The following is a 46,465-nucleotide window of genomic DNA, read 5'->3' as shown; positions in this document are numbered from 1 at the left end:
GCTGACTGGCAGACCATTGCCACAGCAACAGTACAGGGGTGAGTGAGAAAGGGCTGCCAGCAAGACATGCTGGTCAAGCTTCCTTGCTCTCACGCTCGTTCCGCCAATGAGATGAAAAGGCGAAGCTGCTGATTTTGCTAAATTGACAAATTCATCCCTGGCACGCTAATGGTAGGTATGAATTTCGGCAGGTGGAATTATGCTGCCAGCATTGCGGCCAGGGTGGGGATGGAGAGATCTGGGAACAGTATCACCGCCACGAAAATGAATGTTCGAGCAAACCTCGGGGGGGCAGCTTGAATTGACGAGAGACCTTGCCGGCTCTATCCAGTGCCCCGGTCTCAGCATCAGGGCGGCCGACCTTCAAGAGTCAGCGGCCGAGCTCAGCGAAAGATTGAGAGTTTACTATTACAAACAGTCCAATCCTCTCCTGTGGTCTGTGTTCCTCGGGGGCACCGGTACAGGAAAATCTACTTTGTTCAACGCCCTGCTGGGCGAATTGCTGAGCGATACGGGAGTTGAGCGGCCAAAGACCAAAGGACCGGTGGTATGGGCCCCCCGGGGAGCTCGAATTGACAGAGATTTTCCATTTCCTGCTGTGCAGATAGACAGGGAACCCTATGAAAGTATAAAGCAAAGGCCTGTGTCAGGACGCCCAGGCCAGCTTGTTGTTGTGGAATACGAACAACAACCCCACTTACCCTTTCTCGTGGTGGACACTCCTGATCTGGACAGTGTGGAGGTGGAGAACCGCGCCTTTGCCAGCCAGCTTTATCTGTTGGCTGATGTAGTGCTCTTTGTGAGCAGTCAGGAAAAATATGCGGACGAAATACCCTATAAGTCGCTGTTGAAGACCATAGCCGACAACAAGCCCTGCTACGTGCTCGTCAATAAAGCAGATGGCCGGCTCGGCAGGAAAGAAGTACTGCAATTGCTGGCACGAAGCGGCGTGTCAATAGCCGGAGAAAGACTGTGGCTCATTCCCTATGTTCCCTCCCAGCCCTGGCAGAGTATCGCGGCCGAACCCGAGTTCCGGGCTTTTCGGCAGAGCCTGCTGGCTGATTTCAGCGGGGAGCGGTTAGCTGATTTCACCAGGAAGCAGAGCGCAGAGAGGCTGCAGGATCTGGTGAACCGTATACGAGCCTTGCTAGCACTCTTGGCGCAGGAAAACGACGCCTGCCAGAAATGGCTCAGCCGTCTGGACGCCTTGTATGAGCAGATTGCCCGCGATCTAGTTGCCAGGCAGAAAGAACACTTTAGCTCTATCAGTCGGGAATATCTGCAGAGAGAAATACGGCAGCTCTACACCAGGTATGATGTGCTCGCCAAGCCGCGCCGCTTCATCAGGGAACTATTGCTGACACCGTTGAGGCTGTTGGGATTTCGCCGGGAGAACGAGGCAAAAGTACATGACGAAGCTCTGCTCAGAATCAGGCGTAAACTGGACCAGGCAGTAGTGCACAGTGCAGTGGAGCAATTCAATCGTGCTGTACTCGAACAGCTGTCTCCCGGTGAAGCTACAGCACCGCTTTTCAGGGCACTGCGGGATCCTGCGGTGTTGCTCACGGACGAGGAAATCAAACAGCGTCTCACAGAGCAGCAAGATCAACTCATTCAGTGGCTCGAGGATCACTTCAAGAAGATTTCCCGGGGGATCTCGAAAGAAAAGGAGCTGGGTATCTATTCCACTTCTGTGCTCTGGGGGCTGCTGCTGCTCTCTTTCGAGGCGGCTGTTGGTGGCGGTCTTACCCTTGTGGATGCAGCCGTCGATACTGCAGTGGCTCCTTTCTTGACGAAAGGTGCAGTGGAGCTCTTTGCCTATCATGAGATCCAGCGAGTTGGCCGCAAACTGGCGAAACGGTACGAGCAGGGACTGTTGTCTGTACTGCAGCACCAGCGCGATCTTTACCGGCAGAGCTTGCAAAGACTGATGACTGCAAATGAGCTGACCTATAAACTAGAGGAGCTATGCCAGCAGTTCGAGGATTCCATAACTTGACGGTGCTGAGAAGCTCCGTAAAAAGAGAAAAACAGTGCTATGAAGCGAACGCTACCATTGCTGCGTGGTGAAATAGACAGGATCCGCTCCCTTCTGGAGCAGGATCTGTTGTTTTCTTTCTCTGCCACCGAACTGGAGCAGATCAGCGCCGCACTGGAAAAATGTGCCGGCAAACTGGATTCCATCGAGACAAGCTTTCTGATGATAGGTCTTCTCGGTGGTACGGGGGTGGGCAAATCCACACTGATGAACGCACTTGCCGGTGAGCAAATTGCCTCCACCAGCCATCGCCGCCCCCATACGGACAAAGTACTCCTTTATCGACACCGGAATGTTCAAGTTCCCACTGCCCTGCAACAGGCAAGTATTCCATGGCTGGAGATCAGTCATGATGCAGATGTCATCCAGCACGTTCTTCTCTGTGACCTTCCTGACTTTGACAGCCTTCTCGGGGAACATCGTGAACGGGTAGCTGGTTTTCTCGAGTACCTGGATGTGCTGGTCTGGGTGACCTCACCCGAAAAGTATGCCGACGGCAGGTTCTATGAGTTCTTGCAGACAGTTGCCAAAGCAGAGCAGAATTTTGTCTTTGTCCTGAACAAGATTGACATGCTGTTCGATGGTAAGAGCGAGCAGGAGGCTTATCAACAGCTGGATCTCGTAGGGCGAACCTTCCAGAGACACATACACGACCATGGCATTGGTGATCCTCTTCTCTACCTTGTTTCAGCTCTGCAAGCGTTTACCTCGGCTGAAGTGGCATCCTGGAATCAATTTCCGTCCTTCAGGAGGTATCTCTTCCAACAACGAGATTTCAAGCAGGTTTCCGCGATCAAAACGGCAAATCTAGATGTGGAAATTGACCACTTCCGCACAATACTCGAAAAAGAAATAAAGCAGCTGACACGGTTCTCCCAAATAGTGGCCGCAGCTTCGACCGATGTCGAAGAACAACGAGCGCAATGGATGCAGGCGGGAGCGCAAGCAATCGATCACTGGCTGAGCACGGGTAACAGCCCGAATGTTTTTATGCTCGCTGGCGAGCCCTCTGTGCTGGTGGGACCGGGATATGCCCTTGGCGTACTCCTCGAGAGCTGGCATAGAAGGTTTGCCGACAAGAGGGCTGCTGCCCCGGCTACCTTGCAGTTTAGACCTCCTGAGGAGGTCAGCACTGTCTTTAGAGACAGGCTGGTGTGGCTGGCGGCACGGATGGACCATAGCCTGTTGCGGCACAGTATGCCCGAATCCCTGCGCCACAGAGTACAGCAGATTCTGGAGCCAGACAGGGTGGCCAGGAATCTGGAAAATCGTTTTGCCAGGGCCGCGGCAGCAGCGGCAACCGAGGCTTGGCAGCCGACCTACAGAGGTTTCAAGGCGATACAGTTTATAGGCTATGGTTTTCTTTTGGCGGCATTTCTTTTTGCCATTGGTCCTGAAGCTTCCTGGCAGCAGGTGCTGGAGGCACCCGGGCTCAAAAGTTTTATGCAGCTGGTGCTGTCTACGGTTCACGTTCTTTTCAGCAGCAAGGGTCTGGCAGCTCTAGGAAGTTACCTGCTGCTCAATCTTATTGTTGCTTATCGCTTCTACAGGCGATACAGGAATCTGCTGCATAAGCAGGCTCAGAAGAGGATGGCTGCCCTGAGAGAAGTACTGCTGCAAATATGGCAAGAGCAAGTGAATGACCTGGCAGAAGAGCTGGCCAGGCTCAATTCAGAGGTAGAGGCAGAGATTGCCCTTATTGCTGGCGCGGAAAGCAGCCAGCAAGGGGCTTCTAGACCTGCTTGAAGCTGGCTCGATGGTGGCACTATATATTTTGACAAGAGTATGAGCAGCGAGTAGGATTCATTCGTGGAGTTGGCCTGGCCGCAGGATTGATCTGAGCCACTCTGTTCTATTCGAGAGCAGCTGAGGACTTCTCCTGGGTGCACTCTGATGCAGGTTCGGCAGAAGGAGCATTTGCCCCGATGATCACTGATCTTATTTTTCATTTTCGCTGGCAGGATGTGATTGATATCCTGGTGATCAGCTTTATCATACAACGGCTCTTCTTGCTGCTCAAAGGGACCACCGCCCTGCAAATCACGCTGGGACTGGTGTCTCTGTGGATTTTTCACGCCATTGCCCAGGCCATAGGTCTGGTGCTTACCAGCTGGTTTTTCCAGGGCCTCGGCACAGTTGCCGTTCTGGTGATAGTGGTTGTCTTTCGAAACGAAATCAGAGACATTTTGATCCAGACGAGTCCGGTTCGGTTTTTCCTCGGGCGGCCTCAAGAAACCAGAAGCATCGACGTGGCAAGCATCGCCGAGACTGCTTTTCGCCTGGCCGGCAGCAGAACAGGGGCGCTCATAGTTATTCAGAACAGAGACAGACTGGCAAGCCATTTGCGCGAGGGCATACATTTAGACGGCCGATACGATCCCCAGATTATCGAGTCCATTTTCAACAAGCACAGTCCTGTTCATGATGGCGCCATCGTTGTTCGGGGCAACAGGATTGTAAGAGTAGCTACTTATCTGCCTCTAACCCAGAGAGAGGGGTTACCCTCGCGCTTCGGCACCAGACACAGAGCTGCCATTGGCCTGAGTGAGCTTACCGACGCTGTGGTGCTGGTGGTGTCTGAAGAACGCGGCCAGGTCTCAGTGGTGCACCGGGGGAAGGTGGAGTTGACGAGAGACCCCCTGCAGTTAAAAGAGGAGCTCGATCAATTACTGCTCGGCATTATCAAGGAGGTGGTGCCCAGGAGCAGGACCAAAATATGGCTCACTCAGACTGCGGGTTTTGTCTTGACCTTTTTTCTGGTGTCAACCGTGTGGGGAATTTATTCTGGCAAGCAACTTTCTTCTCTTATTACTGTGACAACGCCGATAGATTTTCGCAATCTTCCTGAAAATTTAGAACTGAAAAAAGCTTCAACCGATAAAGTTGAAGTGCAGATCACTGGCAGGCGCCGATTGGTCAGCGCTCTGAAACCGAATCAGGTCAGTGCTTTTGTTGATCTCAGGAATATCAGCAATGGTGTTCACACGGTGGTGCTGGATTCAGACAACATTGAACTCCCTCTGGGGTTGAGGGTCGTCAGGGTCACACCATCTCGAGTCAAGTTAGAGTTGGAACGGCGCATTATCAAAGAGCTGGTTGTGGAGCCGCATCTGGTGGGCAAGGCGCCGCCAGGCTTCAAAATAGTCGAAATACGGCCAGAGCCAGACGTCGTCAAGCTGAGTGGGGGTGAGTCTGTGTTGCGTTATGCCAAGAGGGTCAGAACGGCGCCAGTAGATCTCGATGCCCTGGCTCCAGAGGCTGGCGAGAAAACATTCAAAGCTCCTCTGGTACTGACCCCGTCCTCACTGCATCTTGTTGAAGGCCAGCCCAAAGAAATTCAAGTGACTATCAAGTTGGCTGCCAAGGAACCTCCTGCTTCAGCAGCCGTTGCTCGCTCTGAGGCAAAAAGAACTAGATACTACCAGGTTCGCACGGGCGACACCCTTTGGGCCATAGGCCGCCGGTTTGGCCTCACTGTTGAACAGCTGCAAAAGCTCAACAAACTTGGCGCGGCTGCTGTCATCCATCCAGGTCAAAGGCTTATCATAGGCGGCGAGCCAGCTGCCGACTGAGGCACGCTGATTTCACTCCTGCCTGCCAGAGACAGCGCTTCACGATGCGCCAGCCCAAAAGATTTCTTCTGCTTGCCGTTCGCCTGACCATCCATCTCCTGGTAAGTCGGCAAAGGCCTCAACCTCTTACATCCTCGAGGCGGGTTGCGAAGCGAAGGGCAAGGCCATCTGGACCCGCAATGATAAAATCCCGCAAACCGTAAGCCCGGTCGCCAATGGGCCGCAGTATAGTGGCTCTTTTTTCCCTGGCGCGTCTCCAGTATTCATCAACGTCTGGCACCATTATCCGCATGTTGCCAATTGGCTGGGGAGGCGGAGGTGGAGCATCAGGGAGCTCCACCAGGAAAAGCCTGGACTCCTCCCACTTCAATTCCATGAAGGATCCCTCGTCCCGAACTGTCTCGAATCCATATCCCAGGTAGAATTCGCTTGATTCCCTGATGTCGACTACATAGAATACCACCACCAGTTGTTCACCCGGGTGAATGTAGCTCTCCATGATACTGACCTCCACATTTATGGGATTGCCAGGATGCTTTCAGAGGATATCGACTCTATGAAACTGCAGCTGCAGCGAGCAAGCCGCAGAAAATATCTGATGCTGACGATAACGTTGCTGTTTCTCGTTGTCTGCCATCCTATTCTAACATCTGCAGCCGCAGCTGAGGAGCCTTTGCAAGCGGTAAAAAGAGGCATCGAAGAAGGCATCCGAATTCTGCAAGATCCTCTCTATAAAAGTGGGCATCTCAGTGACGTACAACGCCAGAAGTTGTGGCATATTCTGCAGGACCATTTCGATTTTGGGGCATTTTCACGCCTGGTTCTTGCTGCTAACTGGAAGCAATTCAGTCTGCAGGAGCGGCAAGAATTCACTACGGTATTTGCCAAATTTATCGGTGACTTCTATCTGAGCAAGCTGCAGCAGAAGTATAGAGGCGAGCAAGTACGTTATCTTGGTGAAGAGCTCATTTCCAAAAAGACGGCAGTGGTACGTCTCACTGTCCTGTGGAAAGGAGTAAATGTTCCCATAGAGGTTCGCATGCTCAAGAAAGGCCACGCCTGGAAGGCATACGATGCCACTGCCCTGGGAGTAAGCGGGGCGCTCCTCTACCGGATGCAGTTCAAATACTACCTTCTTTCCCACACACCGGCCCAGGCTATAGCACTGCTCAAGAAAAAGAAGGAGACCCTGGAAAAGAAACTGTCGCAGGCGCCAGGGAGCCGGGCTGCCCGTCTGTCAGTAAAAAGTGGCTGGTAGAAGCGATTCAGCAGGAGCTGTGGGGCACGGCCAGGAGCAGTTCGGTGCCAGCCTCTGGTCTTGCCCTGATTTCCAGCCTGCCGTTTATTGCGCGGGCGCGTTCGCGCATAATGAAGAGGCCCAGCCCATGGCCATCCTGTGCTTCAGGGGAGACACCCTCGAGATCGAAACCTCTGCCGTCGTCTCTAATGCGAATCTTGATATGGTCCTCTTGCAGTTCCATCTGAAAGTGCACGCTGTGACAGTGGGCGTGTTTGAGGATGTTGGTAAACGCCTCCTGAATGATGCGGTAAATGTTGATGGCCACATTCTCTTCCAGGACAAGCTCCTCGACCTCGATCATTTCTACTATCTGCAGACGCGTTTGCTGGCGGAACCGGTCGAGGAAGCCTCGAACTGCTGTAACCAGACCCAGCTCCTGCACCTCTCGGGGAATCAAACCTGTAGCGATATTCCGGAGCATGTCTCCGGTTTCACTGATGATCCTTCTCATATAGTTGATTAGGCCTTGAAACCGTTCGCGGTCGTATTCCGTGATCAGTTCCTCCAGAGCCGTTAAATTGAAGTCCAGAACTGAAATGTTTTGGCCAACTGAATCGTGCAGCGTTTTGGCAATGTTGCTGCGCTCCTTTTCCTGAAGGTTGAGCAACCTGGCGCGCAGATTCTCGAGGAGCGCTGTAGTGCGGCGGCGTTCGCTCACATCTCTCAGTATGGCCACGGTGAGTGCTGTGCCCGAAGGCAGCTGGATAAGAGTGGGCACATTTTCCACCGTACGGATCTCACCATCGGGACGGATAAGCTCGAATTCATACCGCCGGGGAGCTGGTTTGCCCTGCTTTCTCTGCAGCCAGTAACTTCGCATCTGCTGATAAGTGTTCTCGTCGAGAAAGACAGAATAATGGGTGCCGACAAGGTCCTTGCGGTGCATTCCAGTAAGGCGGCACATAGCGTCGTTGACCATTACACAATATCCTTCATTGTCAATGAGGCAGATGGCATCTTCAGACTTTTCGAAGATGGAACGGAAACGTTCTTCGCTTAATCTGAGGGCTTCCTCTGCCTCTTTGCGCTCAGTAATGTCTCTGAAGATGCCTTCGATTGCCACAGGCTCACGCTTTTCATTGAGTACCAGCAGAGAATTTGTTTCCCCAATCAGTGGAGTGCCGTCCTTTTTTTTGAGTGTCACTTCATAGTTTTGCAAGCTGCCCTGCTTTAGTAGAGATACGATGAACTTTCTTCTGTCTTCTGGATTGTAATATAAATGGTCGACAACATTCTTGCCGATTACCTCCTCCACCGTATCGTATCCCAGCATTCTTACCCCCGAGGGACTTACCATAAGGAGGTTGCCGGCCATGTCGGTCCGGTAGTAGGCATCAGAGATGATTTCGAAAATCCCCCTGAATTTCCGTTCACTTTGTCGCAGGGCCTGGTCGGCTTTCTTCTGTTTTTCTATTTGCCGCAGAAGTTGTCTATTGAGCCTCTGTAATTCATGGGTTCGCTGCTCTACCTCTGCCTCCAACTGTTCGTGCTCCTTTTCCAGAGCCTGTTCAGCATTCTTACGCTCAGTGATGTCGCGCATGATTGCCATGGCGGCTGGCCTGCCGTGATATTCTATCAGACAGGATTTGACTTCCATGGTAATCCGCCGGCCGCTGCGGGTTACTATGGTTGCTTCATACTGCTCAGGTACAGCTTCTCCTTTCAGCCTTCGCGAGTAGTATTGCCGTATGCGCTCCCTGTCCTCAGGGGCAACAACCTCCAGAAAGCTCCTGCCAGAGGTTTCAGCCACGCTGTAGCCCAGGAGTTGTTCGTAGGTTGTATTCCGGTAGACTGTCTCACCTCCCTGAACCACCACGATGGCATCACTGGCGAATTCAGCTAGAGTGCGGTAGTTTTTTTCGGCTGCCCGCAACTCTTTCTCTCTTTGCTTGAGTTCAGTGATGTCTATATTGATGCCGACAATCCCGCGGATGCGATTGTCCAGACGGACAGGTGAAATGATGTTGTAGAAGTGCATTTCTTGTCCTGCCACCTCGTAGGAGACTTCACCCATTACCGTCTCTCCTGCAAAAGCCCTGCGGTTGTTGTCCTCCCACAGCGCTATGTAGCGGCGATCGAAGTCCAGCTCCGCTGGAGTCTTGCCGATTACATCTCCCCAGTGCTCGGCGCAGGCGGAGTTCTGCATGACGTAGCGTCCATTATCGTCGATCATGAAAAAATCAAAAGGCAGAGTCTCGACTAGCGTACGCAATCTGGCCTCGGTCAAGCGCTGAGCCTCATCTTTTTCCTTTGGCTTCCCTGCTGCCTCCTGCAGTTCTGCAATGGTGCGCTGCATTGATTCGAGCTTTTCAACAAGTTGCTCTCGTGAATAGTTTTCCCAGTTCATGTGTTCCTCGTATGGTTGAAAAGCAAAACAGTTGTAGCTGCCATATCTTCGCCAGTTACAATGCTACCCCAATCAGCCGTAAGATGGCAATGCAGTTCGTCGGCAATATATTGATCACTGTTCAGCTTCTGGGCCAGGGATTGCTGCTGGGGCTCGATGGTGGAGGATTGAAACCGGACCGCGGCCATGACGGCCCAGGCAGATGCGAGGGAAATCCGCGCTGCTCACAGAGTCGACTTGGTCGAAGACTGAATTGCTGAAGTGTCCCAAAACAGAAACAGTGCAGAGGCCAGACAGCTGCAGGTTGTAATCTTGGCCGTTATTGCTATAATCGATGCCACTTGTTGGTTTACAGTGTTTTCCCCCGGTTTCTGCTTGCTGGTGGTCCCTGTCAGGGGTGAGTTTGAGGCAAATCATTTCGGCTCCTCCTGCTCCAGGGGCAGATGGCTATCTAAATCACCAGGCTTGGGATGTTGCTTACTGCCGTTGTCTGGGCAAATTAGGCATACAGGGTAAAGGAGATCTGAAGTGAAGCGAAGTTGTCTTTTGTTGATTCTTGTGTGGACGCTTACAGGGAGCAGTTTGTATGCGAAATCAGAAGAAGTAATTGCTACTAATAATGAATATGGTGGCATAACAAAAAGGATTGAATTTTCTTCTGAAGACCAGGAATACAAGAAAGGTATACAAGAAATAATATACTCCTATAATAACAAGGGAGTAAAAGTGAAAACTGAAGTAGTAGCCAGACCAGAACAGGCTAATAAGGAAGGCTGGCAAAGAACTGTCTCCTATTCCTGGGGAAAAGAAAAAATTGGAGAAATCTACTCAACTGATACTCACTCTAGAGTCTATGGATTTTACAGAATGGTAAACTTCTATCACAAGGATAACCAGTTATACAAGAGAGAATACTATATAAACAAGAACAGTCTCATTGGTCGCCTTGGTGTTTATAAAAGAGTTGTTTACTATGACAAAAATGGCAACAAGATCAAACAGGAGGATCTTGACAATGCAGGCAACAGAGTCACTATTGACCTTGAAAGATACCGGGCCTTGAAAAAGAAGATGGCCGAAGATGCTGGCAATTGACACAAGGCGTTTTGCGGCTGGACGTGCTCGAGCTGGCAAGATAATTGTCCTCCAGGCAACCCCAGGGACTCATCAGATGGCAGCCGGGCGAGGTTGGCTGGTTCTCTTGGTCTGCTTCCAGACAGCACTGCTTTTGGACTCAGAGCCAGGGTCTGCGGCCTGGAGAGAAAGACTGACGTGGGTGTGAACGCTACTGGCCTTTCATGAAATATGCTGATTACGAACGAGGGGTGCAATGGATACCAGGCAGGCAGCCTTGCAAGCAAAAGGGGCGGCAATTCAGTTGGCGGCAGTTGGTGGCGAGTTAAAAAAGCGGGCTCTTGCTGCGATTGCCACAACACTTGAAAAGAGAACAAATGACATTGTCTCTGCAAATCGCCAGGACTTGGAGAGATCCAGAAAAGAGAATCTTGCCGCACCTCTATTGAAGCGACTGAAATTTGACGAGGCGAAGATCAAGGAGGCTTGCCAGGGGCTGCAAAGTTTGCAGGCACTGGCGAATCCTGTGGGTGTGACTTTGAGTGCCATGGAGCTGGATGAGGGCCTGGAACTCTATAAAGTGAGCTGTCCTATCGGTGTGATCGGGGTAATCTTTGAATCGAGGCCTGATGCTTTGGTGCAAATATCTTCACTGTGCCTCATGAGCGGCAATGCTGTGCTTTTGAAGGGTGGCAGTGAGGCTGCAGAGACGAACCGCATACTGGCTGAGATTATTTACCAGACGAGTGTCAAGGCAGGGATCCCCGCAGGTTGGCTGGCTCTGCTCGAAACGCGGGCAGATGTGGCGGAAATGCTGCGACTCGACGAGTACATTGATCTGATTGTCCCCCGGGGAAGCAATGCCTTTGTGCAACACATAATGGCCAATACCAATATTCCAGTCCTGGGACATGCTGAGGGCATCTGTCACGTGTATGTGGACAGGACAGCCGATCTGCAAATGGCCGAGAGAATCGTGCTGGACAGCAAGTGCCAGTATGTGGCTGTGTGCAATGCAGCTGAGACACTGCTGGTACACCGGGATGCAGCAAAGGCGCTGCTGCCGCAGCTGCAAAAGAGTCTGGAGCAAAAAGGGGTAGAAATCCGGGGCTGCGAGGAGACAGGTAAGATTATCGAGGTGGTCCGGGCGACAGAGGAAGATTGGCGAACAGAGTACCTGGACCTGATCCTGGCAGTCAAAATAGTAGACAGTTTGCAGGAGGCAATCGAACACATCAACAAGTATGGCTCAGGACATACAGATGTGATTGTAACTGGGGACAGAAGCAGAGGCCTCGAGTTTATGAACCTGGTAGATTCTGCTGATGTTTTTCTGAACTGCAGCAGCAGATTCAGCGACGGTTATCGCTACGGCCTGGGCGCAGAGGTGGGCATCAGTACCAACAAGATACACGCCAGGGGTCCTGTGGGCATGGAGGGGTTGTTGATCTACAAGTGGCTGCTTTTTGGCAATGGCCATATAGTTGCTGACTACACCGGGGAAAAAGCAAAATCATTCATTCATAGAAAACTTCAAAAAAAGTTCAACCAGGTAGTGTAGCTTGATTTTGCTGAAAGTGGATTTTGGCGCTTGCCCTGGGTGACGGAGATGCGCAGAGCCAACAATATTGCTGACAAACAAATTGTGACGCCTCTATACTACGACTACTATGAATCGCCCATCGGTCTCCTCGAGGTGGGCGGCACTGCTGAGGCCATAACCTCCCTGAGCTTTGTCCAGAGTCCGCGGCCAGCATATGACTCTCATCCAGCCGTACGCGAGGCTGTCCGCCAGCTGGACGAGTATTTCTACCATCGACGCCAGGATTTCCACCTGAAGATCCACATGGACGGAACCGGGTTTCAGAAAAAGGTCTGGCGGCAATTGCTCGAGGTTCCTTATGGACGGCTGGCCTCCTACCGCGATATTGCCGTGGCCATAGGCAGACCCCGGGCCGTGAGGGCCGTGGGTGCAGCCAATGGCAAGAACCCGATTGCTCTGGTGGTGCCCTGTCATCGTATCATCGGCAGCAACGGCAAATTGATTGGCTATGGCAGCGGCTTGTGGAGGAAAGAGTGGCTGCTCAGGCATGAAGGATCTATTTGAATGATCAACAGCAAATTGGGCTATTGTCAGTGCGGCTACGAGGTGTGGATCGAGTATCTGTGGACCGGCAAGGAGTGGATGCAGCGCTTCTTTGATCTGAATCTCCAGGAGATCAGCCTGTGTCCTGATTGCGGCAGAGAAATAAAGGAAGAAGATTTACAAGCCTAAAAAAAATCAAACCTCCCCTTTATGGAAAGGGGAGGTTTGCCAGGCTGGATATTGAAGGACCCGCTTCCAACTCTTTTCGCCAGATGCGGCGTCCTTCTCTTGTTTCGGCTAACTTACTGACCGGTTCTTTCCAACACCCTGATTTCTACCCTGCGATTGGCTGCTCTGCCTTCGCGGGTCAGATTGCTGATTCTTGGCCTGCTCTCACCCCAGCCTATGACTGTCATCCGGTCTGCAGGCACACCTTTCTTGAGCAGATAGGCCTGGACAGCCTGGGCCCGGCGCTCAGAAAGCTTCTGGTTGTACTCTGCTGGGCCAGTAGAATCCGTGTGGCCTTCTATAACGATGCTGAGATTCGGATTGCTGGCCAGCTTGTCAACCACCAGATCCAAAGCAGGTATGTAGTCTGCGTTGATTTCGGCGCTGTCAAAGTCAAAGTAAGGTGCATGAATAGTGATGATCTCCAGAGTTCCCGGGGGCTTCGCCGGCGGCGGCAGTATAGCCACTAGGGCTTCATCCGGAATCTCCTCATAAAATGTCTGACTGAGAAAGTTCTGCAGCGCCGTGGGGTCTGACAGCAGATCAGATCCCTCAGCGTAGACGCAGTTGCCCATGCCGCTTATGGTTTTCAAAACCTCTCTGCCTTTGTCCTCATCAGCGAGTGAGACCACGTGTATACAGAGGTTGGGGTATTTGGCGTACAGGGCTTTTGCTGCCTCCACAGGGTCGCCGCCCTCCGTGGCCCGGCCGTCTGAGACCAGAACTACCATCCTGCTCCCTGTAAAGAGTTGCAGCACATTGTCGGTGTCAGAGATGGCGGGGCCAAGGGCGGTAAGATTCCGATAAACCTTTCCTTCCGTAGGCAAGGCCTGAAAGTGCGGTCTGAAAAAGGCCCGACTGTACGTTTCAGGACCGATCAATCTTCTTGTCGGGGTTTCCTTGGCAAGCGCGGCCTTTGTCCTGTTGCCCTTGTCATAGTTCATGAACATGGAGCCGGATTGATCTACCAGAATAACGAAGTTGGTTACCCTCGGGATGATCTTGGCGCTCGCTGGAATGGTCAAACACAACGATAATCCCATGACCAGACCTAGCAGCATCAGTGTTCTCATGATACTCTTCATTTGCTTACTCCTTTTCGTTTCAGTTGTTGATGTATCAGCTATAAAGAATCGCCCTCTTTATTTTCAAATTAGAGCGACAGTACCCTCGCAGCAGTTGAGTATAGAAGCAACTGTTATTTATTTCTTCCGGATTGAAATGCCTTAAGGTTCCGTTCCTGAGAGTGTGGATTGTAGGCTTATAGAGATAGAACTGATATAACTCCATTACACCTTGTTATCAACCTGGTGCACAAAGTTAAGTTGCGTAAAGAGACTTGTCAAGGGCAGGTGCTTATTTCTGGGTTTCCAGAGCAACCTCCAGGGCCTCGGGCATAGCCCGGACAAAATGGAAGCGTATACTGTGGCGGATTTCTTCAGGGACATCAACGAGATCAGCGCGGCTTGCTGCCAGCACCTTTTCTTTGATGCCGCCTACCGGCAGAACATCGCCTCGCAGGGTAATCTCTCCAGTCATGGCGACCTCTCTGCGGCTCTGCCGGCCGGTCATGAGCGAGGTCAATGCTACCAGCATGGCAATGCCGGCAGATGGGCCATCTTTAGGGATGGCACCAGCTGGCACGTGCACATGGATATCTGTTTTGTCGAAGGAGTTGTCGCCAAGCCCTAGTTCGGTTGCGTGAGCACGAACGTAGGTCAGGGCTGCAGTAGCGGACTCTTTCATCACATCTCCCAACTGGCCGGTGAGGGTAAGGTTGCCTTTCCCTGGCATCCGAGCAGCTTCAATGAAGATGATCTCACCGCCTGTGGGCGTCCAGGCCAGACCCGTGGCAAGGCCGGGGCCCCAGGTCCTGGCAGTAAGTTCCGGGATATACTTGGCAGGACCCAGATAGTCGGCCAGATTGTCACTGGTAATGGTAGTGGCTTCCTCTCTGCCTGAGGCCACTGCTGAGGCCACACTGCGACACAGCGCTGCCAATTGTCTTTCCAGATTGCGCACTCCGGCCTCCCGAGTGTAGGAGCGGATGATGGTGACAATGGCCTCATCCTCCACTGTGAGGAGATCCGCGCTGAGGCCGTGCTCCTGGAGCTGAGTGGGCAACAGGTGTCTCTTGGCAATGAGCAGTTTTTCCTGGTCTGTGTAGCCGGGCAGCTCCATTACTTCCATGCGGTCCCGCAGCGCCGCTGGAATTGTTTCCAGGATGTTTGCCGTGGTAATAAACATGACCCTGGAAAGGTCAAAGGGAACTTCCAGGTAGTGGTCCGAAAATGTCGAGTTTTGCTCTGGGTCCAGCACCTCGAGCAGGGCAGAAGAAGGGTCGCCGCGAAAATCGGTGCCAACCTTGTCTATTTCATCGAGCATGAACACAGGATTGTTGGTGCCAGCTTTGCGAAGCCCCTGAATGATGCGCCCCGGGAGGGCGCCAACATAAGTGCGGCGATGGCCTCTAATTTCAGCCTCGTCGCGGACGCCTCCCAGGGAGATGCGCACGAATTTTCTTCCGAGTGTTCTGGCAATTGACTGGCCCAGGGAGGTTTTGCCCACTCCGGGAGGGCCCACAAAGCAAATGATAGGGCCCTTGAGATCTTTCTTCAGCTTGCGTACAGCCAGATATTCCAGTATGCGTTTCTTCACCTTTTCCAGGTCGTAATGATCCTGGTCTAATGTCTGGCGAGCAGCGGCCATATCGAGGTTGTCTTCGGTGGCTGTTTCCCAGGGAAGGTCGAGCAGCCAGTCCAGATAGGTGCGTGACACCGTGTATTCAGCGGCGGCAGGAGGCATGCGACTCAGACGGTCGAGTTCTTTTTCTGCAGCTTTGCGCGCCTCTGCCGGCATAGGAGTATCTGCCAGACGTTTCCTGAGTTCCTCCACCTCCATGGTCCGTTCATCACTCTCTCCCAGTTCCTTCTGAATGGCCTTGAGTTGTTCCCGCAGCAGGAAGTCTCTCTGGCTCTTGTCCATGCCTTCTTTGACCTTTTTCTGAATTTCCTGGCTGAGCTCGAGGGTTTCCAGCTTTTTGTTGAGGGAGACGGTCAACTGTTCGAGAACACTGTTGAGATCTTCACTTTCGAGAACTTCCTGGGCCTGCGCCGGGGGCAGGTCCAGGTTGGAGGCCACCAGATAGATCAGAGGGTAGGGTCCGGGCACATTCATAGCCAGCACACCCAGTTCGTCAGGCAGACTGCTCAGCGCTACCATCTTTTGAAAGAGGTTGCGGATGTTTACCACCATGGCCTCTATCTGTTGGTCAACCTCGATATGTTCGTCAATAACCTGTATGCGGCTCACCAGATATGGCTCTTCTTGAACTGCCTCCAGCAAGCGGATTTTCTTGAAGCTTCTCACCAGCAGGTGGTAAGCGCCGTCAGGTGTTCTCATCATTTTCAGGATAAAAACAGCCACCCCAACCTGATAGAGGTCAGCCATCCTGGGATGGCTGACCTTGTCATTTTTTTGTGCTACAGCCGCCAGCATCTGGTCCTTTACCAGGGCGTCGTCTACCAGCTTCTTGTGCTCGGGGGTTGTCACCATCAGAGGTACGGTGAGCTCCGGGTAGAGCACACCTTGCCGCAGAGGCAGCACTGGCAACTGCTCGGGCACCTGCTGACTTTGTTGGACAGTGGTTACTGGTGCTGCGTCATCAGCCATCAGAGACTCCTTGAAAAGTATTCTGGCTCGAACTGAAGATTACTCCTCCACAGTGACGCTAATGGTGGCGGTGACCTTGCTCTGTTTGGGCAGACGCACCGTCAGAAAGCCGTCGCGATAAGTGGAGCTTGCCCGGTTCGAGTCGACCGCCTCCGGCAGACGGATAGTTTGACTAAAGGGACCGAAGTCTATTTCCATCTGGTGAACCTTAATAATCCCTTGGCTCAAGGGTCGACATCTGTTGCCTGAGATTCGCAGGGTATCCCGATCAACAACTACTTCCAGCTCCTCTGGCTTCATGCCAGCCAGGGCAACGAGGACAACGTAATCACCATCGGTCTCGTACAGATCCATCTGAGGGCGCCAGCCGCTGTCACTGAGAAGCGTTGCCGCAGTCTGCCGTCTCAGAGCACCAAAGGTCTGCTCCATGCGTCGGCGCATGCGCTCAAATTCCTTGTCGATTTCATCGTCGAACCACTTCATGGATTCCTCCGGGAGTTAGAGAGGCTATTATGCCTAATAAATTAGTAACGCTTCGCCATTTTTGCAAGGGAGTGGGGGTTGTCAGTTATTGGTTGTCAGTTGTCGGTTATCGGGAAATATCGTGGCATTATGGCGGTAGCCGCAGGCTTCAGACTGCGCTGTCCTTGGCTTCGCCTTTGGCTACGCCCTGACAAGTCCGGCTTCGCCAGTGGCTTGCGTCTTCGTCAGGACTCCCGGCTTCGTCAAGACTTTGCCGAGAGCAGTCGCTGGCACAAGCCGGCGGGCAAGCGGCAGCTGGGAGTATTTCTTGGACATTATAAATCAAGAAAACAACAGTTTGCCTATCCTGGATTCCAGTCGGCGGAGAAGTCGTTCATAAGCAGCTTCCATTATGGTCTGCAGGTTCAGTACATCCGCCCGGTTGTAAAGGAGCAAGCGTTCCAGGGCTTCTGAACTGCCTCGCAGGTACTCCTGCCAGAGCAGAACCGCCTCATAGCCTCCCATTTGCCTGATGTCAGCGTGGCGGTGGATGCCGAAAAGAGGCTCTATTTTTTTGAGGCCTCCCTGGATGCCCAGATGATGCAGCACAAAGCGGAGATCAATATGGGCATGCTGGAAGCGGAAGTTGGGAAATGAAGCAGTGATAAAGGGAAGGTCGAAGCGGCTGCCGTTGAAGGTGACCAGCAGATCGTAATGATAGATGACCTCCTCGAATTCCTCCAGGTTGCGGCCGTTGACAAACTGGTACAGGTGCAGCCCGTCAAAGATGCCAATCACGCTTATTTCATAAGCAAAGCTGCTGAGGCCCGTAGTCTCGATGTCAAGGAAAGCACAGCTGTGCCGAAACGAACCATACAGCCGCCATCTTTCACTGCTGGGCAGGTGACTGTGGAAATAGGTGGGTTGCTGCCGATGGCGCCAGGATTCTTCGAGTGCTCGCTGCATGGCTTCTCTTCTTTTGACGCATTTGGGCCAATGGCCAAGGTGGTGGTTGAGATCTTCCCAGGTGAGTATGCCCTGACGCCAGAGCTGCACCTCTGTGCGCGGGCCAATGAAGGGCAGATGGATAAAGGTGTGCTCGAGCATGACAGTTGTGACATTCAGGAGGGCGTGGAGCCAGCAGGACACACACCGCAGGCCGTGCAGCTTTCGGGAACGCAGGCTGGCGTAGTTTTTTCGGCCAGGGCCCTCTGATACTCCCGCCAAAGGAATCCTTTGTCTATGGAATGATCCATGAAATCCCAGGGCAAGAGTTCATCCCTTTGCCGTTGACGGTAGACATAGAATTCCGGGTTGACATTGACGCTCTTGACCGCCTGAGGCCAGTTGCCCTGATTTTTTACCAGTTGTTCCAATAATGAGGCCAGTCGCCTGTCGCCACGGGAGAGCAGGGCCTGGTTGTAAGCCCATCTTGGTACGTCGGCATGGACACGGACGTTGGCCACCGGCGCCAGTTCGCGCTTTATCTTGCGGATTCGCTTTTTCAGTACTGCGAGGTCGCAGAAGCCTGTCCATTGAAAAGGAGTAAACGGCTTTGGCACGAATGAGTTGAGACTGACAGTGATAGTGCCAAGGCGGCCTCGACCACGGCCCACAACGAGCAGAGTGTGCTTCAACCGCTTGACCAGCTGGACCATTGCTTTGACGTCCTCTTCTGTTTCGGTGGGCAGTCCCACCATAAAATAAAGGCGAAGATGGACGAAGCCACTTTCGAATATAGCGGCAGCAGCATCCAGAATTTGTGCCTCGGAGAGCTTCTTGTTGATCACCCGCCGCAGCCGTTCGCTTCCAGCTTCAGGTGCGATGGCCAGGGAGCGCAGGCCGCTGGCAGCCAGGGTCTCGAGCAGCTGCGGCGTCAGAGAGTCGGCTCGGAGGGAAGAAATGGTCAGGTTACAGCCCTGGTTTCGCAGCTCGAGGCAAAGGGAGTCTATCTCAGGGTGGTCAGAAACTGCGGCGCTTACCAGACCCACTTTGTCTACCGGCAGCCCTGCTTCTGCCACTGTACGAAGCACCAGGTGGCTGCTGTGAAAGTGAACTGGTCTGTAAACGAAGCCGGCTGCACAGAAGCGGCAGCCGCGGCCGCATCCTCGACCAAGCTCCACCAGGGTGGCTGAAGCAAATTCAGTGTCCGGTGTGACAATAGTGGTCACTGCCGGCTGTTGGCGGGAAGTCTTGCTCCTGGCGATCTTGATTCTGGCGGGTGCTGGAGGCAGTGGCTCCCACGCTGCCAGGCGCCCGTCCGCATAATGTTGTGTCCGGTAGAGAGATGGTACGTATGCCCCGGGCACTGTGCAGGCCAACTGCTCCAGCAGAGTGGATTTCGACATTTTTTGCTGTTGCCCCTGCTGCCATGAGTGGATAAAGCGGCTCAGCAGGTCCTCAGCCTCGCCGAGCAGGAAGAGATCAACGAACGGTGCTATGGGTTCTGGATTGATAAAGGTGGCGACGCCACCCGCCACCACCAGGGGCTCGTGCTGGTGGCGGCGGGAGCTGTAGAGGGTTAGACAACCAAGTCTCAGGAGGTGAACAAGGTTGGGATAATCATTTTCAAAAGATACAGAGAAGGCTGCAATGGCAAAATCCTTCAGGGGCCTCTGGCTTTCCAGAGAAAGCAATGGCTGTTTCGAGCTAAATGCAGCAATATCTTCGCGCTCTGGCAGAAAGAAGCGTTCACAAACCACCTCTTCCAGCTTGTTGAACTCTTTGTACACGGTCTGGAAGCCGAGGTTGGACATGCCCAGGTAATATCGGTTGGGATATAGCAGTGCCACTGTCACCCTTCCTTGCCAGTCTTTTCTGACCGTGCCCAGCTCTCGGGCAAGCTGTTGCTGCAGCCGTTGACGATACTTCCTAGACATTGAACACCCCGGTGTCTTGCTGCGACACCATCAAAAGAGATGGTGCGCTGCAGCCTAACGCCCGCCTGGGGAACATGACTTTGTGGAGAGCACAAAGAAAACACTTTTGCCTCATTATGCCATAGATAGCCGTCTATGTCTGCCGCCTGCATATGCCTGTCCCTTAAGTCGGCTGAAGCAGAAGCTCCGCCGTTGCAGGCCGGGCATTGCAGATTATCAGTCGGCCTGGCGTCTGAGAAATGTGGGAATATCCAACTCGTCCTCGTCAAAGGCCAGATCCCTGATGCTGCAGGTTGCACCTTCACTGCTCGACTCAGCAAGTTTCTTACTCTGACGAAGGAAAGTGGGAATCTCCAGGTCGTCCGCCTGGCGGCTGCCTTGAATAACTCCCAGATCTGGTTTCGGTCTGGCATCCACTTCGCCGATGCCCGTGGCAATTACCGTGACGCGCAGCTCGTCACCCACGTTCGAATCCAGCACGGTTCCCCAGATGATGTTGGCGTCCTCGTGGGCTTGCTGTTGAATGAGAGAGGAGGCTTCTTGGACCTCCTCGATGGTGAGATCAGGTCCACTGGTGATGTTCATGAGCAGGCCCCGGGCGCCGCTGATAGAGATATCTTCCAGAAGCGGACTGGAGATGGCCTGTTCGGCAGCCTCTGTGGCGCGGTTGTCACCGCTGGCTATGCCGGTTCCCATCAAGGCCATGCCCATCTCGCTCATAATGGTCTTCACATCCGCGAAATCGAGATTAACCAGACCAGGGATCATGATGAGGTCGGAGATGCCCTTGACGGCGTAGAGCAACACTTCGTCTGCTCTCTTCAACATTTCCAGAAAGGTCGCCCTTTTGGGTGCCAGACTGATAAGGCGGTCGTTGGGGATGGTGATGATGGTGTCCACCGCCTTCTTGAGTTCCTGGATGCCGCGTTCCGCCTGCTTCATTCTTTGACGGCCTTCGAAGTTGAAAGGCTTGGTCACGACAGCCACAGTGAGGGCGCCCAGTTCTTTGGCAATTTCTGCCACCACGGGGCTGGCGCCAGTGCCCGTGCCACCGCCAAAGCCGGCGGTGATGAACACCATGTCACTGCCCTCGAGGACCTCTTTAATTTTTTCCGAATCCTCCAGAGCGGCGTTGCGGCCCACTTCCGGATTGGCGCCCGCCCCCAGTCCCTTGGTGATGGTGGCTCCTATCTGGATCTTTACTGGAGCTAGAGAGGTCTCCAGGGACTGGGAGTCAGTGTTGACGACAATAAAGTCCACGCCAACAAGATTGGCTTCGATCATGTTGTTGATGGCATTGCCCCCGCCGCCTCCAATGCCGATCACTTTGATCTTTGCTGCGTTTTCGCACTCTGCAAACTCAAAAATCATGATTCACCTCCTGCCTCCCTTTGCGTTCATATTGCCCGTCATTCGTGGCCCGAGCCCGAAGCCACCAAATCGAGGACTCACTATTCACCTGTGCCACATTCATTTGCACTGCTGAGCAATCTTGCGCTAGGTGCCGCCCTCCAGATATTGCAAAATATTTATCGACTGCCTGCCCTCCAGGAGGCCAGATTAGGATGGGAGGCCGGGAATTACCCCCCATCCTCTGGCCTCGCTTCGGGCCGCATGACCGCCTGTGGGTTAAGGGTTAAGATTGGGGTTGCTACACTATGTCGCCAAACCATCGTCGCATCCTGTCTATAAGTCGGTTGAATATGTTGTTTTGCCGGATGCGAAAGAGCTTCTTGGGTTTCCTGTTGAGGGCATAGAGCACGAGACCCACGCCCGTGGCGTACATGGGATTTTTAACCACATCCACCAACCCTCCAATATTGGATGGTATACCGGTACGCACCGGCAGACCGAATACCTGTTCCGCCAGTTCGGCAAGCCCGGGCAGGGAAGCTGAGCCGCCGGTAATTACCAGACCGGAGGCCACCAGATCAGCGTAGCCGGAGCGGATGATCTCGCGATGCAGCAGGGAGCAGATTTCTTCTACCCGAGGTTCGAGAATTTCCCCCAGCAACTGACGGCTGAGTACTCTCGGTTTGCCTCCACCCACGCTGGGCACCTGGATGGTTTCGTCCTTTTGAATCGAGGCAGTCAGAGCGCAGCCATAGCGCTGTTTGATCTTTTCAGCTTCTTCCACCGGAGTCCTCAGACCCACGGCAATGTCGTTGGTAAGATTGTTGCCGCCCAGGGCCAAAACCGAAGTGTGGCGAATGCTCTTTTCAGAAAAGATGGCCAGATCAGAAGTGCCACCGCCAAAGTCTACCAGGGCCACTCCGAGCTCCCTTTCTTCAGGTGACAGGACTGCCTCAGCTGAGGCCAGGGACTCGAGGACGATATCGCAGACATCCAGGCCAGCGCGGTTGCAGCACTTGACAATGTTTTGCGCCGAGGTCACTGCACCGGTGACTATGTGGACCTTGGCCTCCAGACGCACACCAGACATGCCAAGCGGATTATGAATGCCACCCTGATCGTCAATGATATATTCCTGCGGCAGGATGTGAATTACCTCTCTGTCAAAAGGAATGGAAACTGCCTTGGCTGCATCAATCACCCTGTCGATGTCCTGCTGAGTCACTTCACGATTTTTTACAGCTATGACACCGTGGCTGTTGAGACTCTGGATGTGACCCCCAGCAATACCAGCATAGACAGCATTGATCTCGCAACCTGCCATGAGTTCCGCTTCTTCCACTGCACGCTTGATGGAATCAACCGTGCTCTCAATGTCAACCACAACCCCTTTGCGCAGACCTTCGGAAGGATGAGTGCCTATGCCAACAATATCCAATCCCTCCTGGCTTGCTTCCCCCACAACAGCGCAGATCTTGGTGGTACCGATATCGAGCCCCACGAGTAATTCTTCCTTTTTCTTGGCCATGCTCACACACCCTTTCGCTCATGCTGAAGTTTTTGGGCTGAAGAAAAATCGCCCCTGAGAAAAACTCGATCCCGATAGGCAAGATCAATAGCCCGCAGGCGACAGGGAATATGCTGCTCTTCCAGGTACTGCAACACTCTTTGCAGACGAACCATCTTGCGGGCGTAATCGTCCTTGCCCAGGTTTATGGCAATGCCATCCTTTAAGGTGAAGAGCTTGAGCCCACCACTGCTGGTGACCACAATCTCAGAAATCAATCTCCAGGGCAGCCCTGACTGACACTGAGCATGGAGTTCTTTGATCATGGCGAGCACTCGAGGCGGCACCCTACGCCTTCGGGAAATGAGGGCAGTATCAATTCCAGAAATAATGGGCAAGCCAGGGTATTTGGCTACCTCAACCTTGGCAAAACAGTAACCGCTGCTGTCTATGAGATAGAAGTCGCCAGTTCGCACAATGGCGAAAGGCCGGCGCTCAGCAATAACAATGCGAACTCTGTCGGGAATCTCTCGAATTACAGAGACATCCGCCACCCAGGGGTGGGAAGCTACTCGTTGTCGTACATCATCCAGGTCCAATGCTAGAATATTCACCCCTGGGGGAATTTTTGCCTGTTCGATGATGGCCGCCGACTCCACCCGCTGACAACCCTCTACCTGAATCGCGGTTACCCTGAGCCAGGGACAGCGGAGCAGCATATGGTAGCCGGCAACACAAAAAATACTCAGCCCGTAGAGTGACAAACTAATCAAGATGCCATAGAGAAATGGTCTCAGCAGAGATCTCCACCGGGGCTGTCTACCACGGAGTTTCTTTTTTTTGTTCACTGCAGCCATGGGGTCACCCGTTCCAGAATCTACCCATCACTTGCTTACTCTGCGCTGTCTTCTAAAAGTGATTGCCGAGAAGCTCCACCTCTAACTCCAGATGGATGCCGGTTTCCTTTTCTACCTTTTCGCGAGCCAGTCGGATGAGTGCCATAACCTCGCCAGCTGTGGCTCCCCCTCGATTCACTATGAAATTGGCGTGACGAGGTGATATTTGTGCTCCACCCACTGCAACGCCCTTGAGACCAACAGCTTCTATGAGTCTGCCGGCATAATCTCCTGGAGGGTTCTTGAAAATCGACCCGGCAGAGGGAAGCTGCCAGGGCTGGCTAGCCTGGCGTTTTTTGAGAAGCTGCCGGAGCCGGCTGCGGATAGCTTGTCCAGGCAGCCGCACCAGGGAAAACACCCCTTCCAGAATCAGGGCACCCGGAGGCAACTGGAGGTGACGATATGAAAATTGCAACTCGGAGCTTGCCAGTTGAGCCACAGAGCCGTCTTTGCAGAGAATGAGGAGAGAATGGCAGACTTCAGCAAGGCATTGCCCATGGCTGCCCGCATTCATTTTCACTGCCCCACCAACGGTTCCGGGAATACCAACAAGGAATTCCAGGCCTCCCAGCCCGTGCCGCAGACAGCAGCGGAGCAGACGACTCAAACGGACGCCTGCCTGGGCCCGTACAAGACAGGACTCTTCCTGCACGACAACGTTGTGCAGACCAGCCTCCATGAGTATGGCTGCCGCCTGAATGGGCGCCTCGCTGGCCAGGATATTGGAGCCTCTGCCCAGAGCAAAATAGGGGAAATCGTAAGAGTTCAATACAGCGACAGCACGGCGCAAACTGTCGATATCGAAGGGCCGCAGCAGACAGGACACAGGTCCGCCAATCTTGAAAGAGGTGTAGCCAGCCAGAGGCACATCCCAGTCGAGGCGAAGATGCTCGAGGCTCTGAAGTTTTCTTTTGAGGGATGGGTTCATGGGTCCTGCTGCTTTCCTTCTTCAGCAAAGATTCAGGGGGAGCCCCTTTTACCGTTGCGCCCGCTCCTCCAAGCGTCTTGCCAGTTCATCTGCAGTTTGCCAGATATTGCCAGCTCCCAGGGTCAAGACCACATCACCGGCTGCCAATTCGTCCAGCAACAATGGCACGATTTCTTTGATGTCAGGCACAAAGATGGTGTTGCCATGGCCATGCTGCTGAATAGCGGTTGCAAGTTTTGCCGCCTCTACACCCGGAATTGGCTGCTCACTAGCCGGATAGATATCCGTGACCAGCAGGACATCCGATTGATAGAAGGCGGTGGTAAATTCTTGAAAAAGAGCCTGGGTGCGGCTGTACCTGTGTGGCTGAAAGACGGCAATGCGTCTGCGACCAGGATAACACTGTGCCACTGTTTGCAGTACTGCCTGAATCTCAGTGGGATGGTGGCCATAGTCATCGATTATGGTAACGCCGCCCACTTCGGCCTTGATCTGAAAACGGCGCTGCACCCCGGTCATTTCCTGCAGACCTTTACGGACGTCATCGAAGCCTATGCCCAATTCATGCCCCACAGCCACTGCTGCCAGGGAGTTGAGCACATTGTGACGACCAGGGATTGCCAGTTTTACTGTGCCCATCTCCTCGCCATGGAGGAAGGCGCGATAAGAGGTGCTCAGACCTTCGAAAATAACATGCCGCGCCTGAAAGTCTGCCTGAGGTGAGAAGCCATAGGTGATGATCCGTTTCTTGACAAGCGGCAGCAAGCTCTGAATATTGGGATCTTCGAGACAGAGGATGGCCGCGCCATAAAAGGGCACTTTGTTGATAAATTCCAGAAAAGTTTCCCTGATCTGCTGTAGATCTGTAAAAAAGTCCAGATGTTCTCGGTCGATATTGGTCACTACTGATATGGTTGGGGAGTAGAGCAGAAAAGTGCCATCGCTTTCATCTGCTTCGGCTACCACAAAATCTCCCTGTCCCAGTTTGGCATTGGTGCCCCAGGAGTTGAGGCGGCCGCCAATGACCACAGTAGGATCAAGGCCGCCCCGAGCCATTACGGTGCCGATCATGGAAGTGGTAGTGGTCTTGCCATGAGCGCCTGCAATGAGGACGGCGTACTTGAGACGCATGAGTTCGGCCAGCATCTCCGCTCGCTTTATTACTGGCAGATGGTAGTGTTCGCGGGCGGCCACCAGTTCCGGGTTGTCAGGGGCTATGGCAGATGAGACCACCACCACCTCGGCACCGCTAACGTTTTCTGGTTCGTGGCCATAGTAGACTGTGGCACCCAGGGATTGCAGCCGTTGAGTAATGTCGCTTTCCTTCAGATCGGAGCCGGTCACCTTATGGCCGAGATTGAGCAGCAGTTCGGCAATGCCGCTCATGCCGATGCCGCCGATGCCAATGAAGTGGATATGATAGGACTGCCTGTACATGGGTCCCCGCTGGTATTGTTTACAATTCCATACAAAGGAAGCAGTCTAGAATTTGCCGCTATGGCGTCCTCTCATTTGCTGTCCTTCCTTTTTGCTGTTGCTTGCTTGTTGGAGCTGGAGGCAATGTTCAGCAGAATGCCGATGGCAACAAGATTCGTCAGCAAAGAACTGCCTCCATAGCTCATCAGCGGTAAAGGCAGCCCCTTGGTAGGCAAGAGGCCCATGACTACCGCACCATTTATCATTACCTGAACGCCGATGAGCAGAGTCAAACCAAAAGCGAGATAGCTGGCGTAGCGATCCGGCGCCCGCAGTGCTATGTGCACGCCTTTCCATAACAGAAGACCATAGAGGAGAAGTACTCCAGCAATGCCCAGCAAACCCATCTCTTCACCGAGAACAGCGAGAATGAAATCCGTGTGAGGCTCGGGCAGGTAGAACAGCTTCTGCTTTCCTGCCCCGAGGCCCACTCCCAGCAGACCGCCCGAGCCGAGAGCCAACAGCGAGTGTAGTAATTGAAAGCTGGTGTCGCTCGGGTCTCTCCACGGGTCGAGGAAGGCCAGGAGTCTTTCCCAACGATAGCGGCTACCGGATATGGCCAGAAAGAGCATCGGCAGAAGAGCCACAGCCGTCAGGATGAGATAACGGAAGCGGACGCCTGCTACGAACAAGAGGAGAAAGGCAAGCAAGGCATAGGTGATTGCCGTACCCAGATCCGGCTCCAGGATGATCAGCCCTACAAAGAGGCCGGTAACCATCACATGCGGGACATATCCTATACTGAAGTCCTTGAGCCGATCTTCCTTTTTGGCCAGGGAGTACGAGAGGTACATGATTAGCGATAGTTTGGCAAATTCCGCCGGCTGTAGAGAGATGGGACCCAGCCGCAGCCACCTTCTGGCGCCGCCCACCCGGTGACCGATTTGCGGCAGCAACACCAGAGCCAGAGACAGTAGACACACCGCCAAGATGAGGTAGACCAGTCGGTGATATAGTTTGTAAGGGATATTCTTGCTGCCGATGAGGAGCGCCAGTCCCACAAGAGCGAAGATAATCTGCCGCTTGACAAAAAACAGGCTGTCGCCAAATCGTTGTTGGGCCAGGATGGAGCTGGCGCTGTAGAGCATCACCAGTCCCCAGACCACCAGGGCAAGGGTGGTACAGAGCAAGGTCAAATCATAGCTGCTTTTCAGTTTTTTTATCCTGTCCATGTTGGTCATTTTCTGGTGGCGGCAGCGGCCGTGGGCTCCACCGCAGTCCGCTCAACTTCTGCTTACACTGGAGGACTCGCTCAGGGAACAGGTCTCTAGACAACCATCAGCATTGCGGAGTTCGCTTGTGACTGCAGCCACAATAGAGCGAAAATGATCTCCTCTTGCTTCATAATTTTCATAAAGATCGAAGCTGGCGCATGCTGGCGCCAGGAGAACCACATCGCCGGGCACTGCGGCGGCAATGGCCTCCCGCACAGCTCGCTCCATGGAGTCGACAACCATGGTGCAGCCGCAGCTGCTGAACACCCTGGCAAATTCGAACCTGGCTTCTCCCATGAGCAAGAGCATTTTTACGCGTTCATTAACCAGGGGAACGAGAGACTTGAGTGGCCCGCCCTTGTAGCGCCCTCCGGCGATAAGAATGATGGGGTCGCAAAAGCTGGCCAGCGAACTACAGACGGCAGCAATGTTGGTGGCTTTGGAATCGTTGTAAAATCTGATACCGCGCCAGTGGCAGATCAGTTCCATACGGTGGGGCAGACCAGAGAAAGAATCTATAGTACGCTGAATGGCCTCTGGTCTGGCCCCCATTGAGGTTGCGGCAAGCACCGCTGCCAGGAGATTGTCCAGGTTATGTCTGCCGGGCAGACGCCATTGGCTGAGATCGTAGTGGACTTTGCATCCTGGGCCCATACTGCATATCAAAGTCCCACTGTCTACGCGTGCGTGAGCCAGGGTTGCTTTGCTGCCGAAGAGAAGGTGCTGGCTTCTAATACGGCCATAATCCATAAAATAGGGAGCAACAGCTGGCAAGATTGCCTTGTCTGTTTGGCTCTGATTCATGAATATCCGACACTTGCTGGCCACATACTCCTCAAAAGAGTCATAGCGGTCCAGGTGATCCTCACTGATGTTCAACAGAACTCCTACCTGCGGATGAAAGGTGGAACTGGAGTCGAGTTGAAAACTGCTCACTTCCACCACTGCCACCTCAGGAGCATTCTCCAGAAAGAAGATGTTGCTGAGTGGATTGCCGATATTGCCCCCCACAAAGGTTCGCACACCGCTTTGCTCGAGCATGGTTCCCACCAGGGTGGTTGTGGTGGTCTTGCCATTGGTGCCAGTGATGGCAACAACAGGCAAATGCAGGAAGCGGCAGGCAAGTTCCAATTCACCAATTACTGGTATGGAACGCTCTCTAGCGAGGTTCAGTGGTTGCAGATCCAGGGGTACGCCTGGGCTCAAGACCACCAGGTCAGAACCGCTGAAAATCTCCAGTGGATGGCCTCCAAGGGCGAGTTCACAGCCGAGCTCTCGGGCCTTCTGCGGGAAGGTCCCAAGAAGGGGCTCGGACCGCTCATCGGTGATGGTCACTCGAGCACCCTGGCTGCAAAGAAATTTCGCCACTGCCAGACCGCTGCGCGCCAGACCCACAACCAGCACCCTTTTGTTGTCCAATGAATCCATGCTCATCTTTCCTGCCCGCCCCGGTTGTGCTGTTGCCCCGCATTGCTATTTCTGCTGAAGAGTTGGCCAGCAGAGTCAAACACTTTTCAGGACCGTGAATTCCCCCACTCCTCCATGAGGTAGTCCACCACTTTTTCCATGTGCATGCCCCTGGAGCCTTTCACCAGGACCCAATCTCCACTGGCCAGAAGTGAGCGCAACTTCAGGGCGATCTCACGATGGTCAACAGCGTGGCTCAACCGCTCGCTTTCCATGCCGGCCTCGGCAGCTCCTGCAAGCAGATTCCTGGCCTGTTCACCACGGGCAATGAGGTAATCCACACCTTCTTCTGCTGCCAGGCGACCCACGTGGCGGTGGAGTTCGGGGCTGCGTTCACCCAGTTCCAGCATGTCTCCCAGTACGGCAAATAATCTGCCAGTACGATTCAGTCGTATAAGCGTTTGCAGGGCAGCAGTTACTGAGGCGGGATTGGCATTGTAGCTGTCATTGATGATATGAATGTTGCCGGGGAACACCACCACCTCCATGCGCTTGTCAAAGGGTTTGAACTCAGCGAGAGCTGCAGAGATGTCATCTGCTGGACGGTCGAGACTCCAGGCTACTGCTGCTGCCGCAACTGCATTATTCAGGTGATGACGTCCCATGATGCGCACCTGAACCTCCCTGGTTTCATTACCGAGTCTCAAGATGAAGACGCTGCCTTCAGAATCCATGGCAATGATCCTCTCAACTGTTACATCTGTGACGACTCCTGTGCACGAGTAACCCACCTGACGACCAGGGTAGTCAGCAGCCAGGGAGCACACCCGCGGGTCGTCGCGGTTGACTACAATAGTTGCCTGGGACCGGAGTCCGGCAAAGAGCTCCCCTTTGGCAGCCTGCACACCTTCAATAGAGTGCACTCCCTCCAGGTGGGCCGGCTGGATATTAGTAATCAACCCCACTTCTGGAGCAGCGATCTCTGTGAGTCTGGCTATCTCTCCAGGACGATTCATACCCATCTCGACTACTGCAGCCTGATGGCTGTTGGTCATTTGCAGCAGGGTGAGAGGTACGCCGACCAGGTTATTGTAAGTCCCTTGGTTTTTCAGCACGCGCCATGAGCGGCTCAGGATGGCAGCCACCATCTCTTTGGTGGTGGTCTTGCCGTTGGAGCCTGTTATGGCCACCAAAGGGATGGCGTGGCGATGGCGCCAGTAGGCTGCCAGATCGCCAAGTGCCTTCAAGGTGTCGGCTACAGCAACCACAGCCACAGTTAAATCTGTAAAGTCATCCGCCCTGAACTCGGCAACCAGCACGCCAGCAGCTCCTTGGTTTACGGCCTGCGACACGAAGTCATGGCCATCAAATCGTTCTCCTTTCAGGGCGACGAAGAGATCTCCAGGCTGTACTGTGCGACTGTCGGTGGATATGCCGGCAAATTTCACTTGCGCCAACCCCGAGGAGCACAATCGGCCATGGGTTGCCGCCAGGACCTGATCCAGGCTCCATTGCTGTCCTCTATTGTTGTGCACTCTGGTCATTGATTTGGCCAGTACCACCATGGTCAAGGGCCAGGTCCCGTGTTGTACTCTTTGTGGATCCTGGCTGTTCTTGCCGTCTTATGTCGCTGCAATCTGGTTGGAGAGTCAGCTTTGCCGCAGCTGGAGCCAGTCCGCACTTTTTCTCTGCGGACGCGACTTTCCAGGGCCTGGCCAGCCACCAGCCGGTCGTCGAAGTCGAAGCGCTGAGTACCGATAATCTGATAGGTTTCATGCCCCTTGCCGCCGATATAGACGAGATCTCCAGAAGAGGCTGAATCGATGGCGACCTCGATTGCTCGGGCCCGGTCTTCGATCATGAGATAACCGCTGGCCCCGGCCAGTTCCGCAGGAGACGAAGATGACAGCAGCGGCAATCCCAGGGGACGTATGCCTTTCTCAATGTCTGCCATTATGGCTTTCGGCTCTTCACTTCTCGGGTTGTCAGAGGTTACTATGACCAGATCAGCCCTTTGAGCAGCTGCCCTGCCCATGAGCGGCCGCTTGCTGCGGTCGCGGTCCCCGCCGCAACCAAAAACACAGAGCAATCGCCTGTGGGGCAGTTCTTTCAAAGCGTCCAGCGCTTTCTGCAGGGCATCAGGGGTATGGGCGTAATCCACCACTACCTCGAAACCCAGGTTGCAGGGAAGCCTTTCCAGTCTGCCTGGCACCCTTGCCAGGGCTTCGAGGCCGCGACGAATTATGGGCAGCGGCACATTGAAGCCCACACCCACTGCTGTGGCCGCCAGGATATTGTACAGATTGACCCGACCGAGCAGAGGCGAATGCAGGAGCAGCTCTCCGGTCGGCGTCTCAACTGTGGCGGCAATGCCAGACAGATCCGAGGTTACCCGGGAGGGCCTGACCTGAGCAGAGGAAGATAGTCCGTAACGCAACAGAGGGCCGTCAACCTGGGCACAGAGCCTTTCCCCCCAGGAATCATCGCTGTTAACCACGGCAAGGGGCGCAGAACCCCTTGTTGTTATGAGGAGCTGACTGAACAGGCGAGATTTTGCCTGAAAATACTCGGCCATGGTGCCATGATAGTCCAGGTGATCCTGGGAAAGATTGGTGAAAATTGCCGCGGCAAAAGTGGTTCCGTCCACCCGGTGCATGTCCAGGCCGTGTGAAGAGACTTCCATGATTACATGAGTGACTCCGGAGTCCAGCATTTGACGAAGTATAGCTTGTAGATCGAGAGACTCAGGTGTGGTGATTTGCGCCGTTCTGCTCTGGCCAGGTTGGCGAATGTTTACTGTGCCAATGACGCCCACATTATGGCCGCAGGCGGCAAACAGCGACTCAAGGAGGTAGGAGGTGGTGGTCTTGCCATTGGTGCCTGTTATTCCGATAACCGTGAGTCTTTGTGAAGGAAAGCCATAGTAGCGGCTGGCCATTTTCGCCAGGGCCAGGCGAGTGTGTTTCACCTGAATAGTGGTAACGTTTGCTGAACTCTCTAGCTTTCTTTCTACTACCACGGCGCGAGCTCCCCGGGCAACGGCCTGCTCGATGAAGTCATGCCCGTCGGTGCGGCTGCCTTTTAGAGCTAGAAACACCCCCCCCTCTTGCACCTGATCCGTGTGGTAGCTGAGCCCGGTGACCGGTATATCAATATCCCCGTCTATAGCAACGACTGCAAGGTCTTCGAGGAATTCTCGCAACTGTATTTGTGATCTTCTAGTCATCCCGCAGAACCAAACGACACGAGCGAATTCTAGTCAAGTCTGCGCCAGGTTTGGGGCTCTGTTTTACTACCCGGCCACTGCCTTTTACAGTCACGGGCAAAGAGATGTCCGCCAACTGATCCAGGGCAGCTCTTAGACTCAGGCCCCTTACATCGGGCATATGATGGCTGCTGCTGCCATCGTTTTCACTGTAGAGCACGGACCGTACTTCAGGAAAGTCTGTCTTGATTCGGGTCTCTTGAAAATGATAGGCAAGAGATCTTTCTTCTCTGTCAGGAGGTACGTGAAGGCAGTGCAGTGTTTGGGAGGCTATTCGACGGAAGGCAGGAGCAGCCACCACACCACCGTAGTGACCTTTGCTGGGTTCGTTTATGACCACCGCCACCACTATTTTGGGCTGATCCACAGGAGTGAAACCCACGAAAGAGGCAGTGTAACGGTCCGAGGCATAGCCCTGTTTCCGCAGACTGCTCTTTTGGGCTGTGCCGGTCTTGCCTGCAGTGCTGTAGTGGGCCAGAGCTGCATGAGAGCCTGTGCCTTCTGGACTTACAGCCCTGACAAGAATTTTCTTGAGCCGCTGGGCAGTGGCCGCACTGATCACCCGTCTGACCACCTGAGGTTGATGCTGTTGCACGACGCGGCCGTGAAGGTCGAGAACGTCTTTGATCAGATATGGCTTCATAAGCAAGCCGTTGTTGGCCACCGCTGCCACAGCCGCTGCGAGCTGGAGAGCCGAGACTGATATTCCCTGGCCAAAACTTGCTGCTGCCAGATCAACGCTGGTCCAGTTTTCAGGAGGTCGCACTGTACCTCCGGTTTCGCCCGGAAAATCTATGCCGGTTGGAGTGCCGAAACCGAATGCTCTTATGTATCGATAATAGGTTCTGGCACCCAGCTTCTCTCCCACTTTTACCGCGCCGATATTGCTGGAAAATTGAATGATTCTTGCGAGCGACAGCCAGCCGTACTTCTTGGCGTCGTGAATAGTGTGTCCGTGGATGCGGTATTTTCCCTGCTCGCAATAGAAGATATCCTGTGGTTGAACCACGCCTTCCTCCAGGGCAGCGGCTGCCAGGAAGATCTTGAAGGTTGAGCCCGGCTCGAAGGTGTCAGTCACTGCCCTGTTGCGCCAATCGGAGGGGGTGTAACTGGTAAAGCTGTTTGGGTTGAAGGGGGGCGCTACTGCCAGCGCCAGAATCTCTCCCGTTGCAGGCTCCAGAACCACTGCTACGCCACCTTTTGCAGCAAAGGCAGATACTGTCCTTTCTAATTCTCGTTCGGCTAGGTACTGTATTCGCCTGTCCAGTGTGAGCCGCAGTGAATAGCCTGCTGGGGTTTCGCTCTCGGGCAGCCCCTGGGTGTAAATAATACCGCCCCTGGCATCTTTGGCTCCTTCCTGGGTATTGGGATGGCCTCGCAACAGATGGTCCTGAGAGCGCTCCAACCCTTCCAGGCCTTTCTTGTCCAGGCCCACAAAGCCAAGGGTATGGCCTGCGAGGGCGCCGTTGGGGTAATAGCGTCGGGTTTCCTTGACGAAATGAATACCCTTGAGACCCAGAGCGCGTATTCTGTCGGCCTTGCGGGGCGACAGATAATGCTTGAGCCAGACAAAGGAGCGCTGGCGTCGCAGTTTTCTAGTCAGCTTGGCGCGCGACATGCCAAGAATGGGAGCCAGTTTGGCGGCTGCGGCTCGGGCATTGCCTATTAGACGGGGATTGGCAGCTAGTGAGTCGACCTGAACGCTTACTGCCAGTTCCTGCTCGTTGCGATCAAAGATATCACCTCGCCTGGATTCGAAGCGGAGATTTCTTTGAATCTGTTTCTCCGCCAGGCTGGTCCAGAGGTCCTGCTGCAAGAGCTGCAGCTGCACGCTGCGGCCAAGAAGGAGCGTCAGGCCTACAAAAAGCCCTGCTGACACCAGCACCAGGCGGCAACGCACCCAGCGGCCTGTCTGTTCTTGGGCATGGCGGCTATGTTTCATGGCAAGACCACTATCTGATTTTTGTTGGGTCGGCTGAGGCCGAGTCGTGACAGGGCTACCTGTTCCACCCTTTCCGGAGACCTCAGGCGGGCGAGTTCGAGAGAGAGCTTCTTGTTGTCATCCACCAGCCGAGAGTGCGTCCGGTGCGCTGCTGCCAGTCGGTAGCCCAGGTCCACCACTTTCATTCTGCACCAGACATAGCCGAAGCCACTGGCTAGCGCCCAAAGCAGCAGCAGCAATATCAAGCCCATTTGACTCCTGAGCTGCTGACGACGGAGGAATTTCCCTTTTGTTGTTCCTCGCTTCATACGGGCTCCAGCTTTTCAACTACCCGCAAGCGGGCACTTCGTGATCTAGGATTGGCAGCCACTTCTTCCTCTGTGGGCATAACAGGTTTGCGAGTTATCAGCCGGACGAGTGGACCCTGACAGCGACAGACGACTACCTGTTTCGGACAACGACAGCTGCGACTCCAATTGACAAAGGTATGCTTTACCAATCGATCTTCGAGAGAATGGAAACTAATAACTGCCAGTCTGCCTGCCGGACGAAGACAGGTCAGCACCTGAGCAAGAAAATCTTGGAGGTTGTCCAGTTCCTCATTTACAGCCAGGCGCAGTGCCTGAAACGTTCTGGTTGCAGGGTGATGCCAGCGACCCTTTTTCCCCCTGGGAACAGCAGCCACTATTATTTTGCTCAATTCAGTAGTTGTGGTAATAGGTTGTTGTTCTCTTTTCCTGACAATTGCCCGAGCGATTCGAGCGCTCCACCGCTCTTCCCCTAATCTGTGAATCAGGGAGGCGAGCTCTTTTTCGGGCAAGTTGTTGACCAGATCAGCGGCAGTGGTTGTCTTTCTGGTATCCATCCTCATATCCAGGGGCCCTGGGGAATTGAAGCTGAAGCCGCGCTCTGGCTGCTCCAGATGGAAAGAAGAGAGCCCCAGGTCCAGGAGTATGCCGTCCACCTCTCGCATACCGTGCTTGGCGAGCACCTGGGCAAGGCGGCAGAAATTCTCTCGCACCAGTATGATGCTGTTCTGGTAGTCCCTGAGAGTGAATCTTGCCCGTGTCAGGGCATCCTTATCCCAGTCCATACCAAGCAACAAGCCGTTCGGTGCAATCTTTGTCAGGATAGCACGAGCATGTCCTCCACCGCCTATGGTGCAGTCCACCACACAGCTGCCGGGCTTGCAGTTGAGGAGCTCTACTGTCTCCTCCACAAGCACGGGGCGGTGATGCAGCAGAGGCAATGTCTTGCTATTACTGTTCATAACCCTGGAAACAATTGCTGAATTGCCGGCCGCAAAAAAAGTGGAATCCGTCTGCAGCCGACTGTTGCTATGAGCAGTGACACATGCGCTGCCCAGGCACCTTGCTGCCTGCTGAGAGTCCAGCTTGCCGCAAAAAAATGTTGTGCTCATACATATTTCTCAAAAAGAGCCAACACGCCGAGACATGGCGGCCTTGCAGTACAAATTCAGCCGGCCTCGAACAAGGGAGGCCGCATTGCCTCTGGGGGATATGGCGCTACACGCCGTAGCTGGATACGCTTTCGGCAATCTGGCGGAAATTTTCCTGGGAGTTCCGTATTTCCTCGTCCCACAGGGGCTTGCTCCAGATCTCAAAATTCTTGAGCACGCCAGCAATGACCACCTCGCGCTCTAATTTGGCGTAATCCCGCAGTGTTTGCGGGATTAGAATTCTTCCCTGTTTGTCGAATGAGCACTCTGTGGCGCCAGAGATGAAAAACCGTTGGAATGCTCTGATATCAGGACTCATTTTGGAGAGTCCTCCCACCTGCTCTTCCACCTTCTCCCACTCAGGCAGAGGGTAGGCAATGAGACAACGGTCAAGATTGGTAATGATCAGCTGATCATTGAATTGCTTCTGCAGAATTTCCCGGAACCGTGTGGGAATGCGTAGACGCCCCTTGGCATCTAAGGTATGATGGAAGCGGCCCCGGAACATTGGAACCCCACTTTGATCTGCTGATGACACTTTTTACCACTTTTTACCACTTAATGGCACCGTATACCAGTTTGGCGCCACTATTGTCAACAAAAAAAGCAGATCAAGGGCAGGGCCACATATTCTCCCTCTCCATTTTATTATTAAAAAACTCAATATATAATATAAGTAGATAAAACACCACAAGATAGTGGTAAAAAACTTGAATTGTTGCCCAATTCATAGATTAGATAAAGCAATTCTGCTCCACATGATTGGCGGTTCGCTCTGCTGCGCCGCGCAAGAAGTGGTCTGGAGCGCCAGGGTGTGCGGTTTCCAGCTGAAAAGGTTTCCTTGGCTTTGCCCTGCAGTCAGCGTCGCTTCTGATAGCGAGCTACCGCAGCATTGTGCTCGGCAAGAGTGGCGGAAAAGTAGTGAGTGCCGTCTTTTTTGGCCACAAAGTAAAGGTAGGGAGTGGCAGTGGGATATAGTACTGCCTTGAGTGCTGCTGCGCCTGGATTACAGATGGGACCAGCAGGCAAACCCTTTCTGGTATAGGTATTGTATGGCGTGTCTGCTTTGAGATCAGCGCGAGTGAGGTTGCCGTCAAAGCCTGGCAGTCCATAAATGACAGTGGGATCGCTCTGCAGGGGTATTCCTCTTTTCAGCCTGTTGAGAAATACACCTGCGATCAGGGGGCGTTCACTGGCCACAGCTGTTTCTTTCTCCACGATGGAGGCGAGGATGACTACCTGGTGGCGGGTCAGGCCAAGTTTCCTGGCCTTTGCCTCATAAGCCTCGCCAAAATAATGCTTGAACCGCGCCACCATGGTTTGCAGGATGCGGGAAGCTGGCAGATCACGGGCGAACCGGTATGTGTCCGGAAAGAGGTAGCCCTCGAGGCTGGCAGCGGGGATACCCAATGCCTCCGCTATCTTCCGATCGTTGGCTGCTGCTAACACGTGCTCAGCCCGGGCCAAACCTGCACTTTCTAAAATGCGGGCGATCTGGCTGACGGTAACTCCTTCGGGAAAGGTTACCTGATGAACCATCACCGATCCCTGCACCAACTTATCGAGCAGTTGGCCGGGGCGCAAGCCTGTGGACAGCTCATACTCTCCAGCTTTGATCGACCGGGCGAGCCCCTTTACTCTTACCAGCAGGCTGAACTTCCGGGCGCTGCGTACCAGACCTTTGCACTGCAACAGTCCAGCAACCTCATCTAGACTCATGCCCGGGGAGATGGTGATGACAATGGTGGCGGCTGTCCGACTGGCGGGAGAATTGAGGAAATAGAAAACATTGCCACCGAGCCACAGACAGCCCAGCACTAGCAGCAGCAACAGCCATTTGCCCATGAGACGAGCAACAGACTTTGTTCCAATGGCCTTTGTGTCAGTCATGTCGTTTTCGCCCAAATAAACAAAAAATATTGGTACGGTAACAAAGCCATTCGGCTGGAGAGAGTGCGGCTAGTCAGCAGGAGAGCGCCTCCTGGCTGATGTTGGCCGCATTTGTGCTTCTTTACAAATCTCGTACCAATTCCGGCACCAGGGTTCCTGCCTTGCCTCGCAAACAGCAATCAAAACGGTCGGTGTAAGGAGTTGCCTCCAGATTGATCTCAACGATGCGGGCGCCATGCTCCTGGGCGACTAAGGCCAGAGAGGCGGCCGGTTGCACAACAGCGGAGGTGCCGATTACCAGCATCAGATCACAGGAACGACAGGCGGCAATGGCGCTTTCCAGTATGGCCGCTTCCAGAGGTTCACCAAACCAGACCACATGAGGACGAAGGAGTGCGCCGCAATCCCGGCAAATGGGCAATGGCGGCAAAGTGAGTTCCCTGTTCCAGCGCACCACGCTGCAGGCAGTGCAGCGGATCTGCCAGATATTGCCATGCAATTCCAGGATGTTGCTGCTGCCTGCCCGGCGATGCAGATCGTCGATATTTTGAGTAATAAGGCTGAACTGTTCCTTTTTGCTTTCGACCAGAACGAGAGCGTGGTGAGCTGCATTTGGTTCAAGGGCCGCAAGCAATTGGCGGCGCCAATGGTAAAAAGCCCAGACGAGTTGGGGGTCGCGGTCGAATGCCTCAGGCGTAGCCAGGTCAGTAGCCCGGTAGCCCCGCCAGAGTCCGTCCTGCCCGCGAAAGGTGGGCACGCCGCTTTCAGCGGAAATACCGGCGCCGGTGAGCACCGTAACGCGTCTGGCGCGTTGTAGCCAACAACGAACTTGCTGCACGTCTTTATTGGCGATTGTCATTGTCATTCCCCTTCGAGTATACGGCTGCCGAGCAGTTGATAGATGTCGAGATCAGCCAGCTGGAATCCCATGAGTCCATAGACCATGTTGGCCTCGAGCACCAGAAATTCTCCTTTATGAACACATATGTCCAGTCCGACCTCGTCAAAGTTGCACATCTGCACTACTCTTTCAGCGAAGCGGAGGGCTCCTCGAGGAATTTGTGCAAAAGAGACACTGGCTCCCTGACTGACGTTTGTTCTGAACTCGCCGGGCCTGGCTATGCGCCAGTAGGCATGTACGGCTTTCTTGCCTAGCAGAACCACACGCAGGTCACGGTCGATGGGAAGGTATTCCTGAATGTAGGCTGGCGACACCCGCGCAAGATAATCTCGAAGGTCCTCCAGGCTGCGCATGAGAAACACGCCTCTGCCTCTGGAGGAACCCCGGGGGATCTTGGCGATCACTGGCAGAGAAAAATCTTGCAACACTCTCTGGGGCTCCACAGTGACATCACTGTAGATTTTGGTGCGAGGATGGGGGATCTGCAAAATGTTAAAAAGCTCGGTCTGTTTTATCTTGTCGCCCATGAAGCGATAATAGTTTGACGGAAAAACTCGCTTGCCCAGCGCCAGGAACACATCCTCATAAAGCATGGTGGGATAGTAAACAGTTTCGGCTCGGCGCAGAAGCTCGAGCTCGCCCTCAGTATAGTCATCCATATTGGGGCGCAAGCCCAGGGTTATTACTGCTTGGCAATGGCGGAGCCTTTTGCCCAGTGCCACCTTGCTGTGTTTCATTCCAGTAGGTCTTCCAAAAGAGCAAGTCAGGCCAAGTCAAGCTTTGATCAAAGTGTCCAATGAATGAAAAGGGTAGTCGAGATCTCGGGCTACTGCCTCGTGGGTGACATGGCCTCGATATATGTTGACGCCTGCTGCTAGAGCTTCGTTTGTGGCCAGGGATTTCTCTATTCCCTCGTTTGCCATGATCAGGGCATAGACGATGGTCACATTGGTGAGGGCAAAAGTAGCGGTTCTCGGGACAGCCCCGGGCATATTGGCCACACAGTAATGGATTACACTGTCCACAAAGTAAACGGGGTTGTCGTGAGTGGTGGGTTTGCAAGTGGTGCAACAGCCTCCCTGGTCCACCGCCACATCAACGATTACAGTACCAGGCTTCATCTGGGACACCATATCACGGCTGATGAGGCTCGGCGCCCGACCACCCGGGACTAGGACAGCGCCGATAACCAGGTGTGAGTCACGAACAGATCGTTCGATGGTGTCCGGATTGGACATGAGAGTAGTAATGGTGGAGCCGAAAATGTCATCCAGCGCCATGAGTCTTGCCTGATTTATGTCAATGACTGTCACCTTTGCCCCCATGCCCACCGCAATTTTCGCAGCGTTGGTGCCCACAACCCCGCCGCCGAGAATAGTCACCTGGCCGCGATAGACGCCCGGCACCCCGCCAAGCAATACACCGCGGCCGCCTTCGGTCTTTTCCAGGTAGTGTGCTCCCACCTGGACGGCCATTCGTCCGGCAATCTCGCTCATCGGAGTGAGCAGCGGCAATGAACCGTCAGCTTGCTGAATGGTTTCATAGCCGATAGCAATGACATCTTTCTCCAGCAGCACGGCAGTCAGTTCAGGGGCCGGAGCCAAATGCAGATAAGTGTAGATTACCAGTCCGGGCCGTAGAAAATCGTACTCTGGCGGCAGAGGTTCTTTGACCTTCATTACAAGTTCTGCAGAATTATAAACCTCTGCTGCAGAGGAAACAATTTCCGCTCCGGCCTGGCGGTATTCATCGTCTAGAATGCCGGCCCCTTTTCCTGCATCTTGCTCCACAAGTACCCGATGACCATCATTGAGAAGCAGCTTCACGCCAGCAGGCACGATGCCCACACGATATTCCTCGGTCTTGATTTCTTTGGGTACGCCAATAATCATGGTCTCAACCCCCTTGTTTGATGAACGCAATGGAAGACTATGCCTGGCGCGACTGCCAGGCAGTCTCACCTTTCACTAGTCCTGCAGCAGCGGACTTTGCCCCTTCATCAGCCATAAGCTAGCCTGCTGTGGCTATCTCCTCGAGCGCAGGATTACTTTATCTACTAGGTGGTCCGGATAGTAAGAGAGTTTGGCTTTGCGCAAACCTGGCTCCCCCAGGTCCTGTTCTCGATTGATAAAAGGAAAGTCACGCCAGGCATGGAGACAAAACTGCTGGTTTATCATTACATAGCTTCCCGTATATTCAGGATCGGCCTTTTCCACATGAATGACCGCGGTAGAACGATTGAGCTGCTCGCCAACAGTGAAGGCCACCACCTTGTCATCTACAACAAGGGCTCCTCCTTTGCATGACAGGGCCCGAAAATGGGCCAGCAGTTCACGAATAGCCCCTTCTTCACTGAGCAACAGCTCGTCGGCCTGACAATCGCGGAGCCGGCACCAGTCCTCCTGAAGGGCAAGACAGGCCTCGATCAGCTCCTCTGTGAGCGGCTGGTAGCGGTAGGAATATCTCCTGCGAAACTGATTCAGGTGGTTGCGCTTCCGATGTAACTTGCGGCCCGACAAGCTGATAAGCGTTTCAGTGCGATAAACGTAATCACTGTTGGCCCGGTCGAGCTCCCATTCCAATGCCAAAGCAGCAGCATATCTCTTGGCAAGCGCCAGTGGAACTCGATGCAATTCAGCAGTATCACTGATGCTGTGCAGCTTGTTGAACAGACACTCGAGAGGTTGGCTGAGATCGTCGGCGCCCACAGGAGGCAGACCGAAAAAACCGCCCTGGGGATATTTGCCAATGACTAAAAGGGCGTTGCCCACCACTGACCACTGAAACTGGTAGCGATGCCTCCAGACGAAAAGATTGGTGAAGGTGAGCTCCGAAGTGGTGGGAGGAAACTCCTGGAGTATCTGGCTGATAACCCCCTGGTCCTCCAACTGCAAGGGCTTGAAGTCCGGATAACTTGGCACAGAAGACATGTGAGTGAGACTGATTCCTGCAAGCTGTGCTCGTGAGCCCAAAGATCATCAGGTGTGGAAATAACGGCTGAGCGGCCGCCTGTGAGCCCGGCACAAAGGCTCACGCACACACCTGAATATGGCATATAAATGGCCGGGAGTCAATTGGCTATCAGTGATCGGTTATCGGTTACTGGTGGAAGTCTTGGCAATGAGTTGGTAGCCGCAGGCTTTAGCCTGCGTTGCCAGGTGTTGCTATCGATCCCCTATAATATCCAAGAAAATGCTTGACATCGCCAAGACCTTATGAGATATAAAAAGATTTTAGAAAGAAAAGCTATCAGTTATCCGAGAAGGGGGTAGAAAGAGCCATGAAAAGCCCATGCGTAACTTGCGAACACGTCAATGAGGACAAGAACAAATGTATTGAAAAATGTGATAAATTGAAAGAATATCAAGAGATGATCCTCAAACAGGGCATTTATGCCAAAATCTGACCTAGACACATAGATAACTGACCTGCAGGGGAGCAATTAGTTCAGCCGAGAATTTCCCTGTATGGACAGCAGTTGTCGGGATGATGCGGAAGCGGCCGTGCGGCCGCTTTTTTTTTGCGGGAGGCATCTCTTCCCCGAGAAAAGGGCGAGGGCTTTGCCGTTTCCTGTTCCTGGCGAACTCGGTTGACTATTGCCGCGGCAGGCGGATCCGCCAATCTTTTTTTGAAAGCCACCGCAAGGAGTAGCCACAGATGATATGCCAGTTCTTGCCCCATGCTTTCCAGAGGTGCTTCACCGACCAGTAACACGCAAGAGAAACCGCCAAAGCTGAAATTCGGTTGCGCTTGCCGCGCAAAGCCCATAGAATGGCGAAAATACGGGAGACCGGCATGAAGCGGCAGCATTGGCGAGCACTCTATTTGAATATCAGGGAGCATACCCTGCCTCGATGGGTCTTTTACAGTGTACTCATTGGGCTTGTCTCAGGACTGGGTGCGGCCGCCTTCTTTTTCTCTCTTGAATGGCTCAAATATTTTGTTCTTGATTACCTGGCGGGCTTTCCCATGGGAGCGCCTGCAGGAGAACATCTCGTCCATGGTATGCCCCATGGAACGCCGCGGAGATGGCTGCTATTTCTTGCTCCTGTCATTGGAGGACTCGTATCAGGCTTCCTGGTATATACCTGGGCTCCCGAGGCTGAGGGACATGGCACCGATGCCATGATCGATGCCTTCCACAACAAGGAGGGTGAGATTCGCACCCGGGTGCCCTTTGTCAAGAGTATTGCCTCGGTGGTTACCCTGGCCACTGGGGGCAGTGCTGGTCGCGAGGGACCGATTGCTCAGATAGGTGCAGGTTTTGGCTCCTGGTTGGGTCGGGTTTTGAAGCTGGACAGTAAAGAGAAACGCTTGCTCTTGTTGGCAGGGTGTGCCGGGGGATTGGGGGCAATTTTCCGCGCTCCTCTGGGAGGGGCAATAACTGCAATCGAGGTGCTCTACACTGAAGACTTTGAAACTGACGCCATTGTGCCGGCAATTATGAGTTCAGTGGTAGCCTATTCGTTTTTTACGCTCATTTTTGGTCAGCAGCCGATTTTTGCCACTCCAGAACTGGCCTTCAGCGACCCTCGTGAACTGGCCATTTATGCTGCCTTGGCGCTAACATGTGTACCGGTTGGCTGGCTCTATTCCAAGACGCTCTATGGCTCGAGGGATAGATTCTTTCGGCGCCTCCCTATGAAGCCGCATTTTGTGCCGGCTGTGGGAGGAGTGTTGGTGGGGTGTATTGGTCTGTTCTTTCCCAGAGCACTAGGTGGAGGTTATGGCGTCATACAATTGGCCCTGGCTGGTCAACTTGCAGTGGGATTGATGGCGATCCTCGCTTTTGCCAAAGTTTTCACTACCTCCTTTACCATAGGATCTGGTGGCAGCGGCGGCGTCTTTGGTCCTTCCCTTTTCATAGGGGCAATGCTAGGTGGAGTAGTGGGGCAATTGGGCAATCAGTTCTTTCCAGGTATTGTTAAACATCCGGGAGCTTTTGCTCTGGTTGGTATGGCGGGATTTTTTGCTGGTGTGGCCAAGGCGCCCATAGGTGCCTTGCTCATGGTTTGCGAGATGACCAAAGGGTATGGCCTGGTGGTTCCACTCATGTTCGTCTCCGTTATCACCATGCCTCTGTCGAGACGATGGGGAATCTATGAAAAACAGGTGACCAATAAATTCGCTTCACCAGCGCATCTGGCAGAGCTGACCATAAATGTGCTACAGCGGATCCAGGTACGTGATGTCTACCGTGCGGAGAAGCCTGTAACCCAGCTTCCTGTTGATATGCGTCTCAAGGAATTGAAAAAGCTCATGACTCTCACCAGGCAGTCCTTTTTCCCAGTCGTGGATGACAACTTTGTGCTCGTGGGAATTTTATCCTTTCCCAACCTGCGTACCATCCTCTTTGAGGATGCCCTATCCGATCTGCTTGTTGTGGGTGAACTGGCGGAGAGCCCGGTGTGGGTTACCCTCAGCGAAACTCTCTACGATGCGCTCATCAAGTTTATTCGGAGTGGCTACGGCCAGATTCCCATTGTGGAGGATGAGATGCCTGGCCAGTTGGCCGGCATGCTCCAACTGGAAGAGTTAATGGAGGCCTACCACCAGGAAATGGTTCGTTTGGGCAAGTAAAAGGAGTCGGAAAGTTGGCATCTGACGTTCACAGCAAGAAGAAAGTCAATTGCAAGTCACCGCAGGTGTACGGCCGAATCCCCAGAATTCTCAGCGAACTGGAAAAGCGTATAGTGCATGCTTTGCAGGAAGACTTGCCAGTGGTTGCCAGCCCCTTTGCTGCTGTGGCAAAAAAGCTTGCCATCAGTGAAGAAATGCTCCTCGAAAAGATCAGAGAATTTATGGCAGATGGGACCATACGAAGATTTGGTGCCACTTTGCGGCACCAGCACTCAGGTTTCGAGGCCAATGCCATGGTAGTATGGCAGGTGAGCCCCGAAAAAATGGAGGAAGTGGGCAAGATCCTCTCTTCTTTCCGGGAAGTTACCCATTGCTACCAGCGGCCAACGAGACCCGATTGGCCTTATTCGATCTTTACCATGATTCACGCAAAATCAGCAGAGGAATGTACAGAAATTGTGCAGCGCATGGCCACTGCGGCACAGATAGAAAAGTATCAATTGCTCTATACAGTGGAGGAACTAAAGAAGACAACCATGGGCTACTTTGCCGAGGATAGAGATAGCGAATAGGTATGGCGACTTTGAGGTGGGCGGTGCAGCTTTGAAAAACTGGGTTAGCTGCGATGGCCTATCCAGAGGAGCGACGGGAAGTGGAGGAGGAGATAATGGCTGGTCGTGGGAGTGAACAGCTTTACCAACGAGCCCAACAGGTGATCCCGGGCGGAGTGAACAGCCCTGTCCGTTCCTGCCGCGCAGTAGGAATCGACCCTCTTTTTGTGGCGCGAGGCAATGGCTGCCGTATCTACGACGTGGACGGCCACGAGTACATTGATTATGTGGGATCATGGGGGCCGCTGATTCTTGGACACGCACATCCGCAAGTAGTCCGGGCCCTCAATGAAGCAGCCGCAGAGGGTACCAGCTTTGGTATACCAACCGCAGCTGAAGTAGAACTGGCCGAACTGATCAGCCGCCTGGTCCCTTCGGTGGAAATGGTGAGGCTGGTGAACTCAGGTACTGAGGCCACCATGAGCAGCATCCGCCTGGCTCGGGGCTACACCGGTCGAGATACCATCATCAAGTTTGATGGCTGCTACCATGGTCACGCAGACACCCTGCTGGTCAAGGCTGGTTCAGGAGTTGCCACCCTCGGCATCCCGGGCAGTGGCGGCGTGCCGCCGGATGTGGTGCAGCATACCCTGTCGCTGCGCTTCAATGATGTGGCGCAACTGGCAGAAGTCATGCAGAGTCGAGGCCAGGACGTGGCTGCGGTGATCGTTGAGCCAGTAGGCGGTAATATGGGGGTGGTGCCAGCCTCCATGGAATTCCTCGAGCAACTCAGACTCTGGTGTGACCGCTGCGGCTCTTTGTTGATATTCGATGAGGTGATGAGCGGCTTTCGCGTAGCACTTGGAGGAGCGCAGAGCCTCTATGGCATAACCCCTGATCTGACCTGTCTCGGCAAGATCATCGGCGGCGGTATGCCAGTGGGGGCATATGGTGGCCGTCGGGCAATCATGAGCAAAGTTGCGCCGCTCGGAGAAGTTTATCAGGCAGGGACACTTTCAGGAAATCCATTGGCAGTTACTGCGGGTCTGGTGACCCTCCGGTTGTTAGAAATGGAGGGCATCTATGAGGAACTCGAGGAAAAGTCGGCTTACTTCTTCACTGAAATGGAGAGGCTGGCGAAAAATCAGGGTCTGCCAGTGACAAGCAACAGAGTCGGCTCCATGGGGTCGCTCTTTTTTACAGATCAACAAGTGGTAGACTTTGATACGGCCCTCACAGCAGACACGGATCTCTTTGGGCGTTTTTTCAGGGGCATGCTGCAGAAAGGGGTCTATCTTGCCCCCTCACAGTTTGAAGCTGCCTTTATCAGCACTGCGCATCAGCAGGCTGATCTGGATCAAACCCTGGAAGCGGCAGGGCAGACCTTCAAGGAGCTGTGACAATAGGAGTTTGGGGGTTATCGGTTATCAGGGGGAAATAGAGGGCATCCTGTTGCCCTCTGGCCGGTTACTGTTGCAGCCGGCAGGCAACAGGGGCCCAGAGCAGGGGAGACAAGACCGCTTGATGTTGTCGACAGAGGAAATGGGCATCGGAGCCCTACCCGCGGCCACCCTCCTCAAACCTTGCGCCCATAATCCATAAGACAAATTCCCCCCTGTAGGCTGCCCTGTTTTCTCGAGATTCTTTACGGCTTCATGACTACGACAAAAATTTCACAAAAAAAAGTTGACTTTCTTTTCTCTGCTGTGGTAGGTACTACGTGATAATTTACACGAAGTCAGAACGTTGCAACAGATCAGGAATTTAGCCCCGCCGGATGATGTGAGATCAACTCATGAGGGAAGACACCAGGAAGCTTCTCCGGCTTGTGGGGTTTGCCAGTTCATTAGGCCTGACAATCGTTCTGGCCACCTTCATCGGTTTGGCATTAGGGCTGTGGTTGGACAAGGTATTTGACACCAGCCCGTGGCTGACCATTCTCTTTCTGATATTCGGTATCATCGCTGGTTTTCGTAATTTTTTTCGCTATATGTCGAAGAGAACAAGAGAGTAAAGAAGGCTTGTTGGCGGCGCCGATGATGCTTCAGGACGAGGCTCTTCTCAAAAGAATTGAAATGATTATCTGGGTACTGCTCGGTATCCTGAGTCTGACCAGCTTTGCCCTTTGCCCGTTCAAGTTCAGCCTCGGCGTGTTCATCGGAGGAGTCCTTGCTGTTGGCAATTTTTACCTCATGAAGCGAAACCTGCGGCGGGCTCTCGATCCAGCAAGATTGTCGGGAGCACGATTTTTCTATCTTTTCAAGTATTATTTGCGCTTTGCGGCTCTGGGCATCATCATAGCCCTGTTGCTGATCAGCGGCCGAGTAAGCCCGTTTGGCTTGCTATTGGGGCTTTCTATTATTGTGATTGGCATCGTCTTGGTGGGATTTAACGAAGCACGGAAACTCATTTGCAGGGGGGTAGTGTAGATCATGGAA

39 protein-coding genes are annotated in these 46,465 nt (G+C 53.6%); 13 read left to right on the top strand and 26 right to left on the bottom strand.

All coding sequences use genetic code 11. The features are described 5' to 3' along the window. The first annotated feature begins 268 nt into the window (after positions 1-268). From JRI89_10385 to JRI89_10375, 3 genes are all read left to right on the top strand, one after another. The gene (locus JRI89_10385; GenBank protein MBW2071649.1) at positions 269-1,999 is read left to right on the top strand and encodes a GTPase domain-containing protein; all 1,731 of its coding nucleotides are present in this window, start codon (positions 269-271) and stop codon (positions 1,997-1,999) included. A gap of 39 nt (positions 2,000-2,038) precedes the next feature. Further along, positions 2,039-3,784 (top strand): 50S ribosome-binding GTPase, encoded by a 1,746-nt coding sequence (locus tag JRI89_10380; protein ID MBW2071648.1) that lies wholly within the window; start codon positions 2,039-2,041, stop codon positions 3,782-3,784. Between the two features lie 179 nt (positions 3,785-3,963). Continuing rightward, positions 3,964-5,610, top strand: a complete 1,647-nt coding sequence (locus JRI89_10375) for a DNA integrity scanning protein DisA nucleotide-binding domain protein (GenBank protein ID MBW2071647.1) — start codon at positions 3,964-3,966, stop codon at positions 5,608-5,610. Positions 5,611-5,728: 118 nt separating this feature from the next. Here JRI89_10375 and JRI89_10370 read toward each other — a convergent pair whose 3' ends face one another. Continuing rightward, a complete protein-coding gene (locus JRI89_10370) occupies positions 5,729-6,109 on the bottom strand; it encodes a VOC family protein (protein ID MBW2071646.1) in 381 nt (126 codons plus the stop codon). A gap of 57 nt (positions 6,110-6,166) precedes the next feature. Between JRI89_10370 and JRI89_10365 the strand changes: the two genes are divergently transcribed. After that, positions 6,167-6,868, top strand: a complete 702-nt coding sequence (locus JRI89_10365; protein ID MBW2071645.1) for an ABC transporter substrate-binding protein — start codon at positions 6,167-6,169, stop codon at positions 6,866-6,868. A gap of 7 nt (positions 6,869-6,875) precedes the next feature. Here the strand turns inward: JRI89_10365 and JRI89_10360 are convergent, their stop codons facing one another. Continuing rightward, positions 6,876-9,257, bottom strand: a complete 2,382-nt coding sequence (locus JRI89_10360; GenBank protein MBW2071644.1) for a PAS domain S-box protein — start codon at positions 9,255-9,257, stop codon at positions 6,876-6,878. Between the two features lie 528 nt (positions 9,258-9,785). On the opposite strand from JRI89_10360, the gene JRI89_10355 reads away from it, so the two are divergent. The 4 genes from JRI89_10355 (at position 9,786) to JRI89_10340 (ending at position 12,606) form a co-directional block, all read left to right on the top strand. Next, the gene (locus JRI89_10355) at positions 9,786-10,352 is read left to right on the top strand and encodes a hypothetical protein (GenBank protein ID MBW2071643.1); all 567 of its coding nucleotides are present in this window, start codon (positions 9,786-9,788) and stop codon (positions 10,350-10,352) included. Between the two features lie 235 nt (positions 10,353-10,587). Next, positions 10,588-11,892 carry a glutamate-5-semialdehyde dehydrogenase gene (locus JRI89_10350; GenBank protein ID MBW2071642.1) on the top strand — a complete coding sequence of 435 codons (1,305 nt, stop codon included), beginning with the start codon at positions 10,588-10,590 and terminating at the stop codon, positions 11,890-11,892. A 48-nt stretch (positions 11,893-11,940) separates the two neighbouring features. Then, the gene (locus JRI89_10345; GenBank protein ID MBW2071641.1) at positions 11,941-12,438 is read left to right on the top strand and encodes a methylated-DNA--[protein]-cysteine S-methyltransferase; all 498 of its coding nucleotides are present in this window, start codon (positions 11,941-11,943) and stop codon (positions 12,436-12,438) included. Further along, positions 12,439-12,606, top strand: a complete 168-nt coding sequence (locus JRI89_10340; GenBank protein ID MBW2071640.1) for a hypothetical protein — start codon at positions 12,439-12,441, stop codon at positions 12,604-12,606. Positions 12,607-12,719: 113 nt separating this feature from the next. On the opposite strand, the gene JRI89_10335 is transcribed toward JRI89_10340, so the two are convergent. The 24 genes from JRI89_10335 to JRI89_10220 all read right to left on the bottom strand — a co-directional run bounded on the left by JRI89_10335 (position 12,720) and on the right by JRI89_10220 (position 41,610). After that, positions 12,720-13,730, bottom strand: coding sequence for an OmpA family protein (locus JRI89_10335; protein MBW2071639.1), 1,011 nt, complete (start codon positions 13,728-13,730; stop codon positions 12,720-12,722). 271 nt (positions 13,731-14,001) lie between these two features. Next, positions 14,002-16,317, bottom strand: a complete 2,316-nt coding sequence (lon, locus tag JRI89_10330; GenBank protein ID MBW2071638.1) for an endopeptidase La — start codon at positions 16,315-16,317, stop codon at positions 14,002-14,004. A 39-nt stretch (positions 16,318-16,356) separates the two neighbouring features. Then, positions 16,357-16,800: an Hsp20/alpha crystallin family protein gene (locus JRI89_10325; GenBank protein MBW2071637.1), complete on the bottom strand. Its 444-nt coding sequence runs from the start codon at positions 16,798-16,800 to the stop codon at positions 16,357-16,359. A 321-nt stretch (positions 16,801-17,121) separates the two neighbouring features. After that, entirely contained in the window at positions 17,122-17,886 is a 765-nt protein-coding gene (locus JRI89_10320; GenBank protein ID MBW2071636.1) for a ribonuclease H-like domain-containing protein, read from the bottom strand. Positions 17,887-17,900: 14 nt separating this feature from the next. Further along, positions 17,901-19,658: a radical SAM protein gene (locus JRI89_10315; protein ID MBW2071635.1), complete on the bottom strand. Its 1,758-nt coding sequence runs from the start codon at positions 19,656-19,658 to the stop codon at positions 17,901-17,903. Positions 19,659-19,874: 216 nt separating this feature from the next. Then, the gene (ftsZ, locus tag JRI89_10310) at positions 19,875-21,029 is read right to left on the bottom strand and encodes a cell division protein FtsZ (protein ID MBW2071634.1); all 1,155 of its coding nucleotides are present in this window, start codon (positions 21,027-21,029) and stop codon (positions 19,875-19,877) included. A gap of 280 nt (positions 21,030-21,309) precedes the next feature. Next, positions 21,310-22,539: a cell division protein FtsA gene (gene ftsA / locus JRI89_10305; protein ID MBW2071633.1), complete on the bottom strand. Its 1,230-nt coding sequence runs from the start codon at positions 22,537-22,539 to the stop codon at positions 21,310-21,312. Between the two features lie 2 nt (positions 22,540-22,541). Beyond that, positions 22,542-23,375, bottom strand: coding sequence for an FtsQ-type POTRA domain-containing protein (locus JRI89_10300; protein ID MBW2071632.1), 834 nt, complete (start codon positions 23,373-23,375; stop codon positions 22,542-22,544). Between the two features lie 52 nt (positions 23,376-23,427). Next, positions 23,428-24,342: a UDP-N-acetylmuramate dehydrogenase gene (gene murB, locus JRI89_10295; GenBank protein ID MBW2071631.1), complete on the bottom strand. Its 915-nt coding sequence runs from the start codon at positions 24,340-24,342 to the stop codon at positions 23,428-23,430. A gap of 48 nt (positions 24,343-24,390) precedes the next feature. Continuing rightward, positions 24,391-25,779, bottom strand: a complete 1,389-nt coding sequence (locus JRI89_10290; protein MBW2071630.1) for a UDP-N-acetylmuramate--L-alanine ligase — start codon at positions 25,777-25,779, stop codon at positions 24,391-24,393. A 71-nt stretch (positions 25,780-25,850) separates the two neighbouring features. Beyond that, positions 25,851-26,990, bottom strand: a complete 1,140-nt coding sequence (ftsW, locus tag JRI89_10285) for a putative lipid II flippase FtsW (GenBank protein ID MBW2071629.1) — start codon at positions 26,988-26,990, stop codon at positions 25,851-25,853. Between the two features lie 51 nt (positions 26,991-27,041). After that, complete coding sequence (gene murD / locus JRI89_10280; GenBank protein MBW2071628.1) at positions 27,042-28,460, bottom strand: UDP-N-acetylmuramoyl-L-alanine--D-glutamate ligase; 1,419 nt, start codon at positions 28,458-28,460, stop codon at positions 27,042-27,044. Between the two features lie 86 nt (positions 28,461-28,546). Beyond that, the gene (locus JRI89_10275; protein ID MBW2071627.1) at positions 28,547-30,010 is read right to left on the bottom strand and encodes a UDP-N-acetylmuramoyl-tripeptide--D-alanyl-D-alanine ligase; all 1,464 of its coding nucleotides are present in this window, start codon (positions 30,008-30,010) and stop codon (positions 28,547-28,549) included. Beyond that, positions 30,007-31,665 (bottom strand): UDP-N-acetylmuramoyl-L-alanyl-D-glutamate--2,6-diaminopimelate ligase, encoded by a 1,659-nt coding sequence (locus JRI89_10270; GenBank protein MBW2071626.1) that lies wholly within the window; start codon positions 31,663-31,665, stop codon positions 30,007-30,009. Before JRI89_10270 ends, JRI89_10275 begins: the two co-directional genes overlap by 4 nt. Beyond that, positions 31,658-33,646, bottom strand: coding sequence for a transpeptidase family protein (locus tag JRI89_10265; GenBank protein MBW2071625.1), 1,989 nt, complete (start codon positions 33,644-33,646; stop codon positions 31,658-31,660). The genes JRI89_10270 and JRI89_10265 overlap by 8 nt, the downstream gene beginning before the upstream one ends. Then, positions 33,643-33,954 carry a cell division protein FtsL gene (gene ftsL / locus JRI89_10260; GenBank protein MBW2071624.1) on the bottom strand — a complete coding sequence of 104 codons (312 nt, stop codon included), beginning with the start codon at positions 33,952-33,954 and terminating at the stop codon, positions 33,643-33,645. The genes JRI89_10265 and ftsL overlap by 4 nt, the downstream gene beginning before the upstream one ends. Continuing rightward, complete coding sequence (gene rsmH / locus JRI89_10255) at positions 33,951-34,895, bottom strand: 16S rRNA (cytosine(1402)-N(4))-methyltransferase RsmH (protein MBW2071623.1); 945 nt, start codon at positions 34,893-34,895, stop codon at positions 33,951-33,953. Before rsmH ends, ftsL begins: the two co-directional genes overlap by 4 nt. 277 nt (positions 34,896-35,172) lie before the next feature. After that, positions 35,173-35,613, bottom strand: coding sequence for a division/cell wall cluster transcriptional repressor MraZ (mraZ, locus tag JRI89_10250; GenBank protein ID MBW2071622.1), 441 nt, complete (start codon positions 35,611-35,613; stop codon positions 35,173-35,175). A gap of 350 nt (positions 35,614-35,963) precedes the next feature. Next, positions 35,964-36,995, bottom strand: coding sequence for an endolytic transglycosylase MltG (gene mltG, locus JRI89_10245; protein ID MBW2071621.1), 1,032 nt, complete (start codon positions 36,993-36,995; stop codon positions 35,964-35,966). 121 nt (positions 36,996-37,116) lie between these two features. Continuing rightward, on the bottom strand, positions 37,117-37,854 hold the full coding sequence (locus JRI89_10240) for an NAD-dependent deacylase (protein ID MBW2071620.1): 738 nt from the start codon (positions 37,852-37,854) through the stop codon (positions 37,117-37,119). 2 nt (positions 37,855-37,856) lie between these two features. Continuing rightward, complete coding sequence (locus tag JRI89_10235) at positions 37,857-38,633, bottom strand: ATP-grasp domain-containing protein (GenBank protein ID MBW2071619.1); 777 nt, start codon at positions 38,631-38,633, stop codon at positions 37,857-37,859. Between the two features lie 36 nt (positions 38,634-38,669). Continuing rightward, on the bottom strand, positions 38,670-39,788 hold the full coding sequence (gene ald, locus JRI89_10230) for an alanine dehydrogenase (protein MBW2071618.1): 1,119 nt from the start codon (positions 39,786-39,788) through the stop codon (positions 38,670-38,672). A gap of 132 nt (positions 39,789-39,920) precedes the next feature. Then, positions 39,921-40,826, bottom strand: a complete 906-nt coding sequence (locus JRI89_10225; GenBank protein MBW2071617.1) for a DUF2156 domain-containing protein — start codon at positions 40,824-40,826, stop codon at positions 39,921-39,923. Positions 40,827-41,343: 517 nt separating this feature from the next. Further along, positions 41,344-41,610 (bottom strand): hypothetical protein, encoded by a 267-nt coding sequence (locus JRI89_10220; GenBank protein MBW2071616.1) that lies wholly within the window; start codon positions 41,608-41,610, stop codon positions 41,344-41,346. Positions 41,611-41,667: 57 nt separating this feature from the next. Between JRI89_10220 and JRI89_10215 the strand changes: the two genes are divergently transcribed. From JRI89_10215 to JRI89_10195, 5 genes are all read left to right on the top strand, one after another. Continuing rightward, positions 41,668-43,476 (top strand): chloride channel protein, encoded by a 1,809-nt coding sequence (locus JRI89_10215; protein ID MBW2071615.1) that lies wholly within the window; start codon positions 41,668-41,670, stop codon positions 43,474-43,476. 86 nt (positions 43,477-43,562) lie between these two features. Beyond that, on the top strand, positions 43,563-44,048 hold the full coding sequence (locus JRI89_10210) for an Lrp/AsnC family transcriptional regulator (GenBank protein ID MBW2071614.1): 486 nt from the start codon (positions 43,563-43,565) through the stop codon (positions 44,046-44,048). A gap of 95 nt (positions 44,049-44,143) precedes the next feature. After that, positions 44,144-45,427: a glutamate-1-semialdehyde 2,1-aminomutase gene (hemL, locus tag JRI89_10205; protein ID MBW2071613.1), complete on the top strand. Its 1,284-nt coding sequence runs from the start codon at positions 44,144-44,146 to the stop codon at positions 45,425-45,427. Between the two features lie 395 nt (positions 45,428-45,822). Next, positions 45,823-46,041 carry an AtpZ/AtpI family protein gene (locus tag JRI89_10200; GenBank protein MBW2071612.1) on the top strand — a complete coding sequence of 73 codons (219 nt, stop codon included), beginning with the start codon at positions 45,823-45,825 and terminating at the stop codon, positions 46,039-46,041. 22 nt (positions 46,042-46,063) lie between these two features. Further along, a complete protein-coding gene (locus tag JRI89_10195; GenBank protein MBW2071611.1) occupies positions 46,064-46,456 on the top strand; it encodes an ATP synthase subunit I in 393 nt (130 codons plus the stop codon). Positions 46,457-46,465 lie beyond the last annotated feature (9 nt).

This window comes from Deltaproteobacteria bacterium, assembly GCA_019309045.1.
GTDB lineage: Bacteria > Desulfobacterota > Syntrophobacteria > BM002 > BM002 > JAFDGZ01.
The sequence above is the reverse complement of the archived record's forward strand: the minus strand, read 5'-3'. Positions and strand labels throughout refer to the sequence as shown.

Excerpts from the sequence above, each read along its gene's own strand:
- JRI89_10300 (MBW2071632.1), bottom strand. The coding sequence starts at position 23,375 with ATGGCTGCAGTGAACAAAAAAAAGAAACTCCGTGGTAGACAGCCCCGG.
- JRI89_10385 (MBW2071649.1), top strand. The coding sequence starts at position 269 with ATGTTCGAGCAAACCTCGGGGGGGCAGCTTGAATTGACGAGAGACCTT.
- JRI89_10345 (MBW2071641.1), top strand. The coding sequence starts at position 11,941 with ATGCGCAGAGCCAACAATATTGCTGACAAACAAATTGTGACGCCTCTA.
- JRI89_10320 (MBW2071636.1), bottom strand. The coding sequence starts at position 17,886 with ATGCTCGAGCACACCTTTATCCATCTGCCCTTCATTGGCCCGCGCACA.
- JRI89_10360 (MBW2071644.1), bottom strand. The coding sequence starts at position 9,257 with ATGAACTGGGAAAACTATTCACGAGAGCAACTTGTTGAAAAGCTCGAA.
- JRI89_10240 (MBW2071620.1), bottom strand. The coding sequence starts at position 37,854 with ATGACAATCGCCAATAAAGACGTGCAGCAAGTTCGTTGTTGGCTACAA.
- JRI89_10195 (MBW2071611.1), top strand. The coding sequence starts at position 46,064 with ATGATGCTTCAGGACGAGGCTCTTCTCAAAAGAATTGAAATGATTATC.
- lon (MBW2071638.1), bottom strand. The coding sequence starts at position 16,317 with ATGGCTGATGACGCAGCACCAGTAACCACTGTCCAACAAAGTCAGCAG.
- ftsA (MBW2071633.1), bottom strand. The coding sequence starts at position 22,539 with ATGGCCAAGAAAAAGGAAGAATTACTCGTGGGGCTCGATATCGGTACC.
- hemL (MBW2071613.1), top strand. The coding sequence starts at position 44,144 with ATGGCTGGTCGTGGGAGTGAACAGCTTTACCAACGAGCCCAACAGGTG.
- ald (MBW2071618.1), bottom strand. The coding sequence starts at position 39,788 with ATGATTATTGGCGTACCCAAAGAAATCAAGACCGAGGAATATCGTGTG.
- JRI89_10290 (MBW2071630.1), bottom strand. The coding sequence starts at position 25,779 with ATGTACAGGCAGTCCTATCATATCCACTTCATTGGCATCGGCGGCATC.
- JRI89_10265 (MBW2071625.1), bottom strand. The coding sequence starts at position 33,646 with ATGAAACATAGCCGCCATGCCCAAGAACAGACAGGCCGCTGGGTGCGT.
- mltG (MBW2071621.1), bottom strand. The coding sequence starts at position 36,995 with ATGACTGACACAAAGGCCATTGGAACAAAGTCTGTTGCTCGTCTCATG.
- JRI89_10325 (MBW2071637.1), bottom strand. The coding sequence starts at position 16,800 with ATGAAGTGGTTCGACGATGAAATCGACAAGGAATTTGAGCGCATGCGC.
- JRI89_10365 (MBW2071645.1), top strand. The coding sequence starts at position 6,167 with ATGAAACTGCAGCTGCAGCGAGCAAGCCGCAGAAAATATCTGATGCTG.
- JRI89_10335 (MBW2071639.1), bottom strand. The coding sequence starts at position 13,730 with ATGAAGAGTATCATGAGAACACTGATGCTGCTAGGTCTGGTCATGGGA.
- JRI89_10370 (MBW2071646.1), bottom strand. The coding sequence starts at position 6,109 with ATGGAGAGCTACATTCACCCGGGTGAACAACTGGTGGTGGTATTCTAT.
- JRI89_10380 (MBW2071648.1), top strand. The coding sequence starts at position 2,039 with ATGAAGCGAACGCTACCATTGCTGCGTGGTGAAATAGACAGGATCCGC.
- JRI89_10340 (MBW2071640.1), top strand. The coding sequence starts at position 12,439 with ATGATCAACAGCAAATTGGGCTATTGTCAGTGCGGCTACGAGGTGTGG.
- ftsL (MBW2071624.1), bottom strand. The coding sequence starts at position 33,954 with ATGAAGCGAGGAACAACAAAAGGGAAATTCCTCCGTCGTCAGCAGCTC.
- ftsW (MBW2071629.1), bottom strand. The coding sequence starts at position 26,990 with ATGGACAGGATAAAAAAACTGAAAAGCAGCTATGATTTGACCTTGCTC.
- JRI89_10225 (MBW2071617.1), bottom strand. The coding sequence starts at position 40,826 with ATGTCTTCTGTGCCAAGTTATCCGGACTTCAAGCCCTTGCAGTTGGAG.
- JRI89_10235 (MBW2071619.1), bottom strand. The coding sequence starts at position 38,633 with ATGAAACACAGCAAGGTGGCACTGGGCAAAAGGCTCCGCCATTGCCAA.
- mraZ (MBW2071622.1), bottom strand. The coding sequence starts at position 35,613 with ATGTTCCGGGGCCGCTTCCATCATACCTTAGATGCCAAGGGGCGTCTA.
- JRI89_10270 (MBW2071626.1), bottom strand. The coding sequence starts at position 31,665 with ATGACTAGAAGATCACAAATACAGTTGCGAGAATTCCTCGAAGACCTT.
- JRI89_10215 (MBW2071615.1), top strand. The coding sequence starts at position 41,668 with ATGGCGAAAATACGGGAGACCGGCATGAAGCGGCAGCATTGGCGAGCA.
- murD (MBW2071628.1), bottom strand. The coding sequence starts at position 28,460 with ATGGATTCATTGGACAACAAAAGGGTGCTGGTTGTGGGTCTGGCGCGC.
- ftsZ (MBW2071634.1), bottom strand. The coding sequence starts at position 21,029 with ATGATTTTTGAGTTTGCAGAGTGCGAAAACGCAGCAAAGATCAAAGTG.
- murB (MBW2071631.1), bottom strand. The coding sequence starts at position 24,342 with ATGAACCCATCCCTCAAAAGAAAACTTCAGAGCCTCGAGCATCTTCGC.
- JRI89_10315 (MBW2071635.1), bottom strand. The coding sequence starts at position 19,658 with ATGTCTAGGAAGTATCGTCAACGGCTGCAGCAACAGCTTGCCCGAGAG.
- JRI89_10375 (MBW2071647.1), top strand. The coding sequence starts at position 3,964 with ATGATCACTGATCTTATTTTTCATTTTCGCTGGCAGGATGTGATTGAT.
- JRI89_10350 (MBW2071642.1), top strand. The coding sequence starts at position 10,588 with ATGGATACCAGGCAGGCAGCCTTGCAAGCAAAAGGGGCGGCAATTCAG.
- JRI89_10200 (MBW2071612.1), top strand. The coding sequence starts at position 45,823 with ATGAGGGAAGACACCAGGAAGCTTCTCCGGCTTGTGGGGTTTGCCAGT.